General features: G+C 72.8%; 52 protein-coding genes (2 of these 52 running past the window's edge). 27 read left to right on the forward strand and 25 right to left on the reverse strand.

Translation table 11 applies throughout. The features are described 5' to 3' along the window. The 3 genes from V1634_RS33450 to V1634_RS33460 form a co-directional block, all read right to left on the reverse strand. On the reverse strand, positions 1-519 hold the 5' portion of the coding sequence (locus V1634_RS33450) for a carbohydrate ABC transporter permease (protein ID WP_331211629.1). Its footprint begins 390 nt before the window's first position; only the first 519 of its 909 coding nucleotides appear in the window; it begins with the start codon at positions 517-519; its stop codon lies beyond the left edge, outside the window. Positions 520-539: 20 nt separating this feature from the next. Next, a complete protein-coding gene (ngcE, locus tag V1634_RS33455; protein ID WP_331211630.1) occupies positions 540-2,042 on the reverse strand; it encodes an N-acetylglucosamine/diacetylchitobiose ABC transporter substrate-binding protein in 1,503 nt (500 codons plus the stop codon). Between the two features lie 153 nt (positions 2,043-2,195). Then, positions 2,196-3,158 (reverse strand): MurR/RpiR family transcriptional regulator, encoded by a 963-nt coding sequence (locus tag V1634_RS33460; RefSeq protein WP_331211631.1) that lies wholly within the window; start codon positions 3,156-3,158, stop codon positions 2,196-2,198. Between the two features lie 202 nt (positions 3,159-3,360). On the opposite strand from V1634_RS33460, the gene V1634_RS33465 reads away from it, so the two are divergent. Beyond that, a complete protein-coding gene (locus tag V1634_RS33465) occupies positions 3,361-4,353 on the forward strand; it encodes an N-acetylglucosamine kinase (protein WP_331211632.1) in 993 nt (330 codons plus the stop codon). 67 nt (positions 4,354-4,420) lie between these two features. Here V1634_RS33465 and V1634_RS33470 read toward each other — a convergent pair whose 3' ends face one another. The 3 genes from V1634_RS33470 to ngcE (V1634_RS33480) all read right to left on the reverse strand — a co-directional run bounded on the left by V1634_RS33470 (position 4,421) and on the right by ngcE (V1634_RS33480) (position 7,758). Then, positions 4,421-5,326, reverse strand: coding sequence for a carbohydrate ABC transporter permease (locus V1634_RS33470; protein ID WP_407951902.1), 906 nt, complete (start codon positions 5,324-5,326; stop codon positions 4,421-4,423). Positions 5,327-5,331: 5 nt separating this feature from the next. Further along, the gene (locus V1634_RS33475) at positions 5,332-6,240 is read right to left on the reverse strand and encodes a carbohydrate ABC transporter permease (protein ID WP_331211633.1); all 909 of its coding nucleotides are present in this window, start codon (positions 6,238-6,240) and stop codon (positions 5,332-5,334) included. Positions 6,241-6,345: 105 nt separating this feature from the next. Then, complete coding sequence (ngcE, locus tag V1634_RS33480) at positions 6,346-7,758, reverse strand: N-acetylglucosamine/diacetylchitobiose ABC transporter substrate-binding protein (protein WP_331211634.1); 1,413 nt, start codon at positions 7,756-7,758, stop codon at positions 6,346-6,348. A 298-nt stretch (positions 7,759-8,056) separates the two neighbouring features. Here ngcE (V1634_RS33480) and V1634_RS33485 point away from each other — a divergent pair, with 298 nt between their 5' ends. Continuing rightward, positions 8,057-9,424 carry an acyltransferase family protein gene (locus V1634_RS33485; protein ID WP_331211635.1) on the forward strand — a complete coding sequence of 456 codons (1,368 nt, stop codon included), beginning with the start codon at positions 8,057-8,059 and terminating at the stop codon, positions 9,422-9,424. On the opposite strand, the gene V1634_RS33490 is transcribed toward V1634_RS33485, so the two are convergent. Then, the gene (locus V1634_RS33490; protein ID WP_331211636.1) at positions 9,421-10,743 is read right to left on the reverse strand and encodes an aspartate aminotransferase family protein; all 1,323 of its coding nucleotides are present in this window, start codon (positions 10,741-10,743) and stop codon (positions 9,421-9,423) included. The two genes, V1634_RS33485 and V1634_RS33490, sit on opposite strands and share 4 nt — an antisense overlap. A gap of 140 nt (positions 10,744-10,883) precedes the next feature. On the opposite strand from V1634_RS33490, the gene V1634_RS33495 reads away from it, so the two are divergent. Next, a complete protein-coding gene (locus tag V1634_RS33495) occupies positions 10,884-12,233 on the forward strand; it encodes a hypothetical protein (RefSeq protein ID WP_331211637.1) in 1,350 nt (449 codons plus the stop codon). A gap of 22 nt (positions 12,234-12,255) precedes the next feature. On the opposite strand, the gene V1634_RS33500 is transcribed toward V1634_RS33495, so the two are convergent. Beyond that, the gene (locus V1634_RS33500) at positions 12,256-13,941 is read right to left on the reverse strand and encodes a PucR family transcriptional regulator (protein WP_331211638.1); all 1,686 of its coding nucleotides are present in this window, start codon (positions 13,939-13,941) and stop codon (positions 12,256-12,258) included. Between the two features lie 61 nt (positions 13,942-14,002). Then, on the reverse strand, positions 14,003-14,833 hold the full coding sequence (locus tag V1634_RS33505) for a TrmH family RNA methyltransferase (protein WP_331211639.1): 831 nt from the start codon (positions 14,831-14,833) through the stop codon (positions 14,003-14,005). A gap of 127 nt (positions 14,834-14,960) precedes the next feature. Here V1634_RS33505 and V1634_RS33510 point away from each other — a divergent pair, with 127 nt between their 5' ends. Further along, positions 14,961-15,365, forward strand: coding sequence for an ArsR/SmtB family transcription factor (locus V1634_RS33510; protein WP_331211640.1), 405 nt, complete (start codon positions 14,961-14,963; stop codon positions 15,363-15,365). Then, positions 15,362-15,820, forward strand: a complete 459-nt coding sequence (locus V1634_RS33515) for an SRPBCC family protein (RefSeq protein WP_331211641.1) — start codon at positions 15,362-15,364, stop codon at positions 15,818-15,820. The genes V1634_RS33510 and V1634_RS33515 overlap by 4 nt, the downstream gene beginning before the upstream one ends. A 94-nt stretch (positions 15,821-15,914) precedes the next feature. Here V1634_RS33515 and V1634_RS33520 read toward each other — a convergent pair whose 3' ends face one another. From V1634_RS33520 to V1634_RS33530, 3 genes are all read right to left on the reverse strand, one after another. Continuing rightward, positions 15,915-16,739: a hypothetical protein gene (locus tag V1634_RS33520; protein WP_331211642.1), complete on the reverse strand. Its 825-nt coding sequence runs from the start codon at positions 16,737-16,739 to the stop codon at positions 15,915-15,917. Positions 16,740-16,986: 247 nt separating this feature from the next. Continuing rightward, positions 16,987-18,099, reverse strand: a complete 1,113-nt coding sequence (locus tag V1634_RS33525) for an SPFH domain-containing protein (protein ID WP_331211643.1) — start codon at positions 18,097-18,099, stop codon at positions 16,987-16,989. A gap of 5 nt (positions 18,100-18,104) precedes the next feature. Beyond that, entirely contained in the window at positions 18,105-18,575 is a 471-nt protein-coding gene (locus V1634_RS33530) for an NfeD family protein (RefSeq protein WP_331211644.1), read from the reverse strand. A 183-nt stretch (positions 18,576-18,758) separates the two neighbouring features. Here V1634_RS33530 and V1634_RS33535 point away from each other — a divergent pair, with 183 nt between their 5' ends. Continuing rightward, the gene (locus tag V1634_RS33535; RefSeq protein ID WP_407951903.1) at positions 18,759-20,123 is read left to right on the forward strand and encodes a serine hydrolase domain-containing protein; all 1,365 of its coding nucleotides are present in this window, start codon (positions 18,759-18,761) and stop codon (positions 20,121-20,123) included. Between the two features lie 26 nt (positions 20,124-20,149). On the opposite strand, the gene V1634_RS33540 is transcribed toward V1634_RS33535, so the two are convergent. After that, positions 20,150-20,968, reverse strand: coding sequence for a DUF3097 domain-containing protein (locus V1634_RS33540; RefSeq protein ID WP_331211646.1), 819 nt, complete (start codon positions 20,966-20,968; stop codon positions 20,150-20,152). Between the two features lie 99 nt (positions 20,969-21,067). Between V1634_RS33540 and V1634_RS33545 the strand changes: the two genes are divergently transcribed. Then, complete coding sequence (locus tag V1634_RS33545; protein ID WP_331211647.1) at positions 21,068-21,859, forward strand: hypothetical protein; 792 nt, start codon at positions 21,068-21,070, stop codon at positions 21,857-21,859. A 362-nt stretch (positions 21,860-22,221) separates the two neighbouring features. Beyond that, the gene (locus V1634_RS33550) at positions 22,222-23,508 is read left to right on the forward strand and encodes a hypothetical protein (RefSeq protein WP_331211648.1); all 1,287 of its coding nucleotides are present in this window, start codon (positions 22,222-22,224) and stop codon (positions 23,506-23,508) included. A 50-nt stretch (positions 23,509-23,558) separates the two neighbouring features. Here V1634_RS33550 and V1634_RS33555 read toward each other — a convergent pair whose 3' ends face one another. The 4 genes from V1634_RS33555 to fabG all read right to left on the reverse strand — a co-directional run bounded on the left by V1634_RS33555 (position 23,559) and on the right by fabG (position 27,103). Further along, positions 23,559-24,338 (reverse strand): HAD-IIA family hydrolase, encoded by a 780-nt coding sequence (locus V1634_RS33555; RefSeq protein ID WP_331211649.1) that lies wholly within the window; start codon positions 24,336-24,338, stop codon positions 23,559-23,561. A gap of 64 nt (positions 24,339-24,402) precedes the next feature. After that, on the reverse strand, positions 24,403-25,431 hold the full coding sequence (locus V1634_RS33560) for a ferrochelatase (RefSeq protein ID WP_331211650.1): 1,029 nt from the start codon (positions 25,429-25,431) through the stop codon (positions 24,403-24,405). 78 nt (positions 25,432-25,509) lie between these two features. After that, complete coding sequence (gene fabI / locus V1634_RS33565; protein WP_331211651.1) at positions 25,510-26,283, reverse strand: enoyl-ACP reductase FabI; 774 nt, start codon at positions 26,281-26,283, stop codon at positions 25,510-25,512. Positions 26,284-26,398: 115 nt separating this feature from the next. Further along, complete coding sequence (gene fabG, locus V1634_RS33570) at positions 26,399-27,103, reverse strand: 3-oxoacyl-ACP reductase FabG (protein WP_107263000.1); 705 nt, start codon at positions 27,101-27,103, stop codon at positions 26,399-26,401. Between the two features lie 158 nt (positions 27,104-27,261). On the opposite strand from fabG, the gene V1634_RS33575 reads away from it, so the two are divergent. The 5 genes from V1634_RS33575 (at position 27,262) to V1634_RS33595 (ending at position 32,066) form a co-directional block, all read left to right on the forward strand. After that, entirely contained in the window at positions 27,262-28,563 is a 1,302-nt protein-coding gene (locus V1634_RS33575; protein WP_331211652.1) for a sensor histidine kinase, read from the forward strand. Next, positions 28,560-29,225: a response regulator transcription factor gene (locus V1634_RS33580; protein WP_331211653.1), complete on the forward strand. Its 666-nt coding sequence runs from the start codon at positions 28,560-28,562 to the stop codon at positions 29,223-29,225. The genes V1634_RS33575 and V1634_RS33580 overlap by 4 nt, the downstream gene beginning before the upstream one ends. A gap of 120 nt (positions 29,226-29,345) precedes the next feature. Further along, positions 29,346-30,305: an alpha/beta hydrolase gene (locus V1634_RS33585; protein WP_331211654.1), complete on the forward strand. Its 960-nt coding sequence runs from the start codon at positions 29,346-29,348 to the stop codon at positions 30,303-30,305. Continuing rightward, positions 30,302-31,552, forward strand: coding sequence for an acyltransferase family protein (locus tag V1634_RS33590; protein ID WP_331211655.1), 1,251 nt, complete (start codon positions 30,302-30,304; stop codon positions 31,550-31,552). The genes V1634_RS33585 and V1634_RS33590 overlap by 4 nt, the downstream gene beginning before the upstream one ends. Positions 31,553-31,934: 382 nt before the next feature. Then, complete coding sequence (locus V1634_RS33595) at positions 31,935-32,066, forward strand: hypothetical protein (RefSeq protein ID WP_331211656.1); 132 nt, start codon at positions 31,935-31,937, stop codon at positions 32,064-32,066. Between the two features lie 99 nt (positions 32,067-32,165). Here the strand turns inward: V1634_RS33595 and V1634_RS33600 are convergent, their stop codons facing one another. From V1634_RS33600 to V1634_RS33610, 3 genes are read right to left on the reverse strand one after another with little or no spacing between them, the layout of a single operon-like run. Continuing rightward, positions 32,166-33,116 carry a VWA domain-containing protein gene (locus V1634_RS33600; protein ID WP_331211657.1) on the reverse strand — a complete coding sequence of 317 codons (951 nt, stop codon included), beginning with the start codon at positions 33,114-33,116 and terminating at the stop codon, positions 32,166-32,168. Continuing rightward, positions 33,113-34,069 (reverse strand): DUF58 domain-containing protein, encoded by a 957-nt coding sequence (locus V1634_RS33605; RefSeq protein ID WP_331211658.1) that lies wholly within the window; start codon positions 34,067-34,069, stop codon positions 33,113-33,115. Before V1634_RS33605 ends, V1634_RS33600 begins: the two co-directional genes overlap by 4 nt. Beyond that, a complete protein-coding gene (locus V1634_RS33610) occupies positions 34,066-35,214 on the reverse strand; it encodes an AAA family ATPase (RefSeq protein WP_331211659.1) in 1,149 nt (382 codons plus the stop codon). Before V1634_RS33610 ends, V1634_RS33605 begins: the two co-directional genes overlap by 4 nt. A 285-nt stretch (positions 35,215-35,499) precedes the next feature. On the opposite strand from V1634_RS33610, the gene V1634_RS33615 reads away from it, so the two are divergent. From V1634_RS33615 to V1634_RS33625, 3 genes are all read left to right on the forward strand, one after another. Then, the gene (locus V1634_RS33615) at positions 35,500-35,754 is read left to right on the forward strand and encodes a hypothetical protein (protein ID WP_331211660.1); all 255 of its coding nucleotides are present in this window, start codon (positions 35,500-35,502) and stop codon (positions 35,752-35,754) included. Between the two features lie 113 nt (positions 35,755-35,867). Further along, positions 35,868-36,347, forward strand: a complete 480-nt coding sequence (locus tag V1634_RS33620) for a PH domain-containing protein (protein ID WP_331211697.1) — start codon at positions 35,868-35,870, stop codon at positions 36,345-36,347. Next, positions 36,344-37,741, forward strand: a complete 1,398-nt coding sequence (locus V1634_RS33625; protein WP_331211661.1) for a PH domain-containing protein — start codon at positions 36,344-36,346, stop codon at positions 37,739-37,741. Before V1634_RS33620 ends, V1634_RS33625 begins: the two co-directional genes overlap by 4 nt. Here the strand turns inward: V1634_RS33625 and V1634_RS33630 are convergent. Beyond that, positions 37,725-38,855, reverse strand: coding sequence for a phosphatase PAP2 family protein (locus V1634_RS33630; RefSeq protein WP_331211662.1), 1,131 nt, complete (start codon positions 38,853-38,855; stop codon positions 37,725-37,727). The genes V1634_RS33625 and V1634_RS33630 overlap by 17 nt on opposite strands. Positions 38,856-38,963: 108 nt before the next feature. Here V1634_RS33630 and V1634_RS33635 point away from each other — a divergent pair, with 108 nt between their 5' ends. From V1634_RS33635 to V1634_RS33655, 5 genes are all read left to right on the forward strand, one after another. Continuing rightward, positions 38,964-39,518 carry a PadR family transcriptional regulator gene (locus V1634_RS33635; protein ID WP_331211663.1) on the forward strand — a complete coding sequence of 185 codons (555 nt, stop codon included), beginning with the start codon at positions 38,964-38,966 and terminating at the stop codon, positions 39,516-39,518. Continuing rightward, the gene (locus V1634_RS33640; protein WP_331211664.1) at positions 39,515-40,195 is read left to right on the forward strand and encodes an ABC transporter ATP-binding protein; all 681 of its coding nucleotides are present in this window, start codon (positions 39,515-39,517) and stop codon (positions 40,193-40,195) included. The genes V1634_RS33635 and V1634_RS33640 overlap by 4 nt, the downstream gene beginning before the upstream one ends. 43 nt (positions 40,196-40,238) lie before the next feature. Further along, positions 40,239-42,530 (forward strand): FtsX-like permease family protein, encoded by a 2,292-nt coding sequence (locus V1634_RS33645; protein WP_331211665.1) that lies wholly within the window; start codon positions 40,239-40,241, stop codon positions 42,528-42,530. Positions 42,531-43,023: 493 nt separating this feature from the next. Then, positions 43,024-43,410, forward strand: a complete 387-nt coding sequence (locus V1634_RS33650) for a thioesterase family protein (RefSeq protein WP_331211698.1) — start codon at positions 43,024-43,026, stop codon at positions 43,408-43,410. After that, the gene (locus V1634_RS33655) at positions 43,407-44,249 is read left to right on the forward strand and encodes an MBL fold metallo-hydrolase (RefSeq protein WP_407951898.1); all 843 of its coding nucleotides are present in this window, start codon (positions 43,407-43,409) and stop codon (positions 44,247-44,249) included. Before V1634_RS33650 ends, V1634_RS33655 begins: the two co-directional genes overlap by 4 nt. A gap of 47 nt (positions 44,250-44,296) precedes the next feature. Here the strand turns inward: V1634_RS33655 and V1634_RS33660 are convergent, their stop codons facing one another. Then, positions 44,297-45,235: a PfkB family carbohydrate kinase gene (locus tag V1634_RS33660; RefSeq protein ID WP_331211666.1), complete on the reverse strand. Its 939-nt coding sequence runs from the start codon at positions 45,233-45,235 to the stop codon at positions 44,297-44,299. Between the two features lie 129 nt (positions 45,236-45,364). On the opposite strand from V1634_RS33660, the gene V1634_RS33665 reads away from it, so the two are divergent. Together V1634_RS33665 and V1634_RS33670 are read left to right on the forward strand one after the other, a co-directional pair. Beyond that, a complete protein-coding gene (locus V1634_RS33665) occupies positions 45,365-45,739 on the forward strand; it encodes a nuclear transport factor 2 family protein (protein ID WP_331211667.1) in 375 nt (124 codons plus the stop codon). A 404-nt stretch (positions 45,740-46,143) separates the two neighbouring features. Further along, positions 46,144-47,241: a lytic polysaccharide monooxygenase auxiliary activity family 9 protein gene (locus V1634_RS33670; RefSeq protein ID WP_407951899.1), complete on the forward strand. Its 1,098-nt coding sequence runs from the start codon at positions 46,144-46,146 to the stop codon at positions 47,239-47,241. Positions 47,242-47,318: 77 nt separating this feature from the next. Here the strand turns inward: V1634_RS33670 and asnB are convergent, their stop codons facing one another. Next, positions 47,319-49,277, reverse strand: coding sequence for an asparagine synthase (glutamine-hydrolyzing) (asnB, locus tag V1634_RS33675; protein ID WP_331211668.1), 1,959 nt, complete (start codon positions 49,275-49,277; stop codon positions 47,319-47,321). A gap of 211 nt (positions 49,278-49,488) precedes the next feature. On the opposite strand from asnB, the gene V1634_RS33680 reads away from it, so the two are divergent. From V1634_RS33680 to V1634_RS33690, 3 genes are all read left to right on the forward strand, one after another. Next, positions 49,489-51,009, forward strand: a complete 1,521-nt coding sequence (locus V1634_RS33680) for an aminopeptidase P family protein (RefSeq protein ID WP_331211669.1) — start codon at positions 49,489-49,491, stop codon at positions 51,007-51,009. A 152-nt stretch (positions 51,010-51,161) separates the two neighbouring features. Beyond that, complete coding sequence (locus V1634_RS33685) at positions 51,162-52,895, forward strand: RyR domain-containing protein (RefSeq protein WP_331211670.1); 1,734 nt, start codon at positions 51,162-51,164, stop codon at positions 52,893-52,895. Positions 52,896-52,915: 20 nt separating this feature from the next. Next, positions 52,916-53,398 (forward strand): hypothetical protein, encoded by a 483-nt coding sequence (locus V1634_RS33690; protein WP_331211671.1) that lies wholly within the window; start codon positions 52,916-52,918, stop codon positions 53,396-53,398. 64 nt (positions 53,399-53,462) lie between these two features. Here V1634_RS33690 and V1634_RS33695 read toward each other — a convergent pair whose 3' ends face one another. Next, on the reverse strand, positions 53,463-54,443 hold the full coding sequence (locus tag V1634_RS33695; RefSeq protein ID WP_331211672.1) for an ArsR/SmtB family transcription factor: 981 nt from the start codon (positions 54,441-54,443) through the stop codon (positions 53,463-53,465). A 260-nt stretch (positions 54,444-54,703) separates the two neighbouring features. Between V1634_RS33695 and V1634_RS33700 the strand changes: the two genes are divergently transcribed. Next, positions 54,704-56,338, forward strand: coding sequence for a peptide ABC transporter substrate-binding protein (locus V1634_RS33700; RefSeq protein WP_331211673.1), 1,635 nt, complete (start codon positions 54,704-54,706; stop codon positions 56,336-56,338). Between the two features lie 305 nt (positions 56,339-56,643). Here V1634_RS33700 and V1634_RS33705 read toward each other — a convergent pair whose 3' ends face one another. Beyond that, positions 56,644-56,803: the 3' portion of a hypothetical protein gene (locus V1634_RS33705; protein WP_331211674.1), read on the reverse strand. The gene runs 677 nt beyond the window's last position; 160 of the gene's 837 nt are visible here — the last part of the coding sequence; its start codon lies beyond the right edge, outside the window; it ends in the stop codon at positions 56,644-56,646.

Genomic DNA, 56,803 nt, shown 5'->3' on the forward strand with positions numbered 1-56,803 from the left:
CCAGACCAGCACCCCGATGATCGACCAGAGGGCGAGGTTCGGGTTGATCAGGAAGAAGACCGGATCGAGCCCGATCTTCGTCAGTACGCCGTTGATCAGGCCGGACTCGTCCGGCCGGTACACCATCTGGAACAGTACGGCGATGATCGCCACCGCCAGGACCTGGGGGAAGAAGAACACCACCCGGTAGAAGGCGGACCCCCGGACCCCGACCCGCTGCCCGCCCTTGCTGCCCCCGCCGACGTTGAGCAGGAACGCGAAGAAGAGCGCGATGGCGATGGTGATCAGCGGCAGGGCAAGCAGCAGTATCCCGTGGTGCTGGACCGCCTTCCAGAAGGCCGTGTCGTTGAAGAGCCGCTGGAAGTTCTCGAACCCGATCCACTCCGGCGCGCCGATCCCCCGCCAGTTCGTCATCGCGAGCTGGAACGCCTGGGCGTACGGCGCGATCACGAAGACCGCGTAGATGGTGACCGGCAGGAAGAGAAAGCCGATCACGAACGGGTACTTGCCCTGCCGCATGATCACTCCATTCCGGTCGGTCAGCGCGAGAACTTGGCGACGCTGCTGTCGCCCTTGATGGCGTCCGCGCGCTTCTGGATCCGGTCGGCCCACTGCTCGGCGGTGGCGCGGCCGAACATCAGCTCGTTGGTCGCCGTCCGGGCCTCAGTGTCCAGCTCCTTGTACCAGTTGTCGAACATCATGTTGAAGACGTTCGCCCCGGCCGCCTTCAGCGCCGCCTGCGAGCTGGCCACGCCGGGCGGGAACGAGTAGCCCTCGCTGCCGGCCGGCACCACGGTGGCCGCCCCGACGGTCTCGGTGAAGCCCCGGGCACCCGCCTTGGAGAGCATCTGCCGCATGTACTCCATGCCGCCGCGCGGGTTCTTGCTCTTGGCCGAGACGAAGTACCCCTCGCCGCCGGCCGCCCGGATCGCACCGGCCGGCAGCTTGTCCCCTGCGGTCAGGCTCGGCACCGGCATCAACTGGTACTCGAAGCCGGCCGGCGTGTCCTTCTTCTGCTCGTTCTCCAGCCAGTCACCGCTGGGGTAGAAGGCGAGCTTGTACTGGTTCTGCCGAAGCTGCACGTCGGTGTGCTTGAGCCCCTCGAAGCTCTTGTCGCCGTACTTGGCGCCGATCTCGGCCCAGGCCTTGGCGGACTGGATGACCGGCTCGGCCTTCCAGGCGTTCGGCTCCAGGTTGTCGATGTTCTTCAGCACGTCCGGACCGCCGACCTTGGCGGCCTGGGTCAGGATCACGTTCCACATGTAGTAGGCCGCGTTCGCCCCGGCGTAGCCGAACGGGGTGATGCCCTTGGCCTTGATCTGGTCGCAGAGCGCGGTGAACTGCTCCCAGGTGGTCGGCACGGTCCAGCCGTTGTCCTTGAAGAGCTTGCCGGAGTACCAGATGCCGTAGACGGTGGAGACGTAGTAGAGCACGAACGGCTTGCGGCTGCCGTCCTTGGCGTTGAACATGCCCTGCTCGACCACGCCGGGGATGACGGTGTCCCGGACCTTCTTGTTCGGGTCGTCGACCGACGGCGCATCCCACAGCTCGGTCAGGTCCTGGAGCTGGTTGTCGTTGACCAGGGCACCGAAGTCGAGGAACTTCTCGCCCGAGTTGTTGACGAACTCCGGCGGGTCACCGGCGGTGAACCGGGGCTGGAGCACCGTGGAGACCGCCTGGGTCGCCTGGTGCTTGATCTCCGCCTTCGGGAACGCCGTCTTGTAGAGCTTCTCGTGCACGTCGGTGGCGTACTTCTCGCCGTAGCCACCGTTGAAGATGATCACCTCCAGCGCGGCGTCCTCCTTGACGCCGAGCGGGTTGGTGGCGCTCTTCTCCCCGGTCTCCTGCTCGGTGCTGCCCCCGTCGTCACCGCCGGTGGCGCAGGCCCCGAGCAGCCCGGCGGCCGGGATGGTGAGCAGCCCGGCGGCGGCGGCCCGGCGCAGCAGCGTACGGCGGCTGCTGCCCAGCGCTGCCGGCAGGTCCGGCCCGGTCATGGTCGACGGATCAACGCGGTCCGACGTGTGGTCGGAGGTTGCGGACATCTTCATCTCCTCAGTTGAGAATCGGGTCGGGCCAGCCGGACGACTCCGGTTGACCGGGACCTGCCAGCGGTGCGGTTACTCGCTCCCGCGGGAGCGATCGGGCCGGGGTGGCCAGCGGCCACCCCTGCCCGACGGGTCGGTGTCGGATGCGGGTCACGGCCGCGCCTCCTTGGTCGCCTTGTGTCCGCCCACCGCCCGGGCGGTCCGCTGGAAGGCGGCGTGGGCCCGGTCGTGGGTGCGCTGGGCGACGGCGATGTAGAGCAGGTCGAGCACGACGAGTTGCGGGTGCCGGGCGGAGAGCGCGTCCGGCCGGAAGGTGGTCGCCTGGCTGGCGGTGAGCAGCACGATGTCGGCCAGTTCGGCCAGCGGGGACCGGGGGAACCCGGTCAGCGCCACCGTGGTCGCGCCGTGGCTGCCCGCCTCGGCGAGGGTCTCGATGGTCTCGCGGGTCACGCCGGTGTGCGAGATGCCCAGGGCGACGTCACCCTTGCGGAGCAGTGCGGCACCGGCCAACCCCTCGTGTACGTCGTTCCAGGCCCACGCCGCGACGCCGATGCGGTGCAGGCTGAACTGCATCTCCTCGCCGACCAGCGCACTGCCGCTGGCGCCGAAGATGTTCACCCGGGCGGCTCCGGCGATCGCCTCGGCGGCCCGCTCGACCTCGGCCAGGTCGAGCAGCGCCGCCGTGTCGTGCATCGCCTGGGTGTCCGCCGCGATGATCTGGCCGAGCACCCGCTCCAGCGGGTCGTTCGGCTGGATCTCCCGGCCGATGTCGACGGTCCAGCCGGCGGTGTGCGCCCGGCCGGTCTCGGCGGCGATGCCGAGCCGCAGGTCGGCGTAGCCCTCGAAGCCCAGTGCCCGGCAGAACCGGGTGACCGTGGCCGGGGAGGTGCCGCTGCGCTCCGCCAGCTCGACGATGGTGGCCCGGGCGGCGGCGGACGGATCGCTGAGCACGTGCTCGGCCACCCGTCGCAGCGCACCGGTGAACTCGGTGAGCCGGGACCGGACCCGGAGCAGCACGCTGTCCGCGGAGGAGAGCCCGGCGGCGGCCCGGCGGTCGCGTTCGGCGTCGACCACCGCGGTCCCCGCGATGGTGTCCGCCTCCTGCTCGACCATGGGCACGCCTTTCGGAAAAGGAAGTTAACTGTTAGTGGTAAAAGTTCTTACTAAGCCCCCCTCCTTGTCAAGACGATGGGTGAAGTTTTCAAACTGTTACCTGAGCCGCCCCGGTGCCCGGACCGTCGAGGCTTGCCCCGGACAGCCGTACCGACCAGCATGGACGCCGATCAACTCCGCGGCCGGAAGGTGGTTGTCGGTCATGTCCGACGGCATAGTGGTGGGGCTCGACATCGGGGGCACCTCGACCCGGGCGACCGTGGTCTCGCTCTCCGGAGAGCGCCTCGGCACCGGGCTGGCCGGCGGCGGCAACCCGACCAGCCACGGCGCCGAGCGGGCCGCCGAACAGCTCCGCCTGGCGCTCACCGACGCGCTCGCCGAGATCGACCCGGGACTGGCCTGGGCCGGCGCCATGGGGCTGGCCGGAGCGGGTCGACTGCTCGCCGATCCGGCCGGCCGGTTGGCCTTCGACAGGGTCTGGCAGGAGGTCGGGCTGCGCTGCCGGTACGACATCTTCGGCGACGCCCTCGTCGCGTACGCCTCGGGCACCGCCGAGCCGGACGGCACGATCCTGATCGCCGGCACCGGGGCGATCGCCGCCGAGGTACGCGACATGGCGCTGGACCGGGTCGCCGACGGCCACGGCTGGCTGCTCGGCGACGCCGGCAGCGGCTTCTGGCTCGGTCGGGAGGCCGTCCGGCGGACGCTGGCCGACCTCGACCGGCACCGCACACCCGGCCCGCTCGGCACCCTCGTGCTCACCGAGCTGCTCGGCTCGGCAGAGGTCGCCGCCCGGCCCCGGGACACCGTGGACGTCCTGGTCCAGACGGTGACCCGACGCCCCGCCGTCGAACTGGCCGCCCTGGCCCCGCTGGTGATCCGGGCGGACCGGGACGGCGACCCGACGGCGACGGCGCTGCTCGCCGAGGCCGCCCGGCTGCTCGCCGGCAACGTGGAACGGATCCGGCCCGCCGGCTCGGACGCCCCGATCGTGCTCGGCGGCGGACTGCTCACCGGCGACAACCCGCTGGCCGACGCCGTACGCCCGGCGCTGGCCGAACGCTGGCCGGACGCGCCGCTGCTCGGTGCCGGGGACGGCGCGCTCGGCGCCGCCTGGCTGGCCGCCCGGCCGCTGCCCGAACTGACCGACCCGGCCGAACTGCACCGCCGGCTGCTCGGCCCGGCCACCGGCTGACCCGGGCAGCGTCCCGCCCCGACCCGCGCCCGGCACGTCGTCCCCGGACCGTCCGCAGCCGCCGGCCCTATTTCAACTGGCCGGCGGTCAGCCCGGACTGGATCTGGCGCTGGAACAGCACGTAGACCGCCAGCACCGGCAGCATCCCGAGGGTGAGCCCGGCGAACAACCCGCTGAAGTCGCCCTGGTAGCCCTGGCTGACCGCCAACGCCGCGAGCCCCTGCGCGAGCACCCATTTCGACTCGTCCCCCTGCATCAGCACCTGCGGCAGGATGAACTGGTTCCACTGGCTGAGGAAGTTGAAGATCGCCACGCTGACCAGGCCCGGCCGGGCCATCGGCAGCATCACCCGGAAGAAGAGCCGGAAGTGCCCGCAGCCGTCGATCAGGGCCGCCTCGGCCACCGAGGTCGGCAGGGTCCGGAAGAACGCGGTCATGAAGAAGACCGTGAACGGCAGCGAGTAGGCGGCGTACACCAGGATCAGCCCGACCCAGTTGTTGAAGAGCCCGGCGTTGCGGACCACGAAGAAGAGCGGCACCAGGGCGAGGAAGACCGGGAACATCATCCCGCCGACGAAGAGGTAGTAGAACACCTGCCGGTAGCGGAACTCGTAGCGGGCGAAGACGTACGCGGCGGCGGCGCCGAAGAGCATGGTCAGGGTCAGCGAACCGGCCACCACGATCCCGCTGTTGAGGAAGTACTGCCCGATCCGCGCCTCGGTCCAGGCCCGCGCCCAGTTCTCGAAGCGCAGCGCGCCGGGCAGCCCCCACGGGTCGCTGAGGATCTCGCCGTCGCTCTTGAACGAGCTGATGAAGACCCAGAGCAGCGGCAGTGTGGTCAGCAGCGCCCAGATCAGCAGGAAGCCGTGCGAGAAGACGTTCACCACGCCCAGCTCGCGGCGGGGTGGCCGGTCGCCGGTGCGGCGCCGGCCGTCCGGGCCGGCGGTCGGCGGAGCGGACGCGGGGGTTTCCAGGGTGGTCACGAGTACTCGATTCGGTCCCGGCGGCTGGCCCGCAGCGCCAGTACCGCCACCGACAGGGTCAGGAAGAACATCACCACGCCGATCGCCGAGGCGTACCCGAACTTGGTCTCGCTGCCGAACGCCGTGTTGTACATCCGCAGGCCGATCACGTCGGAGGAGTGGTTGGGCCCGCCGTCGGTCATCTGCTGGATCAGGATGAACCCGTCCAGCGCGGCGATGGCCAGGTAGATCCAGGCGACCTGCACGGTGTCCCAGAGCAGCGGGATGGTGACCTTGGTCAGCGTGGTCCACCGGGAGGCGCCGTCGAGCATCACCGCCTCGTAGATGTCCTTCGGGATCGCCTGCATGGCCGCGCCGAAGAGCACCACGTAGAAGCCGACGTTGCTCCAGACCATCACCGCCAGCACCGCCCAGAACGCGGTACGCGGATCACCGAGCCAGGTCGGCGCGGGCAGCCCGATGCCGCGTAGCGTGGCGTTGAGCAGCCCGTTGTTGGGGTGGTAGACCTCCTTCCAGAGCAGCGCGATGATCACCACGGAGAGCACCTGCGGGAAGAAGTAGACCAGCTTGTACGCGCTGGAGCCGCGTACCCCGACCACCCCGGCGCTGCCGCGCCGGCCGCCCATGTTGAGCATGCTGGCGAAGAAGAGCCCCAGTCCGATGGTCAGGACCGGGAGCAGTGCCAGCAGGATCGCGTTGTTCTTGACCGCGTTCCACATCGCGCCGTCGCGCAGCAGGTTGGCGAAGTTCTCCATCCCGACGTAGTCGGCGCTGGCCGAGTAGCCCAGCCAGTTGGTGGTGGAGATCTGGAACGCCTGGAGGTACGGCGAGAGCACGAAGATGCCGTACAGCAGCAGCGGCGGCACCAGGAAGGTGATGATCAGCGGATACTTGCCATGTTTCACGGGACCGAATCCTGCCCACTCCACGCGGGAAGACCTGTCCCCGCGTCAACCGCGCCGCTGGGGCCGGCCGGGCACCGGCCGACCCCGCGACGACGACCCGACGGCCTACTGGCGCTTGTACTTCTTGATGCTGCTGTCCCCGGCGATCTGGTCGGCGCCCTTCTGGCACTGGTCCAGGAACTCCGCCGGGGTGGTCCGGCCGCTGAAGAACTCGCCGCAGGCGGCGTCCACCAGCTCGCGCTCCAGCTTGCGGTAGAAGTTGTTGTAGACCCAGTTGAAGCCGTTGCTGCCGGAGGCGTCCAGCGCCTTGACCACGGTGCTCAGCCCGAACGGCAGGTCGATGCCCTCGGTGGAGCCGGCCACCACGGTCAGGCTGGAGACCTTCCGGGTGAAGTCCTGGGCACCCTTCATCGAGAGCATGGTGCGCAGGTATTCCAGGCCGCCGGCCCGGTTCTTGGCCTTGGCCGGCACCATGAACGGCTCACCGGCGGTGCCGCGCATCGCCTCGAACGGCAGCTTGTCACCCGCGCCGAGGCTCGGCGTCGGCGCCACGGACATGTTGAAGCCGGCCGGGGTGACCTTGGCCTGCTCGCTCTCCAGCCAGGAACCGCAGGAGATGAAGGCGGCCTTGCCCCGGCACCACTCGGTCTGCGACTGCACGTGGTCGAGGCCGGGCGAGCCGGGCATGATGAAGCCGTCCTTGACGATCTGGTACCAGGCGTCCGCCGCCGTCTTCATCGCCTCGGACTTCCAGGCGTTCGGCTCCAGGTTGTCGATCGCCTTCGCCACGTCCGGGCCGCCGAACTTGATCGCCGTCGAGATGACCGGCCAGCTCATGTAGCGGGGGTGCTTGCCGGCGTACGTCCAGGGGGCGATGCCGGCGGCCTTGATCTGCTTGCAGAGCGCGATGTGGTCGTCCCAGGTCTTCGGGTACTGCCAGCCACGGTCGGCGAAGAGCTTGGTGGAGTACCAGATGCCGTACGCGGTGTAGGCGTAGCTGAGCACCAGGAACTTGCCGTCGTACGAGCCGACGTCCACCACGCCGGGCAGCAGGGTGTCCCGGACCTTCTTGCCGGGGATGTCGAGGCTGGGCGCGTCGAGCAGCTCGCCGAGGTCGGCGAGGGCACCCTGCGAGACCAGGCCGTTGAAGTCGATCTGGCCGCCGCCGGAGTTGTTCACCACGTCCGGCGGGCTGCCGTCGACGAACCGGGGCTGGAGAGTCTTGTTGATCTCCTGCGTCGCGGAGTGCTTGATCGTCGCCTTTGGATATTTCTCGGTGTACATCGCCTGGTGGGCTTTGGCATACTCTTCGCCAAAACCACCGTTGAAGATGACCACCTCGAGCGGCGCGTCCTCCTTGACGCCGAGTGGGTTCTGCTCACTCTTCGTGCCTTCGAGCGACTCGCCGCCGCTGTTGTCGTCGTCGCCGCCGAGGGCGCAACCGGTCAGCAGGCCGGTGGCGGGGACGGCCAGCAGGCCGGCCGCGGCGGTACGACGGAGGATGTCACGCCTCTTCATAGCTTCTCCTCGGATCCGGTCCAGGTGGACGCCGCAGCCGGTGGAGGCGGCGCCCGCCAACGAGGCTCGGGGTCATCGGGTCGGGTGGTGCTGCTTCGACAGGTGGGACCACTTCGGCACTGTTGCCGTCTTCACTTAACGCTGTTGCTTGTCTTCACTTAACGCAAAGTTACTGAAGGATTCTTACGGAAGAGGGTGCCGGCAGCAAGCCCCGGCGGCCGAACCGTTACGGACCGGCAATCGACCCGGCTTGTCGCATAGCGCGTCGGCGGCCCGACGGAGTAGATAGCCTGGCCACATGCGCCGCCTGCGGGAGCTCGCCGGCCGCACGCCCGCCGAGCGGGAACGCTACGTCGACCTGCTCCGCGCGGTGGCGATCGTCCTGGTGGTGATCGGGCACTGGCTGATCGCCGTCCTCGAGCACGACGCGGGGCGGTTGCGTGGCCACAACGCGCTGGAGGAGATCGCCTGGGGCCGACCCGGCACCTGGCTCTTCCAGGTCATGCCGCTGTTCTTCCTGGTCGGCGGCTACGCGAACGCCGCCTCGCTGACCGGTCACCGGCGGCGGGGCGGTGACGCCGGCGGCTGGCTGACCGACCGGAGCGGGCGGCTGATCCGGCCCACCACCGTGCTGCTGGTGCTGCTCGCCCTCGCCGCACTCGGCGCCCGGCTGCTCGGCGCCGGCCCGACCCAGGTCCGCGAGGTCGTCTGGTACGCCACGGTGCCGCTCTGGTTCCTCTCCGCGTACCTCTGCGTGGTGCTGCTGACCCCGGTGACGTACGCCCTGCACCAGCGGTACGGCCTGGTCGTGCCCGTGGTGCTGCTCGGGCTGCTCGCCCTCGGAGACCTGGCCCGGCTGCTCGGCGAGGAGCGGCTGGGGTACGGCAACTTCCTGTTCGGCTGGCTCGCCATGCACCAGGTCGGGTTCGCCTGGCGGACCGGGAACCTGCCGATGCGTCCCCGGGTCGGCTGGCCGCTGCTCGTGGTCGGGCTGACCGCGCTGCTGCTGCTCACCCTGGTCGGTCCGTACCCGACCAGCATGATCAACCAGCCGGACCAGCGAATCCAGAACATGTCGCCGCCGAGCCTCGCCCTGCTCGCCCTGGCCACCGCGCAGCTCGGACTGATCATGCTGCTCCGGGCCCGGGCCGAGCGCTGGCTGCACCGGACCCGCCCGTGGATGCTGGTCGTCGCGGTGAACTCGGTGGTGCTGACCATCTTCCTCTGGCACCTCACCGCCGTGATCCTGCTGGCCGGCGCGCTGGACGCACTCGGTGCGCTGCCCAGCCCGCCGGTCGGCGGCACCGCCTGGTGGCTCTGGCGGATCCCCTGGCTGATCATGCTGGCCGGGGCGCTGGCGGTACTGGTCGCCGTCTTCGGCCGGATCGAACTGCGCGGCTCCCGCCGCCCGTCCAGCCGGCCCCGCGCCATGCCGGCCGCGCTGTGCCGTACGCTCGCCCGTCCACTGCCCCGACTGCTCCTCGTCGTGTCCGGCTTCGCCGCGACCGTGGTCGGGCTGTTCAGCAACAACGTCGCCCCGAAGAGCGGCGAATACCTCCTCGGCCTGCCTACCGGCGCGCTGGTGGCGTACCTGGCCGGAGCCGGACTGCTCCGGCTGCTCCGCTCGGTGCCCGCCGCCGCCCGGGCCGACCGCCCATCCGGCTAGCCCGCCCGGTCCGCGACCGCGACCGCCTCGGCGTCGACCAGCGCGACGGCCTCGGCGAGGATCGCCAGGCCCTCCCGGGCCTCGGACTCGGTCAGCGTCAGCGGCGGCCCCATCCGCAGCACGTTGCCGTAGAGGCCGCCCTTGCCGACCAGCAGGCCGCGCCGCCGGCACTCCTCGAACACCCGGTTGGTGATCGCAGGATCGGGCTCGGTGCTGCCCGGCCGGACGAACTCGACGCCGAGCATCAGCCCCTTGCCGCGCACCTCGGCGATCGTGGCGTGCCGGTCGGCCAGCTCGCGCAGCCCGGCGAGGAGTACCGCACCGACCCGGGCGGCGTTGGCCTGGAGGTCGTGTGCGAGCAGGTAGTCCAGGACGGCGTTGCCGGCCGCCGTCGAGACCGGGTTGCCGCCGAAGGTGGAGAAGGAGACCGCGTGCACCTCGTCGAGCACCTCGGCCCGGCCGACCACCCCGGCCAGGGCGAAGCCGTTGCCGATGCCCTTGGCGAAGGTGAGCAGGTCCGGCGTGACGCCGTGCGCCTGGTAGCCCCAGAAGTGCTCCCCGGTCCGCCCCCACCCGGTCTGCACCTCGTCGGAGATGAGCAGGATGCCGGACTCGTCCAACACCTTCTTGTACGCGCCGAAGAGCCCGTCCGGCGGGGCCACGAACCCGCCGACCCCCTGGACCGGCTCGGCGATCAGGCAGGCCACGTCCCCGCTGGTCTGGGTCGCCAGCACCTCGCGCAGGTCCTCGACGGCCGCGTCGACGTACTCGTCTGGACCGAACCGGGCCAGCAGGCCGCGCAGCCGGTCACCGGAGTGCAGCCAGCTCACCTGGAGCGGGTTGAGGCTGCTCGCCGACCAGCTCCGGTGCCCGGTGATCCCCATCGCCGCGTACGACCGGCCGTGGTAGCTGTTCCGCACCGCCAGGATCTGGTTCGACCGCCGGTGGTTGGTGGCGACCAGCAGCGCCGCCTCGTTCGCCTCGGTGCCGGAGTTGGTGAAGAAGACCCGGGCGTCCGGGATTCCGGAGAGCGCGGCGATCCGCTCGGCCAGCTCCACCTGCTGCCGGATCAGATAGAGGGTCGAGGTGTGCACCACCCCGGTGTCGAGCTGGCGGCGCACCGCCTCGTTCACCTCGGCGACGTCGTAGCCGAGCATGTTCGTCAGCACCCCGCCGAAGAAGTCCAGGTAACCGCGCCCCTGCGCATCGGTGACCCGGCGGCCGGAGCCGGCGACGATCTCGATCGGCTCGGCGTAGTACAGCGGCATCCAGGACGGCAGCACGGCCCGGTGCCGCGCCAGCAGATCGTCGGTGGTCATGGTTCTCACACCCCTCAGCGGTGGGAACGCGGACTCCTGCACGCTCCCACCGCGCGGGGACACCGGGCAACTGCCACCCTGTCGGGCAACGGGGCCCGGACATTGACATGCCGTCAACCAGGGGTTGATTACTATTGCGTGTGCCCAACGGACAGCTCCGGCGGATGGACGCCTTCTCCTTCCCGGCCCACTCCTTCGACCCGGCCACCGGGGAGGCGACCCTCGAATACGCGCTGACCGGCCCGGACGGCGAGCTGCGGTTCGCCGAACGGGTCACCTTCCCGCAACCTGCGGCCCCGCCGTCACCGGAAGCCCTGGCCACCTTCGGCCGGGTGCTGGAGCTGCTGCACCTGGTCGCCGGGGTGAGCTACTACAAGGCCGCCGCACCGCCCCGGCTGGTCCTGCCGGCGCCGCTGGGCGCCGAGGCCGTCTCGCTGGTCACCGCCGTCTACACCGCCGGCCTCGCCGAGTACGCCTACCGCAACGACCTGCCGCACGTGCTGGAGCTGACCCCCGAGCTGCCGCCGGGCCGGGTCACCGAGCCGACCTGGTGGGACAACTCGGACCGCCGGCCGCTCTCCACGGTGGGTGGCGGCAAGGACTCCATCGTCAGCCTGGAGGCGCTGCGCCGGGCCGGCTTCGACCCCGTCCCCTTCTCGGTCAACCCCAACCACATCATCGTCAGCGTCGACGAGGCGTCCGGGCTCACCCCGCTGGCCGCCCGACGCCGGCTCGACCCGGCGCTGATCGAACTGAACGCGGCCGGGGCCCGCAACGGGCACATCCCGGTCACCGCGATCAACTCGCTGATCGCGGTCGCCACCGCCGTACTGCACGGGCTCGGCCCGGTGGTGATGTCGAACGAGCGCTCGGCCTCCGACCCGAACCTGGTCTGGCACGGCGTCGAGGTCAACCACCAGTGGTCCAAGGGGGTCGAGGCGGAGGGACTGCTCCGGGCGGCGCTGGCCGGGCACGCCGGGCTGACCGAGCCGTACTTCTCGCTGCTGCGTCAGCTCTCCGAGCTGCACATCGCCCGGCTCTTCGCCCAGTTCACCCGCTACGACGACGTGGTGACCAGCTGCAACGCCGCGTTCAAGCTGAGCGACCCGAGCGACCGGTGGTGCGGGAACTGCCCGAAGTGCCGGTTCATCTTCCTGGCCCTGGCCCCGTTCATGCCCCGGGCCCGACTGGTGCGGATCTTCGGCGCCGACCTGCTGGCCGACCCGGCCCAGGCGCCCGGCTACCTCGAACTGCTCGGCATCGACGCGCACAAGCCGTTCGAGTGCGTCGGCGAGGTCGAGGAGTCGGTGGTGGCGCTCGGCCTGGTCGCCGAGCACCCGGACTGGCGGGACGCCGCCGTGGTCCGTACGCTGCTCGACGCCGTCCCGGCGCAGGCCTGGACGGCCGCGAACGCCACCGACGTCTTCACCCCGGCCGGCCCGCACTTCGTCCCGCCGACGTACGCCAAGGCGCTGACCGCGATCTCCTGACCCCGCGCGGCGAGGGGGCCGCTCAGTCGTCCCGGACGGCGTCCAGGGCGAGCAGGGCGACGTGCAGCGACAGGCAGTCGTCCACCGAGTCCAGGTCCACCCGGAGGATCCGGGAGATCCGGGCCAGCCGCTCGTAGAAGGCCGGCCGGGACAGGTGCGCCGCCGCGGCGGCGGCCGACTTGTTCCGGCCGCTGGCCAGATAGCCGCGCAGGGTGCCGAGCAACTGCTCACGGGGATGCTCCGCGTCGTGGGTCAGCAGCGGCCCGAGTTCGCGTTCGACGAAGGTCTGCAACCTCGGCTCGTCCCGGAGCAGGTGCAGCAGCCCGGCCAGCCCCACCTGGGGCAACCGGTAGACCGGCAGGTCCCGTCGACCCCGGCGGGCGGCGTCGGCGACCTGGCGGGCCTCGATCAGCGAGCGCCGGGCCTCCCGTACGGTGCCGACACCCGAGCCGGCCGCCACGATCAGCGCGCCCGGCGCCCCGTACGCCCGCCCGGCGGTCGGGCCGGCGTCCAGGCGTACCCGGTCCAGGGCCGCCGCGAAGGCGGCCAGGGCGGGCTCCTCGTCCCCGGCGTCCCGCAGCGCCAGCACGGCGCCGACCGCCTGGTCGTCCACGGTGCTGGCCAGCCCGGACAGTTCGGCCTCCCGGAGTGCCTGGCTGACCGCCTCGGCCAGGTCCCGCAGCCGGGCCTGGCCGGCCGGGCCGCCCGCCGCGCCCGCAGCCGCCTCGTCCGCGCGGTACCGGACCACCACCCCGACCAGGTGCCGGCGGTCCAGGGGTACCCCGAGGGCGCGGGCCCGCAGCGCCACCTCGTCGACCGGCCGGGTGTGGTCGAGCAGCGCGGTGAGCAGGGTGCGGTGGATCTGCCGCTCCAGCCCCTCGGCGTCCCGCCGGATCAGCCGGCCCAGTGCCAGGGTGGAGGCGGCCCGCTCGATCAGGATCGTCAGCCGGGTCGGCGGACCGCCCGGCGCGGCGGCCGGCAGCTCGCCGCTCGGCCAGCGCAGCAGCAGCCGCCCCCAGTCCTGCCCCCGGGCGCCGACGGTGGTGCAGAGCCAGCCGGCGTCCGGGTCGTAGCCGGTGCGGCCGGCCGGGCGGATCCGCCGGGAGTGCTGCTCCCAGCCCCGCAGCAGCAGCTCGGCGCTCTCCCCCGCCGGGTCGTACGCCAGCACCTGTCGGGAGAGGTTCTCCAGGATCACCGGGCAGCCGGACAGTACGGCGGCCTGCCGGAGCACCTCGGCCGGCTCGGCGCCCTCGACGGAGAGTTCGGTGAAGCGCTGGTGGATCTCCTCGGTCGCCCGCAGCTCGGTGAGCTGGGCGTCCACGATCAATCCGTGCACCGCCTCGGTGATCCGGACGAACGGGGTGACCCGGCGCAGTTCGACCAGCGGCAGGCTGCGGCGCTCGGCGGCGGCGACCATCGCCCGGGGTACCGCCGCCGGATAGCGCCGGCCGAGTTCGACCACGAGTCCGGAGACCCCGACGTCGGCCAGCTCGCCGATGAAGGCGCGCAGCCCGGGGTCGTCGCCGGGCAGGCCGATGCCGGTGGTGAGCACGAGTTCTCCCCCGCTGAGCAGGGAGGCGATGTCCGGCACCTCGGCGGCGTGCACCCACCGTACGAGCCGGTCCAGCCCGGCCGTACCGGCGACCACCCGGGGGCCGCCGTGCCGGACCGGGTCCAGGGCCAGCACCTCACGCACGGTAGGAAACACGGGCTCGACGGTACCGCCCGGCGCGGTACCGTCCGGCGCCCGCGCCGTCGCGGCCGGCCGGCTACGCCGGGTCGTCGCGACCGAGTTCCCAGAAGGCGACGGCGGCGGCCGCCGCGACGTTGAGCGAGTCGACGCCGCGACGCATCGGGATGACCACCCGGGCGTCGCTGCCGGCCTGTGCCGCCGGGGTGAGGCCGGCACCCTCGGCACCGAGCAGCAGCGCGGCCCGGTGCCGCTGGGCCGGGCCGAGCCGCTGGATCGGCACCGCGTCCGGGGCCGGGGTCATGGCGAGTACGGCGAAGCCGGCCGCCCGCACCTCGGCCAGCCCGGCCGGCCAGTGGTCGAACTTCGCGTACGGCACCGCGAAGACCTCACCCATGCTGACCCGTACGCTGCGCCGGTAGAGCGGGTCGGCGCAGGTGGGCGAGAGCAGCACCGCGTCGATGCCGAGCGCGGCGGCCCCCCGGAAGATCGCGCCGACGTTGGTGTGGTTGTTGACGTCCTCCAGCACCACCACCCGGCGGGCGTCCCGGAGCACCTCCGGCACGGTCGGCAGCTCCCGCCGGTGGAACGAACCGAGTACGCCCCGGTGCACGTGGAAGCCGGTGGCCTGCTCCAGCACGGCCGGGCTGGCCGCGTAGACGGGTGCGTCGGCGGTTCCCAGGTCACCGAGCTGGTCGACCCGTTTCGCGTCGACCAGGAAGGAGCGCGGCCGGTAGCCGGCCCGGAGCGCCCGGCGGAGCACGAGTTCGCCCTCGGCGATGAAGAGCCCGTTCGGCGGCTCCCACCGGGTACGCAGCTCGACGTCGGTGAGCGCCCGGTAGTCGGCGATCCGGGGGTCCTGCGGATCGGTGATCACTTCGGCGGGAACGGTCGTCGGCGCGTCGGGCACGGCGCCGATTCTTCCCCGGTCCAGGCGCCGCCGTTCGGCCACCCCCGACAGGTAGGAGATTTCCTACCCTTGACTGGTAGGACATAGCCTACCTATTCTCTCCGTATGACTGTCAGGGAGGGCCACCGTGGCTGAGGTCGACGTCTTCACCGCGGTCGCCAACCCGACCCGGCGGCAACTGCTCGGCCTGCTGCTGGACCGGGGCGAGCGGCCGGTGCAGGAACTGGCCGACCACTTCGACATGCGCCGGCCGAGCCTCTCGGAGCACCTGCGGGTGCTCAGGGACGCCGGCCTGGTGGTCGAGCGCCGGGCGGGCCGGCAACGGCTCTACTCGCTGCGGCCGGAGCCGCTGCGGGACGTGGCCGAGTGGCTGACCCCGTACGAGCGGTTCTGGCGGGAGAAGCTCACCGGGCTGCGCGATCTCCTCGACGCGATGGCCGTCGACGAGGACGCCGACGACCCCCGGCAGGCCGGGGCCACGACATCCGAACCGAGCCGGGATTCCGGCGAGCAGAAGGAGAAACGACGATGACCGAACGCGGCGTGATCCGGGCCGACCAGTATCTCGCGCACCCACCCGGCCGGGTCTGGCGCGCGCTCACCGAACCCGACCTGCTGGCCCGGTGGTTCATGCCGAACGACTTCAAGGCGGTGCCGGGACACCGGTTCACCTTCCAGACCATGGCCCGGCCGGACCAGGACTTCGACGGCGTGGTGCACGGCGAGGTGCTGGACGTCGAGCCGGAGCGGCGGCTCAGGCTCTCCTGGACCGGCGGCCACCTGGACACCACCGTCACCTGGACGCTGGCCGCCGAGGGGCGGGGCACCCGGCTCTTCGTCGAACACGCCGGGTTCGATCCCGACGACCCGATCCAGCAGCGCGCCTTCGCCATCATGGACGGTGGCTGGCGCGGCATGGTCTTCCGCCGCCTGGCGGAGCTGCTGGCCGAGCCGGACGGCACCCCGGAACGCGAGCCGGCCCGGTAACTCCACCCAGGACGAAGCGGACACTCCGCCAGTGACCGGACCGGCGGTGGGCGCCGAGGCGAAACCGGCCCGGGCACCGGGACGGGTGGGTCGGTCAGGACGGGGCGGGGCCGGTCGTGGCGGGGCCGAGGCCGCCGCCCGCCGGTGTGACGCCGAGGCCGCCGCCGGAGACCCGCGCCGCCACCGCGCCGGCCGTACCGGGCCGGGTCAGCGCGGCCCGGCCGACCGCCGGTACCAGCCGCCGGGCCCGCCAGGCGATCCCGATCCCGCCGGCGAGCACCAGCATCGCGCCGAGGGCGTGCAGCGCGGAGGCCAGCATCCCGCCGACGCCGAGCAGCGGCGCCGCGATCATCAGCAGTACGCCGTCGGACTGGCTGAACACCCCGGACCGGTGCAGCGCCAGACCGGTCAGCCACCAGCCGAGGGAGTAGAGCACCCCGCCGCAGACGGCGATGACCTGACCCGTCCGGCCGAACGTCGCCGTCGGGTCCGGCAGGCCGCCGAACGGGAGTACCAGCATCGTCCCGGCGACCGCGACCAGCAGTCCGGCCGTACCGGTGCCCCGGGTGCGGGTGGTGACCAGCAGGCTGGCCAGCGCCATCAGCGCGAGCAGGCCCAGCCAGAGCGCACCGATCCAGCCGAGCAGGTGGCCCGGACGCTGCTGGGCGAGAAACGGTGCGTCACCGGCACCGACCAGGGTCACCGAACCGTACACAATGGCGTATCCGGGCAGTGACCAGACGGCGAGCCGGGCCATCCGGCGCAACGACCAGGCCCAGCTCGCGTCGCTGGCCGGTTCGTCGCCGCCTCGTTCGACCACGAACGGCAGGAAGCCGAAACCGCCGTACGGCCACCGCCCGGAGGCCGCAGCCACGGCGCCGCCGATGCCCGGTCCGGTGCCGGCTGTCCGCTTCGGCACCGTCGAGGCACTGGGGAGCGTGGGATCACGCTTGGGGTTCGAGGGGTGGTTTTCCGGTTTCGAGGGGTGGATCACGCGCCGTCACCTCGCTCCACGTGCTGCGCGGGCGGGCACGGGCAGTCCGCTCGACGCCCCGCTCCTGGTCACCACCCGTCGCTTAGACCGATCGTGTCAGGTGCCGGGGCGCCGCGCGGACGCTTTGGTCGAATAGGGCGGCTGCCGCCGGGCGGGGCCCGACGGCAGGCCGTCAGCCCCGCTCGGGCTGCTTGTCCACGGTGGAGTCGCCGAGCATGCTGGCCGGTGGGACCGGTTCCGGCGCCGGCAAGCCCTGCTGGTCGGTGGGCCGGGACGTCACCTGCGCCTCGGCGGCGCGTACCTCGGCGTTGACCTGCCGGGCCGCCTCGGCCGCGGCGGCCGCCGCCTCGGCGGCCTCTCGCTCGACCGCACCGGCGTCGACCCTCGCCCGGGGCTCGTCGCCGACCATCTGGCCGAGTCCGCCCAACGCGCCGCCCAGTCCTTCGAGCGCCTTGTTCAACTCGGCGGGCACGATCCAGACCTTGTTGGCGGTTCCGTTGGCGATCTGCGGCAGCGCCTGGAGGTACTGGTAGGCCAGCACCTTCTGGCTCGGGTTGGCCTGGTGGATCGCGTCGAAGACGGTGCGGATCGCCTTGGCCTGCCCCTCCGCCTGGAGGATCCGGGCCTGCCGGTCACCGTCGGCCCGAAGCACCGCGGCCTGCTTCTCCCCCTCGGCGGTGAGGATCTGCGACTGCTTCTGCCCCTCCGCGTTGAGGATCGCGGCCCGGCGGTCCCGCTCGGCGCGCATCTGCTTCTCCATCGAGTCGCGGATGCTCGGCGGCGGCTCGATGGCCTTGATCTCCACCCGGGTCACCTTGATGCCCCAGCGTCCGGTCGTCTCGTCGAGTACGCCGGAGAGGTGCCGGTTGATCTCCTCCCGGCTGGTCAACGCCCGCTCCAGGTCGAGCGAGCCGATCACGTTACGCAGGGTCGTGACGGTCAACTGCTCGATGGCCTGGAGGAAGTTGGAGATCTCGTAGGTCGCCTTCACCGAGTCGGCGACCTTGAAGTAGAGCACGGTGTCGATCGAGACGCCGAGGTTGTCCGAGGTGATCACGGGCTGGGGCGGGAAGCTGACCACCTGTTCCCGCATGTCGACCTTGGTCCGTACCGCGTCGATGAACGGGACCAGAAGGTTGAGGCCGGGCTGGAGCGTGCGCTTGTACTTCCCGAGCCGCTCGACCACGTCCTCGCGCTGCTGGGGGACGATCCGCACCGCCCGGATCAGGGTGATCACCGTGATCAGGGCCACGGCGGCCAACAAAATTCCCATCACAGTATCCACACCGCTCACCTCTTTGTGTCGGGCTGCTCGTCAATAGCGAAATCCTCGTGCCACACCAGCGCGGTCACGCCTTTGACCTCGATCACCCGCACTCGCTCGCCGGGGGCGAACACCTGGGTCGCATCGTAGGCCCGGGCGGTCCAGATCTCACCGTCGATCTTTACCACCCCGCTGTTGGCGTCCACCCGTTCGAGCACCAGCGCGGTGCTGCCGGCAATCGCCTGCATGCCGAACGGCTGATCGTCGCCGGCCAGCGCGGACTGGCGGTGTCGTTGGATGACCGGGCGGGCAACAACCAGGGTCAGCGCCGAGACGGCGGCGAAGACCAACGCCTGGATGGCCACCGGAGCACCGAGGGCGGCCGCACCGGCGGCGGCGAACGCCCCGATCCCGAGCATGATCAGGAAGAGGGTCGTCGTAAAGATCTCCGCGACGACCAGCACGACGCCCAATACGATCCACAGCAGCGGCTCCACACCTCGATCCTGACACGATCACGCATGTACCGGCGACTCACGATCGACGCACATGAGATTTCGTATGCCAGGATCCGGCGATCGACGCCGTCCGGACCGGTCCGGTTCCGCCCCGGCCAGTCCGGTTCGGATAATTAGTCCGGTTGCCGCACCCCCAGTCCCGAGGAGGCGCCCGTGGCCACCCTGTCGCCGGAGACCGGCCTGCCGCCGGAGACCGCCCGCCGGATCGACGCGCTCGTCGCCCAGACCCAGGCCACGGGCCGGGCGCCCTCGCTGATCCTCGGGGTGCTCCGGGCCCCGGCCGCCACCGGCACGGCTCCGGGCAGCGGGCTCGTGCACGTCGCCGCGGCCGGCGAGACCCCACCGCCCGACCCGGACATCCAGTACCGGATCGGCTCGATCACCAAGACGATGACCGCGGTACTCCTGCTGCGCCAGCGCGACGAGGGAGTGCTCGACCTGGACGATCCGCTGGACCGGTACCTGCCCGGCAGTCCGCTCGGCGCCGTCCGGCTGCGCCAGCTCCTCGGCCACGCCGCCGGCCTGCAACGCGAACCGGACGGCGAGTGGTGGGAACGCTCCGCCGGTGCCGACCTGGACACCCTGCTGGCCGGCCTGAGCAGCGACAAACTGGCCTTTCCGGCACACCGCACGTTCCACTACTCCAACCTCGGTTACGGGCTGCTCGGTGCGGTGCTGGAGCGGGTCACCGGCCAGACGTGGTGGAAACTCGTCCGGTCTCGGCTGCTCGATCCACTGGGGATGGTCCGCACCTCCTACCAGCCTGCCGAACCGTACGCCCGCGGCTACGTCGTACATCCGTGGCACGAAACGCTGCGCGAGGAGCCGCGTACCGACACCGGGGCGATGGCACCGGCCGGGCAGCTCTGGGCCAGCCTGGCCGACCTGGCCCGCTGGGCCGCCTTCCTCGCCGCCCCGGATCCGGAGATTCTCGCCCCGGACACCCTGGCCGAAATGTGCGTTCCGGTGGCGATCGCCGACCCGGACTCCTGGACCGCCGGCTACGGGCTCGGCGTGGAACTGCACCGGGTCGGCGACCGGGTGTACGTCGGGCACGGCGGCTCGATGCCCGGCTACATCGCCACGCTCTCGGTGCACCGGCCGTCCGGCACCGGCGTGGTCGGCTTCGCCAACGCGTACGGGCTGCGCGTCGGATCGCTGCCGCTGCTCGGCCGGGAGGTGCTCGGTACGGTGCTCGACGCCGTACCCGGGCCCGTCCCGCCCTGGCGTCCGGCGACCGTGCCGCCGCAGCCGCGGATCGCCGAGTTGACCGGCCGCTGGTGGTGGATGGGGCGCGAGTTCGAGGTTTCCTGGGACCCGAGCGCCGAGGAACTGCTGGTCACCCAGCTGCCGGCCGGCGCCGTCCCGCACTGGCGGTTCGGCCGGGACTCCACCGGCCGCTGGCGGGGCCGCTCCGGCATGAACGACGGGGAGATCCTCACCGTCCGGCGCGACCCGACCGGCGCGGCCACCGCCCTGGACATCGCCACCTTCGTCTTCACCCGCGACCCCGACGACCTCGGCTGACTCCGCCGCCGGGCCGCACCACCGGATCAGGGCCCGGACGGGACCGTGACGAAGTCGATGAGCCGTTCCATCGCGTTGATCAGGGGTGTCTCCACGTCGTGGAAGCTGTCGACCCGGGCGAGGATGCGCCGCCACATCTCGGCCGGCTCGGCCACCCCGAGGGCGGCACAGACGCCCTCCTTCCACGGGCGTCCCGGCGGCACCACCGGCCACGCCCGGATGCCGAGCGCAGACGGCTTCACCGCCTGCCACACGTCGACGTACGGGTGGCCGGTGACCAGCACGTCCGGCGAGTTGACCGCCGCGACGATCCGGCTCTCCTTCGAGCCGGGCACCAGGTGGTCGACGAGTACGCCCAGCCGCCGTCCGGGGCCGGGTGCGAACTCGCGGACTCGTTGCGCGAGCGCGTCGATGCCGTCCAGCGGCTCCACCACCACGCCCTCGATCCGCAGGTCGTCGCCCCAGATCCGCTCCACCAGCGCCGCGTCGTGCACGCCCTCCACCCAGATCCGGCTGGCCTTGGCCACCTGGGCGGGTACCCCGGCCACCGCGACCGATCCGGAGGCGGTCCGCCGACGCGGCGCCGGTGCCGCCGACGGTGCCGGCCGGCGCAGCGTCACCGGTCGGCCGTCGAGCAGGAACGCCGCCGGCAGCAGCGGGAAGTTCCGGCGCCGGCCGTGCCGGTCCTCCAGCACCACCGCACCGGACTCGAAACCCACCACCGCGCCGCAAAACCCCGAGTCGGCGTCCTCCACCACCAGATCGACCTCGGCCGGCACCTCGGGTACCACCTTGCGCCGCCGCCAGTCCCCGGCGAGCACGTCGTCGCCGTACATCCTCCCCATGGGAGGCGACGGTAGCCGCCGCCGGCGGCCGATCTGTGTTGACGCGCCGCCGGGCCGGCAGCCGAGACAGCCGGCGCGGAAAGCACGTACCCTAGCCGCATGTCCCCCGCAACGGGCGCGGCGACTCTCGTGGCGCGCCGGTCCAGCCGCTTCGTGGCCTGGGTACGCGCATGGCGTGCCGGGCTGGTGCCCTATGACGAGATCGCCGACGAGATCGCCGCCGACGAGGAGCATCTCGTCGCCGACGCCCCCGGCGCCTGGACCGACATACCGCTGCGCGACGCGCTCTGCGCCTTCTCCAAGCTCTCGCCCGACGAGATCCGGCTGGTGCTGCCCGCCCCGGGCGATCCGCGTGGACTGCCCGGTCCCGGCCCGTTCGCCTCGGCGGCCCTGCTGGCCGGCGAGGCGGTGGTGGCCCGTGGCCTGGGCGTGATTCCCGAGGTACGCACGCACACCAGCGGGTCCGGCGTGACGTTCGAGACGGTGCTGTGGCGGGTCTATCCGCTGCCGGAGACCGCTCCGGCCGCCTCGCTGGGCAGCCCCGGCGCGGCCGAGGCCGAGGCCGAGCTGGCGGTGACCCTCGCCGAGGCGACCGCCGCGCTGACCCGGCTCGACGTCGCGCAGTGGCGCCCCGAGCTGGCCGGTGCGCTCGCCGCGCTGCGCCGCCCGGACAACGGGATGGATCTGCCGCCGGGCTTCGATCCGCGCTCCCGCCGGCTGTTCGCCCGGGCCAGCGTGCTGGACCAGGTGCTCGCGCTGGCCGAGCACGCCGCGCCGGGCGGTTCGGTCAACGGTTACGAGGCCCAGCAGCGCGACGCCGCGCTCCGCCCGCTCACCGCCGCCTGCCGGCGGGCGGTCGTGGCGGCCTGCAACGCCCCGCTCTCGGCCTGACCCGCCGCCGTCCTTCCGGGTCGGCCCGGCCGGCGTTCCCGGGTACCCCCGACACCGGGGCATTCGGTCGCCGGTGCTGCCGGGCACATCCGTCGGCCCCGGTCCCCCGCGATACGACGACCGTTGGCGAATGCACCGGTACCGACCCGATCGCGAAATCGTCCGGACCAATTCGTCCGACTGCACGCCGCCGGGGTGGCGGGGGAAAGATTCCGGTCGCAATGGTGCGGTAGGGTCCTCGTTTCATGGGCGGCACCCCGAATACGACCGATCTCGCGAACACCTCTTCCGCGAGTCCCCCCGCATCCCGACGCCGGTGGTTCAACCGCCGCACGGTGGTCGAGCTGAGCTGGGTGATGTTGGTGATTGCCATTGCCGGAGCACTCTGCATGGCCCGCTACGAGGACCCGCGCCGGATCGCCTCCTCCGGCGACAGTTACTGGTACATGCGGCAGGCGCAGATCTTCGCCGGCACCGATCCGGCGACCGCGTCCGCCCGGTCGTCCTTTCAGGTGTGTCGCGACATCAACCGTTCGGCCAAAGACCAGAATATGCGACCGGTCTGTCGCAACGGATATCCCCAACAGGGCATTTCTCCCCGGTACACCGCAATTTTCGACAGCCGGCCCGGATACCCGCTGTTCGCGACGCCTTTCGTGAAGATCTTCGGCGTCTGGCAGGGCATGGCCATCGCGACACTCATCATCGCCGTCGGCGTCGGCCTGCTCAGCTATCTGGCCGTCTGGCTCGCCTTCGGGATACGCCTGGTCGGCGTCGCCGCGGCTGCCCTGGTCTACCTGCTGCCGACCGGGTACTGGATAACCCGGATGCTGGCCGACGGCGCGATGCTGGCCGGCTGCCTCGCCGTGCTGATCGGCGCGATGCTGCTCTGGCGCAACCGGTTCAGCGGGCTGCCGATCGCGCTCGCCGGCTTCGGCTGGACCTTCGTCACCAAGTCGGCGAACGGGGTGGCGATGGCCCTGGTGCTGCTGGCCGCGAGCGGCTGCGCGCTGCTGACCAGGTTCCCGAACCGGCGCGGCGCGCTCTTCACCGGCGGGCTCGGCCTGGCCACCCTGCTCGGCTGGTTCGCGGTCAGCGCGGCCCTGAAGCTGCCGTCGCTGACCGAGGCCATCCAGGACTACGCCACCAACCACTTCAGCGTCCCGGACACCCCGGAGCCGTACACCTGGCTCTGGGAGAAGAACCTCGAATGGTGGCCCGGCACCCTGCAACACATGGTGCTCTCCCCGTTGCCGCTCATCGCGGTGGTACTGGCCACGCTGATCTTCGCCACCCGGACCCGGCACCTCAGCTTCCTGTGGCTGGGTACCGGGCTGACCGGGCTGGCCATGCTCGCCGCGAAACCGGTCGACACCGAGTACGAGCGGCTCATGGTCCCGGTCTGGTTCCCGGTCGCCGCCGCGCTCGGGTACGCCATCGTGGCGGCACTTCCGGCCCGCTGGTCCGGCCGGCCGACGGCCGAGGGAGTGGCCCTGCCCACCCAGCGGCCCGCGCCGCCACCGGCCGGCCCGGCCGGACCCGGTCGCCCGGTCGGCGACGAGTCGGCCGCTCCCGACGGCGTGTCAGCCACCCCCGGCGACGCGTCAGCAGCCACCCGCACCGGCGCCGGTGTGGGCGCGGCCGGCTGACCGAACCGGTGTCCAGGGCGCCGGCCGCCGCGCGGCGGCCGGCGCCGGACTCAGATCTCGTCGATCAGGTCCGCGACCGAGGAGACGATCCGGGACGGCAGGTACGGGTAGCGCTCGGCCTCGGCCCGGGTGCTGATCCCGGTCAGCACCAGCACGGTCTGCAACCCGGCCTCCAGCCCACAGAGGATGTCGGTGTCCATCCGGTCACCGATCATCGCGGTCGTCTCGGAGTGCGCGTCGATGGTGTTCAGCGCCGACCGCATCATCATCGGGTTCGGCTTGCCGACGAAGTACGGCTCCACCCCGGTCGCCTTCGAGATCATCGCCGCCACCGATCCGGCGGCCGGCAGGGCACCCTCGGCGGACGGACCGGTCGGGTCCGGGTTGGTGCAGATGAACCTCGCCCCGCCGTCGATCAGCCGGACCGCCTTGGTGATCGCCTCGAAGCTGTACGTCCGGGTCTCGCCCAGCACCACGTAGTCGGGTGCGAAGTCGGTCAGCACGTACCCGACGGCGTGCATCGCGGTGGTCAGCCCGGCCTCCCCGATCACGTACGCCGTACCGCCCGGGCGCTGGTCGGCCAGGAACTGCGCGGTGGCCAGCGCGGCGGTCCAGATGGCGTGTTCGGGGACGTCGAAGCCCATCCGGTTCAGCCGGGCCTGTAGGTCCCGGGCGGTGTAGATCGAGTTGTTGGTGAGGATCAGGAACGGCTTGCCCGAGGCGCGCAGGGCCCGGACGAACTCGGGCGCGCCGGGCACCGCCTGCCCCTCGTGCACCAACACACCGTCCATGTCGGTGAGCCAGCTCTCCACCGGCTTTCGATCGGTCATGCCGGCACTCGGCAGCGGGCGGCGTGCGGGCTCTTCTCGTTCATGACTCTCCTACCGGGCGCGGTCACGGGCGCCGGGCCGGCTGGCAGCAGCCGGCCGGACAGGTGTCCCAGGCGGGCAGCGTACCCAGCCGGCGTCGCGCCGCCGTGTCGGCCGGGTTGAACCGCTCGGTCACCAGTTCGCGGACCATCGCCACGAACCTCCGGTCGGTGCCCGGAGTGGCGGCCCGGACGAAGTCGAGGCCGAGCTGCTTGGCGGTCGCCGCCGCCTCGGTGTCCAGGTCCCAGACCACCTCCAGGTGGTCGGAGACGAAACCGATCGGGCTGACCACCACCGAGGTGACTCCGTCGGCCGCGAGCGCCCGCAGGTGGTCGTTGACGTCCGGCTCCAGCCACGGCACCTGGGGAGGGCCGGAGCGGCTCTGCCAGACCAGGTCGTACGCCAGGCCGGGGGCGGCCCGCCCGGCGACCAGCGCGGCGGTCTCGCGCAGCTGTGCCTCGTACCGGCCGCCCTGCGGGCCGGCGGAGGCGGCCATCGAAACCGGGATCGAGTGGGCGGTGAAGACCAGCCGGGTGCTCTCCCGGCGGGCCGGGTCGAGGGTGGCCAGCGCGGTGGCCACCGCGTCGGCGTGCGGCTCGACGAACCCGGGATGGTCCCAGTACTGCCGCAGCTTGTCGATCCTCGGCGCGTCCGGCCCCACCGCCGCCCGGGCGGCCGCGATGTCCTCCAGGTATTGCCGGCAGGAGGAGTAGCCGCCGTAGGCGCTGGTCACGAAGCCGAGCGCGGAGGTGATTCCGTCGTCACGGAGCTGGGCCACGGTGTCGGCGAGCATCGGGTGCCAGTTGCGGTTGCCCCAGTAGACCGGCAGGTCGAGCCCGTGCGCGGCGAAGTCGGCGCGGATCGCGGCGAGCAGGTCCCGGCACTGCTGGTTGATCGGCGACACGCCGCCGAAGTGCTGGTAGTGCTCGGCGACCTCGGCCAACCGGTCAGGTGGCACGTTCCGCCCCCGGGTGACGTTGGCCAGGAACGGCAGGACGTCCTCCGGCCGTTCCGGACCACCGAACGAGATCAGCACAACGGCGTCGTACGACATACCACCATTGTTCCCGCTCCGGCCGGGCGAGCCGGCCCGGCCCCGCCCGGCCGCCGGATCAGGCCGGCGGGACCTTGCTCACATCGCGGCGCCGAGCGCGTGGTAGCCGCCGTCGACGTGCACGATCTCACCCGTGGTGGCCGGGAACCAGTCGGAGAGCAGGGCCAGGCAGGCCCGCGCGGCCGGCTCCTGGTCGGTCAGCGCCCAGCCCAGCGGGGCCCGGTCGGCCCAGGCTTCCTCGAACTGCTCGAAACCCGGGATCGACTTCGCCGCCATCGTGCGCAGCGGCCCGGCCGAGACCAGGTTGCTGCGGATCCCCTTCGGGCCCAGGTGCAGCGCCAGATAGCGGGAGGCGGACTCCAGCCCGGCCTTGGCCACGCCCATCCAGTCGTACACCGGCCAGGCCTTGGTGGCGTCGAAGGTGAGCCCGACCACGGCGCCGCCCGGACTCATCAGCGGCAGCGCGGCCACCGCGAGCGCCTTGTAGGAGTACGTCGAGACGTGCACCGCGGTCGCCACGTCCTCCCACGGCGCGTCCAGGAAGCCGCCGCCGAGGCAGCTCTGCGGCGCGAAGCCGATCGAGTGCACCACCCCGTCCAGCCCGTCGACGTGCTCGCGGACCCGCTCCGCGAGGCTGGCCAACTGCTCGGCGTCGGTGACGTCCAGCTCGATCACCGGCGCGGGCTCGGGCAGCCGCCTGGCGATCCGCTCGACCAGGGACATCCGGCCGAAGCCGGTCAGTACCACCTGCGCCCCGTTCTCCTGGGCGAGCTTCGCCACCGAGAACGCGATCGACTGGTCCGTGATGACACCGGTGACGAGCAGCCGCTTGCCGGCCAGCAGTCCAGACACGTGAAGATCCTCCAAACCGTCGTGGTCCCCCGCGTCCCGTGGCCGGTCCGGGTCCGTCCCGGCCGATCACGGCGCCTGGGCGATTGTGCCAGTGATTACTCCGGATCCGGGCCGGTCAGTGCCCCATGCCGAGGCCGCCGTCGACCGGGATGACCGCGCCGGAGACGTAGCCGGCGGCGTCGGAGGCGAGCCAGGCCACCACCCCGGCCACCTCGTCCGCGCCGGCCATCCGGCCGGCCGGGATCGACTTGCGGATCTCCGCCTTGCGCTCCTCGGAGAGCACCGCCGTCATGTCGGTGTCGATGAAGCCGGGCGCGACGACGTTCGCGGTGATGTTCCGGCCGCCCAGCTCCCGGGTGATCGACCGGGCCACCCCGACCAGGCCGGCCTTGCTCGCCGCGTAGTTGACCTGGCCGGCGCCACCGGAGAGGCCGACCACCGAGGAGACGAAGATCATGCGACCCCACCGGGCCCGGAGCATCTTCGCCGAGGCCCGCTTCGCACACCGGAACGCCCCGGTCAGGTTGGCGTCGACGACCCGGGTGAACTGCTCCTCGGACATCCGCAGCAGCAGCGTGTCGTCGGTGACCCCGGCGTTGCAGACCAGCACCTCGACCGGGCCCAACTCCGCCTCGACGGCCGAGAACGCCTCGTCGACCTGGGCACTGTCGGTGACGTCGCACCGGACGCCGAAGAGGTCGGCCGGCGGGTTGCTGCCCCGGTGGGTGACCGCCACCCGGTCGCCCTGCTTGGCGAAGGCCTGCGCGATGGCCAGGCCGATCCCCCGGTTGCCTCCGGTTACCAGCACGGTTCGGGCCACGGGTGTCCTCCTCACGGACGGTACGGACGTGCGGGTTGGAGACTAGGCGCTACCGGCAGGTAATCCGTAACCCGGGTGGGGTGCTACCCAGGTACTACCGGCGGGATCCCGCCACGGGGTGACGACGGGGCGGAGCTGGCACCCGTACCCTGCCGTTGATGGAGAACGGCACCGCTGGGGCGCTACGCATGGCCCGGGACGACCTGCGCCGGCTGCTGATCGGGGCGGACTTTCCGCTGACCCCGCCGACCGGCCCGCCCGGCAGGTGGCAGCGGGTGTGGCAGGGCGCCCGGCCGTTCCTGGCACCGCTGCTGATCTTCGTCCTGGTCGGCGTCACCATCGCCGGCATCCAGTACCTGACCGACACCCGGGACCTGCCGGAATGGGTGGCGATCCCGCTCGCCGTCGGCGGGACCCTGCCGGCGGTGCTGGCCCCGTTCCGCCCGCTGTTCGCCTGGCGGCTCGGCTACCCGCTGCTCTACCTCGGCGTGATCGACGCCGTGCCGGAGGAGTCCTGGCCGTGGAGCCCGGTCCAGATCGTCGTCTTCCTCTTCGTCCTGCTGGTGCTGGCCGCCCGGACCAGCGTGGGAGTCGCCACCTGGGCGGGGCTGCTCAGCGTGCTGCCGGCGTACCTCTTCGTGCCGACGAAGGCGAACGCGCACGGCGTGGCAATCCTCTTCCTGGCCATCCTGCTCGTCGGCGACCAGGTGCGGCGGCGCCGGCAGAGCCAGCGGGCCCTCGCCGAGCAGGCCGAACGCAGCGAGCTGGAGCAGGCCCGCCGGGCGGTGCTGGAGGAACGGACCCGGATCGCCCGGGAGATGCACGACGTCGTCGCGCACCACATGTCGATGATCGCCGTGCAGGCGGAGACCGCGCCGTACCGGCTGGGCGAGCTGCCCGAGCCGGCCCGCGACGAGTTCACCGCGATCGCCGGGTCGGCCCGGGAGGCGCTCACCGACATGCGCCGGCTGCTCGGGGTACTCCGCAGCGAGTCGGCGGCACCGCAGACCGCCCCGCAGCCGGGGCTGGCCGACGTACCGGAGCTGGTCGAGGCGGCCCGCCGGGCCGGGATGTCGGTGACGGTCGCCACCGGTCCGGAGCCGGAGCAACGCCGGGCGGTGCCGGAGGCGGTCGGGCTGGCCGGGTACCGGATCATCCAGGAGGCCCTGGCGAACGCGGCCCGGCACGCGCCCGGGACGGCCGTGCGGGTCTCGGTGGACGCGGACGACCGGGCGCTGGTCATCGGCGTCTGGAACGACCCGGCCGGGCCCGGCGCCGGCCGGCCGGGGAACGCCGCCGGTCCCGCCGGGCACGGGCTGACCGGGATGCGGGAGCGGGTCCGGCTGCTCGGCGGCCGGTTGCGGGCCGGCCCGACCGACGACCAGGGGTACGCGGTCACCGCGCACCTGCCGTACGCCCCGGAGCCGGCCGCCGAGCCCGACGCGGGTACGCCCCGATGATCCGGGTGCTGATCGCCGACGACCAGGCGATGGTCCGGCAGGGCTTCGGGGCGCTGCTGGCGGCCCAGCCCGACCTGCTGGTGGTCGGCGACGCGGCGAACGGTGCCGACGCGGTCACCGCGGCCCGCCGGCTCGACCCGGACGTGGTGCTGATGGACGTCCGGATGCCGGTGCTGGACGGCCTGGCCGCGACCCGGCAGCTTCTCGGCGACCGGCCGGACGCGGACCGGCCCCGGGTCCTCATCCTGACCACGTTCGACCTCGACGACTACGTCTACGAGGCGCTGCGGGCCGGTGCCAGCGGCTTCCTGCTCAAGGACGCCCCGGCGGCCGACCTGGTGCACGCGGTCCGGGTGGTCGCGGCCGGCGACGCGCTGCTCGCCCCGGCGGTGACCCGCCGGCTGATCGCCGAGTTCGCCGCCCGGCCCGGCCGGGACCGGCCCCGCCCGACCAGCCTGGCCGGGCTCACCCCCCGGGAGACCGAGGTGCTGCGGCTGATCGCCCGGGGGCGCTCCAACGGCGAGATCGCCGCCGAGCTGGTGGTCGCGGAACAGACCGTGAAGACCCACGTCGGGCGGATCCTGAGCAAGCTCGACCTGCGCGACCGGGCCCAGGCGGTGGTCGTCGCGTACGAGTCCGGGCTGGTCGCGGCCGGCGACTAGTGCCCCGGTAGCCCCGCCGTAGTCCCCGGGTAGGCCGCCGGAAGCCGTCCCGTGGCGTGACGCGCCGGCCCCCTCCGAGCACGCATTCTCTGCTCCGAAGGCGATCGGAGGGAGTTCGGGATGCTGTGGCGACCGGCGGTACGGGGGGTGGTGGCCGGCCTGCTCGCGCTGGGGCTGATGGCGCCGCCGCCGGCCGGGGCGGGCGAGGTGGCGGTGGCGCGGGTCGGGTTCGTCGAGGCGTACCCGGCGGTGGCGGCGGCGATGCGGGCGGCCGGTGCGCCGTACGCCGATTGGGCGGCCGCCGGCCGGTCCTTCCTGGCGTTCGACCCGCGCGGTGACGGGCTGGCCGTGGAGGTCTCCGGCGACCTCGGCACCGCCGACCGGATCGCGGTGCTGGTGCCCGGGGTGGACAGCACGTTGCGGGACTTCGACCGTGGCCTGGGTGGGGTACGCCGACGCGCCCCGGCCGTCGGGGCCCGCGCCCTCTACGACGAGGCCCGCGCCCTCCGGCCCGGCGCCCGGGTGGCGGTGCTGGCCTGGCTCGGCTACGACCCGCCGAACGGGCTGGGCCGGGCGGCGGCCCGCGCCGAGCACGCGCAGGCCGGGGCGGATGCCCTGGTCGAGCTGACCCGGACGCTGGCCCGGCACCGCCCCGGCGCGGCGGTGACGCTGATCGGGCACAGCTACGGCGCGCTGGTGGTCGGGCTGGCCGCGTCCCGGGTGCCGCCGCAGGTGACCGACCTGGTGACGCTGGCCGGAATCGGCACGGGCGTGGACCGGGCGGCCGAACTGGGCACCGACGCCCGGGTCTGGGCGGCCGAGGCGCCGGACGACTGGATCCGCCGGCTGCCCCCGGTGCGGCTGCTCGGCTTCGGGCACGGCGTCCGGCCGGCCGCACCGGAGTTCGGGGCCCGGCCGCTGCCGGTGGACGGGGTGCGCGGCCACGACGGCTACCTGGTGCCGGGCAGCCGGACGCTGCACGCGACCGCCCTGGTCACGCTCGGTGCCGCCGGAGGCGACGTCCCGGAGGCCGGGGTCGGCCGGCAGCCGGCCGGCGGGGCGGCGGTGACCGTCCGATGAGCCTCCTCGAACGGCGGCGGACCGGGAGCACGGCGCCGCACCGGGTGCCGACGGACGGCGGCCGGGACCGGGGCGTCGACGGGCTGCGGGCGTACGCGATCGCCGGGGTGGTCTTCGGGCACTGGCTGGTCACCGCCCTGGTACTCGACCCGGACGGTGCGCTGCGCACCGCCAGCCCGCTGGCCGCGATGCCGGCCCTGGTGCCGGTGAGCTGGCTGTTCCAGACGCTCGGGCTGTTCTTCTTCGTCAGCGGATACGCCTCGGCCCGGTCACTCCGCTCGGCGACGGCCCGGGGGCTGGATCCGGGGCCGTGGCTGCGTCGGCGGCTCGGTCGGCTGGGTCGGCCGGTACTGCTGCTGCTCGGCGGCTGGCTGGCGGTACTGGCCGCCGCGGCCCTGCTCGGCACCCCGGCGGGGACACTGCGTACCGCCGCCACCCTGGTGGTCAGTCCTCTGTGGTTCCTGCTGCCGCTGGTGGTGCTGATCGCCTCGACCGCGCCGCTGGCCCGGGCGCTGGACCGGTACGGGCCGCTCCGGCTCGCCGTACCGGCCGTGGCGTTGGTCACGCTCAGCGACCTGGCGGGGCGGATCGGGGACACGTCGGGCTGGCCGGTGCCGCTGCCCGGGGACGGGGCATGGCGGGTACCGGTCGCGGTGCTGGCCGGCTGGCTGCTGCCGTACCTGCTCGGGATGTGCCTCGCCGACGGGCGGCTGGGCGGCCGGTGGACCGCCGGCGGGCTGCTGCTGGCCGGTGCGGCCGGGATGGCCGGGCTGGGCTGGGCGGGCTATCCGCTCAGCGCGGTCGGGGTCCCCGGGGAGGGGATGTCCAACCTGGACCCGCCGTCGCTCTTCGCGGTCTGCCTGGCGCTGGCGCAGGTCGGCGCGGCGCTGCTGCTCCGGCCGGCGCTGGGCCGGGCGCTGGCCCGGCCCGCCCGGTGGGCCCCGGTGAACCGGCTCAACACCGTGGCGATCAGCGTCTACCTGTGGCACCAGAGCACCCTGCTCGGGGTGACCGCACTGGCCGCGCTCGCGGCCCGGCTGGCCGGCGCCGGTGCCGTACCCGGACTGCACACGGCGCCGGACGGCCCCGGCTGGGTCGCCGCCCGGCTGGCCTGGCTGCCGCTGCTGCTCCTGGTCCTGGCCGTACTGGTCGGACGGGTCGGCGGCGACCGGCCGCGGGGTACCCGCGACGGCGGCGAAGCGGAGTCCGGGAGGTCCCGGGGCGGCCCGGACCGTTACGTACAGTGATCAACGGAGCCGCCTTCCCGGCCGGCACGGTCGGGGAGCCGACACCCGCGGGGGCCGGATGCCGACTGCGGCCACCGGGCCCCGCGGGTGTACGATGACTCACGTTCGAGGTCCGGTCGACAGATGGAGGTGATCGCTGTGCGAAATAGCGATCCTCCCAGTCGTGGCCGGGTCCTTGGTCAGTCCGCCTGAGCCGTGACGTCTCCCGCCGACTGACCCAGTTCCGCTCCACACCGCATCCCCGGACCGCTCCGGCCTCTGCCGGCGTGCCGTCCGGCCGTGCGTATTCCGATGGCTGTCGCCGAGCCGAGATGTGTGGAGCTACCCGGTCACGACTTCGTGTGCGCGCCCACTGATCCCCGAGGCGCTCCCGCGCGGCCCCGTGCCGCCGCAGGACGTCTCCAGTCGCCACCCGGAGAGCAGAATCATGCAGCGTTACGTCGCCCCGCTGGGCTTCACCCTCGCCGCCGCCTGGGTCGTGCTGGTCTTCATCCTGGTCCGCGCGACCCCGTGACGACCGCCACCCCCGCGACTACCGCCACGCCCGGGCCGACGGTCGCCCCCGGGCCGACCGTCGGCTCCATGACGACCACCACCCGCGTGACGACCGCCGTCACACCAGGCGGGACGTCCAGAGCAGGCTCAGTCCCGCCGCACAGAGCGCGAAGAGCAGCGCGATCCCCGCGTACCACTGGGTGATCTCCCGGGCCTCGGTGCGGAACCCGATCGAGCTGCCCATGTCCTGGTAGACCTGCTTCAGCTCGGTGACCGAGGCCGCCTCGTAGAAGAAGCCCTGCGTGGTCTCGGCCAACTCGGCCAGGGCCAGCCGGTCGACCGGTACCCGCTGCACCTGGCCGCCGATGTCGACCTGACCCGAGTCGGTGCCGAACGCGATGGTCGAGACCGGCACGTTCGCGGCCTGCGCCGCCGCGCCGGCCTCCTCGATCGAGCGGCCCGAGGTGCGGTAGCCGTCGGAGAGCAGCACGATCCGGGCCGGCGGGATACCCTGGGCGCCGTCCGCCGGCACCGACCGGATCGCCTCCAGGCAGGTGAAGACCGCCTCGCCGGTCGCGGTCGCCTCGGCCAGCACCAGCCCCTCGATGGCCTGGGTCACCGCCGGACGGTCCTTGCCCGGCGGCACCAGCACGTTGGCGGACTTGGCGAAGGCGACCAGCCCGAGGTTGTAGCTCGGCGGCAGCTCCGCGACGAACTGCTTCGCCGCCTCCTGGGCCGCCTCCAGCCGGTTCGGCGCCACGTCGTCGGCCTCCATCGACAGCGACACGTCGATCGCCAGCATGATGGTGGCCCGCTCCAGCGGCTCCTTGGTGTCGATCGCCGGCCGGGCCATCCCGGTGGCCAGGATCAGCAGGCTGAGCAACATCACCCCGGCCGCGGCGTGCCGGCGCCAGCCGATCCCCTTCGGCGCGAGGGTACGCAGCAGCTCGACGTTGGTGAACCGCATCGCGTACGTGCGGCGGTGCAGTTGCCGCCAGACGTACGCCCCGGCGAGCAGCAGCACGGGCAGCACGGCGAGCAGCCACCACGGTTGCAGAAAACGGATCATCGTGTCGTCCCCCGGGTACGGGCGTGCCGCTGCGCTGCGACGAAGCGCACCATGTCCAGCAGCCAGTCGGAGTCGGTACGCAGCCGCAGGTGCGCCGCTCCGGCGGCCCGCAGCTCGTGGGCGATGGCGGCGCGCTGGGCGGCCGCCGCGGCGGCGTAACGGCGCCGCAGCCGTGGATCGGCGGTCTGCACCTCGTGCAGCTCACCGGTCTCGGGGTCCACGACGGGCAGCACCCCGACGTCCGGCAGTTCCAGTTCCCTCGGGTCGACGACCTCGACGGCGAGCACCTCGTGCCGGACCCCGAGTTTGCGTACCGGACGTCCCCACTGCTCCGGCGGGGCCAGGAAGTCGGAGATCACCACGGCCATCCCCCGGCGCCGGGGCGGCCGGTTGAGCGCGTCCACCAGCAGACCGAGGTCGGTGCGTCCGGGCCGGGTCGGCGTGCCGGCGACGGCCCGGAGCAGCCCCTGCGCCTCCTTGCGGCCGGGTCGGGCCGGCAGCCGCAGCACCCCCGGCGGGGTGGAGAGCGACCCCGTCCCGCCGCCGGGGGGCGGACCGGTGCCGATCACCGCACCGATCCGGTTGCCGCCGCGCACGGTCAGGTGGGTGATCGCCGCCGCCGCCGCGATCACGAGTTCCCGCTTGAGCCAGCGGCCGGTGCCGAAGTCGAGGCTGGCCGAGAGGTCCACCGCGAGCCAGGTCTCCAGTTCCCGGTCGGCGACCGTACGCCGGACGTGCGGCACGGTCGTCCGGGCCGTCACCGGCCAGTCCATCCGGCGTACGTCGTCGCCGGGGCGGTACTCCCGGGACTCCCCCGCCTCGGTGCCGGGCCCCGGCAGCAGTCCGAGGTAGTCACCCTGGAGCAGCCCGTCGAGTTTGCGGGTGACCAGCAACTGCAACCGGGAGAGTACGGCCTCGGCCCGGGCCGGACCGCCGTCGGTCGCCGACGTCATGCCGGCGGGCGCCCGGGCCACGCCGAGCCGGCCGCCGGCACCCCGGACGCGGGACCGAGGCCGAGTCCCCCCGGACCGGTCGGCGGGGCGGGGGTGGCGTTCTGCCGGGGTGCGACCGAGGGCAGCGGGATGGTGGACATCACCCGGTCGACCACGTGGTCGGCGGGGATGTTGTCGGCCAACGCGTCATAGCTGAGCACCAGCCGGTGCCGGAGGATGTCCGGGGCGATGTCCTGGACGTCCTGCGGCAGCGCGTAGTCGCGGCCGCGCAGCAGGGCGAGTGCCCGGGTGGCCCGGACGATGCCGAGCGAGGCGCGCGGGCTGGCACCGTACTGGATGAGCTGGGCCACGTCCGGCATCCCGTGCTCGGCCGGAGCCCGGGTCGCCAGCACCAGGCGTACGGCGTAGTCGACCAGGGCGTTGTGCACGAAGACCTTGTCGGCCTTCTGTTGCAGGCCGACGAGTTCGAGCGGGGTGAAGACCGACGACGGCTCGGGGGGGCTGACGCCCATCCGGTAGACGATCTCGCGCTCCTCGGCGTCCGTGGGATAGCCGACGAGGATCTTCATCAGGAAGCGGTCCCGCTGCGCCTCGGGCAGCGGATAGACGCCCTCCTGCTCGATCGGGTTCTGGGTGGCCATCACCAGGAACGGGTTCGGCACCCGGTGGGTCTGCCCGCCGATCGACACCTGCTGCTCGGACATCACCTCCAGCAGCGCCGACTGCACCTTGGCCGGCGCCCGGTTGACCTCGTCGGCGAGGAGGAAGTTCACGAAGACCGGCCCGAGTTCGACGTCGAACTTCTCGCTCGACTGCCGGTAGATCCGGGTACCGACGATGTCCGCGGGCACCAGGTCCGGGGTGAACTGCACCCGGGCGAAGGTGCCGCCGACCACCCGGGCCAGGGTCTCCACCGCGAGCGTCTTGGCCACCCCCGGCACCCCTTCGAGCAGGCAGTGCCCCCGGGCCAGCAGGGCGACGAACATCCGCTCCACCATCCGGTCCTGCCCGACGATGACCCGCTTGACCTCGAAGAGGGCGCGTTCCAGCAGGGTGGCGTCCTCGGCCGGGGTGCTCCCCACGGTCGGGACGGCACCGCCGACGTCGGGCGGGGTCGGGGTGTCGGGCGTCGTCGGCTGGGCCACCGGTCCTCCACAGCAGGGTCACGGGATCAACGGGTCGGCGCGGGCCGACGTCCCCAAGCGTCGCACGTCCGCCGAACAGACCGCGAAGGGAGAACCGGATTTGCGGCTCCATCCCGCGCATTTGCGCCTCGCCAAGACGCGCAATCCGGAAAACGGTCGATGGTGGGTAGACATAGAGGGGTTTTCTCTGTGTACGATGGCGCGAATCGCCGGGCGGCTCCCCCCGTGGCCGCCCGGCGATCTCTTCCCTCGGGCCCGGCCGTGCCGCACCGTAGAATCGCCGCCGTGAGCGAAGGGTCCCCAGCCGCCGGCAGTTCCCCGCCGGCCGACAGTCCGCCCCGGATCTGCTCGGCGCGGGGCTGTCGGGCACCCGCCGCCTGGGCGTTGCGCTGGAACAATCCCCGGCTGCACACCCCGGAGCGGCGCAAGACCTGGCTCGCCTGTGTGGAGCACCGGCAGTCGCTCGGCGACTTCCTCGGCGCGCGCGGGTTCCTTCGCGAGGTAGCACCCGCCGGAGGATCGCCTACGCTCGACACGTGAGCGAGCGAGGCGGCGAGCGAAGCGGGCCCGGCGATGACGACCGAGGCGGGCACGACCCGGAGTCGACCGGCGAGCCGGCGGCCGGGCCGTCCGCGACCGGGCCGACGGACCCACTGGAGCCGTGGCCGGAGACCGTACGTTGGCAGCCGGTCTCCACGGACCTGATAAAGGTGGAGGCGCTCCGGCTCGGGATCGGCATGCTGGCCCTCGCCGCCGGTGCCGCGATCGGCCTCGTGCTCACCGGTCACTGGTTGTTCGGTCTCGCCCTCGGCGTGGTGGTGATGCTGACCCTCTGGCGGCTGGCGGTGATCGTCCGGGCCGTACGCGCCTGGGGGTACGCCGAACGCGACCACGACCTGCTGGTCCGGCACGGCCTGCTGGTCCGGCGGCTGTCGATCGTGCCGTACGCCCGGATGCAGTTCGTCGACGTGACCGCCGGGCCGCTGGAGCGCGCCTTCGACCTGGCCACCGTGCAACTGCACACCGCCGCCGCCGCGAGCGACGCCCGGGTGCCCGGGCTGCGCCCGGCGGAGGCGTCCCGGCTGCGCGACCGGCTCACCGCCCTCGGCGAGGACCGGGCGGAGGGTCTGTGACTGCCGAGGGGGTCGCCGAGCCCCGGCAGCGGCTGCACCCGCTGAGTCCGCTGCTGCACGGGGCGAAGTCACTGGTGGTGATCGTCGCCGCGCTCTCCTGGTCGACGCTGTCCCGGGTCGGCCTCGGCTTCTTCGCCCTGCTGGTAGCGGTGTTGCTGGTCGGCGCCCTCGCCCTCTCGGTGGTCAGTTGGTACAACACCGGCTACCACGTGGTCGGGCGGGAACTGCGGATCCACGAGGGTCTGCTGTGGCGGCGTACCCGGGCGATCCCGCTGGAGCGGTTGCAGTCCGTGGAGGTGGTCCGGCCGCTGCTGGCCCAGCTCAGCGGGCTCGCCGAGCTGCGGCTGGAGGTGGTCGGCGGCGGCAAGACGGAGGCGCCGCTGGCGTACGTCACGGTGGCCGACGCGGTGGCCCTGCGGGAGCGCCTGCTGGTGCTGGCCGGCCGGGCGCCGTCCGGCCCGGCCGAGGTGCCCGGGGCCGCTCCCGGCACGACCCCGGCCGGGCAGCCCGGTGTGCCGGTGCCGGGTCAGCCCGGCGTCTCCGGCCTGCCCGGGATGGTCGGCGCCGTCGAGCCTCCGATCGGCCGGCACCTGCACGCGGTCGCCAACCGCGACCTGCTGGTCAGCCAGCTCCTCACCCCGCAGGCGTTCCTGCTGCCGTTCGGCGTCGCCTTCGTGCTGGTCCAGTTCTTCACCGAGGGCTCCTGGTCGTTCATCGCGGTCGCCAGCACCCTGACCGCGATGGCCGGGGTGGTGCTGCAACCGATCCGGCGGGTGCTGGACGACTGGAGCTTCCGGCTGGCCCGGGACGACGCCGCGCTCCGGGTCCGGCACGGCCTGCTGGAGACCCGGGCCCAGACCGTACCGCTGGACCGGCTCCAGGCGATCGGGGTCACCTGGCCGCTGCTCTGGCGGATGAAGGGGTGGCTGCGGATGCGGCTTTCGGTCGCCGGGTTCGCCAGCGGTGAACTGGACGACCGGAGCCATCCGGACCGGCTCCTGCCGGTCGGCGACCTGGCCACCGCACAGATGATCATGGCGGAGATCCTGCCCGGGGTGGCGATCACCGGCACCCTCACCCCGCCGCCGGCCCGGGCCCGCTGGGTGCACCCGCTGGCCCGTACCGCGCTCGGCGCCGGACTCTCCGCCCGGGTCTTCGCGGTCCGCTCCGGACTGCTGACCCGGGAACTCCTCGTCGTGCCGTACGCCCGGATCCAGAGCGTACGGGTGGTGCAGGGGCCGCTCCAGCGGCGGCTGCGACTGGCCACCGTGTACGCGGACACCGCCGGTGGGCCCGCTGCCGCCGCCCGGGACCGGGACCTGCACGAGGCGTGGGCGCTGGCGGCCGAACTGACCGCCCGGGCCCGGGCCGCCCGGCTCAGCGACCCGCGCTGACCGTCCGCTCCGGCGCGGGCCCGGACTCCGGGCCGGCGTCGGTCTCCGGCCCGTCCTCGACGCCGGTCCTGGCCTTCGGGGCGCTCTCCACCGCCGGCCCGTCCCCGGTGCCGGCGGTGGAGGTCGCCGCACCGGACGGATCGGGTTCGGACGGCCGGCGGCGGGCCTTGCGCGCCGCCCACCAGCGCTCGGCGAGCCCGACGACCAGGAAGGTCAACCCGACGTACGCCCAGCCGACCAGTACGTCGATCACGTAGTGCTCGCCCGCGTAGACCAGGGTGAAGGTCATCGCCAGCGGATAGCAGAGCAGCAGCGGCCACCAGCGTCGCCGGGTGGCGCCGAGGAAGAAGACCACCACGAAGAGCGCCCAGGCGGTGTGCAGCGACGGCATCGCGGCGACCGGGTTGGAGGCGATCTGACCGGCGTTGAGCAGGTTGCCGGCGCCGTGCATGCCGAACTCCCGCCAGCCCCGGGTGGAGATCCGGGCCACGTCCTCCAACATCCCGTACTGCGCGGCCCACCAGGGCGGGGCGGCCGGGTAGATGAAGTAGGTGACCAGGCCGCTGGCGCAGAGGAAGCCCCAGCGGCGCATGAACTCCGCCCAGCGGGCCCGGGAGCGCAGCCAGAGCACCACCGCGGCGGTCAGGGTGACCACGAAGTGCGAGAAGTAGACCCAGCTCACGCCGACGTCCCACCAGTGGATGCCGTCCGGGTCGTAGAGGTGCTGTTGCAGCCAGACCGTGGGGACCTGGCCGTCCATCGCCCAGCCGAACATCCACCGGTCGGCGACGATCAGCTCGTAGGCGTGTGGCGTCGCCCCGTTGTCGGCGAACCCCCGGGAGAGGTTGTAGAGGGCGAGCAGCACCACCACCGGAAGCCAGTCCCGGGCGAAGCCCAGATGTGTCCGCCAGGGACGGTCACTGCGCCAGGCGATGGTGGCGGCCCAGAGCCAGGCGAAGGCGTACAGCGGGTCGGTGGGCAGGCCGATCAGCAGCCAGGCGGCGACGAAGGCCACCCCCCAGATCGACATTGCGACGAACCGGCGGCGCCGGCCATCCGGGGATGCCGGACCGGGCGGCGGCGCGGGCGGGGTGTCGGTGACGGTAACGAGCATCGCCGTCCAGGTTAACGGCGCCGGTACGACGAACTCCGGGAGGGACGACGGCGCCGCCACTAGCAACTCGCTTGCTAGCTTAGCAACTCAGTTGCTAGTGTCCGCGCCATGTCGGTTTCCCGGATCCTGCTCGGCCTCCTCGAACCGAGGTCCCAACACGGCTACGTGCTGCGGCGCCGCTACGACGAGTGGTTCGGCAACAGCCGCCCGCTCAAGTCGGCGCAGGTCTACGCCACCCTCGGCCGGCTGGACCGGGACGGGCTGATCGACCTCACCGGGGTGGCCAGCGGGGTCGGCCCGGACCGCCGGCTCTACGCGATCACCGAGGCGGGCGTCGGCGAACTCGACCGCTGGCTCGACGAGCCGGAGGTGCCCGAGGTGACCGGCAGCCGCCGGGTGCTCTTCGCCAAGGTGCTGATCGCGCTATCCAGCGGCCGGCCGGCCGAACCGATGCTCGACCGGCAGCGGCAGGCGCATCTGGCCCGGATGCGCGAGCTGCGCGCCCAGCGGCAGGCCGGCGACCTGCTCACCCAGCTCGACGCCGACTTCGAGATGTACCACCTCGATGCCGACCTCAAGTGGATCGACGGCGCCGTCGCCCGGCTCGCCCGGCTGGCCGCGCTGGTGTCCCGCGTCGACGACGCGGAGAAGGAGTCCCGATGACCACCCTCCAGGACAGCAGGATGACCCTCCGGGGCAGCAACCTGGCCGTCCGGTTCGGCCGGACCGTCGCGCTCGACCGCGCCGACGTGACCATCTCCCCCGGCGAGATCGTCGCCATCATGGGGCCGTCCGGCTCCGGCAAGTCGACCCTGCTGCACGTGCTCGCCGGCATCCTCCGCCCCGAGCACGGCGAGGTACGCCTCGCCGAGCAGCGCATCGACAACCTCCCCGACAGCCGGCGCAGCAGCCTGCGGCTCCGCTCGTTCGGCTTCGTGCTCCAGTTCGGCGACCTGGTGCCGGAACTGTCCCTGCGGGAGAACGTCGAGCTGCCGCTGCGACTGCTCGGCCGTCCCCGGGCCGAGGCCCGGCGCCGGGGCGCCGAACTGCTCGGGCACCTGGCCGTCGCCGAACTGGCCGACCGGCGCCCGGGGCAGGTCTCCGGCGGCGAGGCACAGCGGGCCGCCGTCGCCCGGGCACTCGCACACCGGCCGTCGGTGATCTTCGCTGACGAGCCGACCGGGGCGCTGGACAGCGCGGCCGGCGAGGTGGTGCTGGACGCGCTGACCGGGCTGGCCCGCAAGGAGGGCAGCGCGGTCGTGATCGTCACCCACGAGGCCCGGGTAGCGGCGTACGCGGACCGGACGGTCTTCCTGCGCGACGGGCGGGTGGCCGCGTGAGCCGGCCGGGCGGCTCGTCGAAGCGGACGGAAGGCGCGACGTCATGAGGCGGTGGATCTGGCTCGGGCTGCGGCTGTCGATCGGCTCCGGGCGGGGCGGGCTGCTGCGTACCGCGTTGATGTCGTCGGGGGCGACGCTCGGCGTACTGCTGGTGCTGGGGTCGCTGGCCACGGTCTCGGTCGCCGGGGCGCAGCACGAGCGGGCCGAGGCACGCACCCCGGTCCGGGAGGAGAAGCCGGCCGGCCCGTCGGCACTGCGGATCTACGACATCGAGGACGTGGTCGGCGGCCGGGTGCTCCGGCGTACCGCCGTGATGGGCGGCGACGCGACCAGCCCGCGCCCGCCCGGGGTGGCCGTGCTGCCCGCGCCCGGGGAGATGGTGGTGTCACCGGCCCTGCGCGACCTGATCGCCACCGACCCACGCGCGGCCAACCGGCTGCCGCAGCGGGTGATCGGCACGGTCGGCCCGGCCGGGCTGCTCGCCCCGGACGAACTGCTGGCCTACGTCGGCGCGCCGAGCGCACCGGTGGCACCGGAGGACCGGATGCTCGACGAGAACTGGCCGGTGACCGGCTTCGGGCAACCACTGGGCTACGCCCTCGGGCTGGGCGCCGGACCCGATGTCTTCACCCCGGCCCGGATCCTGGCCGGTGCCTTCGGGCTCTTCGTGCTCGTCCCGTTCGGCGTCTTCCTGGCCACCTGTGCGCGGCTCTCCGCCTCCACCCGGGACCGCCGGATCGCCGCGCTGCGGCTGCTCGGCGTCTCGGCCCGGCAGGCGACCCTGGTCAACGCGGTGGAGACCGGCGTGGTCACGCTCGGCGGCGCGCTGCTCGGGCTGGCCGGCTTCGCGATCCTCGCCCCGCTGTCGGAGGGCTGGCGGATCGGCCGGCTGCGCTGGTATGCCGCCGACCTCGGCGTACCGGTGCCGGTGATGGTCGGCATGGTCGCGGCGACGGTGGCGTACGCGGTCGCCATCGGCGTACTCGCCACCCGACCGGCCCGGGTCAATCCGTTGTCGGTACGCCGGGACGCACCCGCCGCCCGCCCCGGCCTCTGGCGGGTACTGCCGCTGCTGGCCGGGCTGGGCGGGGCGGTGTTGGCCGGCTGGTCCGGTCGGCACGAACCCACCCAGCGGGACGCACTGATCTTCGCCGGCTCGATGCTGTTCACCGGGCTGGCCCTGCCACTCGCCCTGCCCACCCTCGGGTACGCCGCCGCCGCGCTGGTCGCCCGGCTGCCGGGTACCCCGGTCTGGCTGGAACTGGCCGCCGCCCGGCTGCGGCACGCGCCGGGGGTGGCACCCCGGCTGGTCGCCGCCTTCACCGTGATGATCTACGTGGCCGGGGTGGGCTCGCTCGGCATCGGCCTGTTCGCCGAGGACCGTGGCCTCAGCCCGACCAACGACCCGGACGGACGCCGGATGTACGCGGTCCGCGGCCCGGGGCCGCTCCCCACCGCCGAGCTGCGGCAGGTCCCCGGCGTGCAGATCGTCGACCTGGTCGGCGTGCCGGCGACCGTCTCCGGCAAGCGGGACTTCCTGATGCTCGGCGACTGTGCCGACTTCACCGGCATGTTCGCGCTCGCCGCCGGGGAATCGTGTGTGGACGGCCGGACCTACCGGCTGGTGCACGAGTCCTTTCTCGGCGGGGCACCGCTGCCGCAGCCCGGCGCCGAGGTGGTCACGCAGAGCGGGACCCGGATACCGGTGCCGGAGCAGATCCTGCACGCGCGGATGCGGTTCGACGTCGGGATGGGCGGACCGATGCTGATCACCCGGCAGGCACCGGTCGCCGCCACGCTGGACGTCCCGCCCTCCTCCTCGGTGCAGCTGGTGGCGAGCGATCCGGCCACCGCCGACCGGGCCGCCCAGGTGCTGGCCGCCCAGGTGCCGAGCGGCTATCTCGGCGGCGACCTCGGCGCGCGGCGCGGTTTCGACGCGGAACTCCTGGTGACACTGCTGGTCGTCGGGCTCACCCTGAGCTTCGTCCTCGGCATCGGTGCGTTCGCCGCCGCCGCGATCGACCGGACCGTGGAACGGCGCCGCGACAACGCGACGCTGGCCGTGGTCGGCACGAGTCCGCGCACCATCACCGCCGGAGAGGTCGGGTTCGGCACCCTGCCGCTGATGATCGGGCTCGGCCTGGCCAGCCTGGCCACGATCACCATCGCACTCGTCCTGGCCGGCCTCTTCGACCTCGACGAGACCCGGGTGCTCGACCGGCTCGCCCCGACGCTCTGGCTGGCCGGCGGTGCGTTGGTGGTCGGGGTGGTGCTGATCGCCGTACCGGCCTGGCTGACGCAGCGGATCACCGCCGAACAGCTCCGCCGGCCCTGACCGGGCGAGGCGATCGGGGGCAGCCGGTATCCGGGGGGGTTCGACCCCGGATACCGGCTGGGTCGCTCTTACCGGCGGGCCGCCGGCACCGCACCTCCTCGGGCCCGCCAGGGGTACGCAGCGCACTGCGGCCACTTCGCGCGACGGCGCTGCCGGACCGGGCCCGGGGTCGTCGGGCGGAGTCGGCGGTGCCTGCCACACAGACTGTCGAGCTGCCGCAGCGGGGCACCTTCGTCCGGGAGCACCAGCCAGGAACGCCTGGTCACTTACGGTCATGACGGTCCGGGGAGCGGGCCGGCTGTGGACTGTCCGACAGTCGTCCGGCGTGTCGTCGCGTGTCGGCGTCAGGGGTCGGCCGAACATCTACGCTTTGCTGATGGATCAGGAACACCCGGCCGGACAGGTGCCGGAGTCGGCGTCGGACGGTTCGACGCAACCGCAGGTCAGCGCGGCCGCACCCGCGTCACGCGCAGCCGCAGCCGCGCCACAGAACGTGTTTCCGCCGGGCCTGACCGCCCGGGTCGAGCTGACCGTCACCGACGTCGACACCGCGCAGGCGGTCGGCTCCGGCGACGTGCCGGTGCTCGGAACGCCCCGGGTGCTGGCGCTGGCCGAGGCGGCCACCGTCGCCGCCACCGCCAGCCGGTTGCCGGCCGGGATGACCACCGTCGGGATGCGGGTCGAACTCGACCACCGGGTGCCGACCCCGGTCGGCCGGACCGCCGTGGCGCAGGCCCGGCTGGCCAAGGTCGACGGGCGGCGGCTGCTCTTCGAGGTGGCCGTCACCGAGGGCGCCACGACGGTGGCCGAGGGCCGGGTGGAGCGGGTCCTGGTGGACCGGCACCGCTTCGTCGAGCGGGCGCAGCAGGGTACGGCATGACCACCACCGTGGGCGTCGCCTTCACCGAGATCGCCGACCGGGTGTACGTGCTGCGCCAGGCGCTGCTCGACGTCAACGTGACCCTGGTGGTCGGCGACGGCGCGGCGCTGGTGGTGGACACCCTCTCCACGGCCGGCCAGGCCGCCGAGCTGCTCTCCGCCGTTCGGAGGCTCACCGCCGACCCGCTGGTCGTGGTCAACACGCACCACCACTTCGACCACTGTTTCGGCAACGCGACGCTGGCCGCCGACGGTCAGGTGCCGATCTACGCCCACTCCGAGACCGCCCGGCTGCTGACCGAACAGCCCGCGCTGGTGCGCCGGCAGGCGTACGACGAGGTGTTGCCGGCCGATCCCGGGCTCGCCGCCGAGCTGGCCCGGACCACGGTGCTCGCCCCCACCCACCCGGTACGCCAGGAGGCCACCGTCGACGTCGGCGGCCGGGCGGTGCTGCTGCGGCACCTCGGCCGGGGGCACACCGAGGGTGACCTCGTGGTGCAGGTGCCGGACGCCGACGTGGTGGTCGCCGGGGACCTGATCGAGCAGAGCGGCCCGCCGGCCTTCGAGGACGCCTTCCCGCTGGAGTGGGTGGAGACCGTCGCCGCGCTGCTGCGCCTGCTCACCCCGGGCAGCGTGGTGGTTCCCGGGCACGGCACGGTGGTCGACACCGAGTTCGTCCGGGTGCAGCACGACGACCTGGCCACGATGAGCTGGCTGATCCGCAACGGGGACGCGGACCGGGCTCCCGCCGAGCGGGTCGCCCAGCGCACGCCGTTCGGCCCGGAGGCCGGCCTCGCCGCCGTCCAGCGCGGGTACGCCGAACTGCGCGGCGACGGCTGACCAGCCGCCGATCCACCTGGTGGGCCGACTGACCCACCCAGGGTGGATCAGTCGGGGAAGCGGCGGGCGACCTGCGCCCGGGTCGGCATCGAGACCGCACCGCCCGGGGACTCGCAGACCAGTCCGGCGACCCGGAGCGCGTAGCCGACCCGGTCGGACCAGCCGGCCGGGTCGGTCGGGAGCCCGTCGGCGAGCAGGTCGGCGATCAGGGCCGCCATCACCGAGTCGCCCGCGCCGGTCGCGTCCACGGCGTCGACCACCGGCGCCGGCAGGCGTACCCCGGCGGTGCCGGCGGCGGTCGAGACCAGCGCGCCGCGCGGGCCGAGGGTGACCACGACGGTGCCGGCGCCGAGGTCGTGCAGCCGTCCGGCGGCGGCCTCGGGGACGGTGTCGCCGTAGAGCACCTCCGCGTCGGCCAGGCTCAGTTTCACCAGGTCGGCGGAGGCGACGAACTCGGCCACCACGGCCCGGAGCCCGGCCACCGCGGCCTCGTCCGGCAGCAGCCGGGGGCGGACGTTCGGGTCGAAGACCCGCAGGCCGGTGGCGAGCGTCCAGGCCCGCCGGGCGGCGGCCAGCACCGGCGGGCAGAGCAGCACGATCGAGCCGGCGTAGAGCACCGAGGCGCCCTCGACCAGGGGTACGTCGAGATCCTCCGGCCCGAGCAGCCCGTAGGAGAGCGGCTCGCCGTAGAACCGGAAGTCGGGTTCCGCCCCGGCGAAGGTGGCCACCGCCAGCGCGGTCGGCACGGCGCGGACCACCACGCCCCGCCGGCCGACCCCGGCGCCGGCCAGGAAGTCGGCGATCCGCCCGGCGAGTACGTCGTCGCCGAGCGAGCCGGCGAACTCCACCTCGGCACCGAGCCGGGCCGCCCCGACGGCCACGTTCAGCGGTGCCCCGCCGATCGCCTGCCGGTAGACGGGCTGCCCGTCGTACTCGCCGTCGAGCAGGTCGACGAGGGCCTCGCCGAGCACCACCGCGTATCCCATCCGAACCCTCCCGACCCGCACCGCCGTCCGTGCCGCCCCAGGGCGGGCCGGCACCGGCGAGTTCCGGTGTGTCCCCTGACCCTGGCATACCGCCGATCCCGTCGTACCCACCGGGCAGACTCCGGCGCCATGACGGAAGCGCACGAGATCGTTTCGGAGTACTGGGCAGCGTGCGAGGGGCGGGCCTGGGAGCGGGTCGGCCGGCTGCTCGCCGAGGACGTGGTCTACGACCTGCCGCAGACCCGGGAGCGCATCCTCGGCCGCGCGGCGTTCCTCCGGTTCAACATCGAATATCCCGGCGACTGGCACGTGAGCGTCGAGCGGGTGGTCGGCGAGGGCGCGCACGCGGCCTCCTGGGTCCGGGTCGGTTACCAGGGCGAGGAACTGCCGGCGCTCTCCTTCTTCGAGTTCGACGACGCCGGGCTGATCGTCCGGATCACCGAGTTCTGGCCGGAGCCGTACGATCCGCCGACCGGCCGGGAGCACCTGACCGAGCGGTACTGACCCCCGCCCGGCCGCGCGGTACCGGGCTCACCGGCCGAGCCGGGGTCGGCCGGACGTCCGACCCCGACGCCCGTCAATCCGCCTGGAAACTTTTCATCGAGAGATTCCTATTGCCTCGGCGTCGGGTTCCGTGATGCGATTGCCCGTACCGAGCCAGTGCGGGGGCTGACGCGCTGTGCCGGGTGCCGGCAAGGGGCCACGCGAAGGGCACACATCCGTGATCGGACTGTGCGCCGTGTCGCCCGTCTGCCATCCGGCAGATACCAGCCCACCACCTCTGGCGGGGCGGACCGGCGACATCGCAACCAGTGTCGGAAGCGGGCGCCCGCCGTGTCGCGGGTCCCCCGCAGGTCGTCCGCAGCGTCGGTTACCCGCTGCGACACTGCCCCCCAAAGGAGAACTCGGTGAAACGTCTACGCAGAATCGCGGTACTCGGCGCCGTGGCCGCGCTCACCGCCGGTGTCATCACGGTGGTCAACCCCAGCCCGGTCGCGGCACACGGTGCCGCCATGGCGCCCGGCAGCCGTACCTTCCTCTGTTGGAAGGACGGGCTCAGCCCGCAGGGCGACATCAGGCCCAACAACCCGGCCTGCGCGGCCGCGGTCGCGCAGAGCGGGGCCAACTCGCTCTACAACTGGTTCAGCGTGCTCCGGTCGGACGCGGGTGGCCGGACCACCGGCTTCGTCCCGGACGGGCAGCTCTGCAGCGGCGGCAACAGCAGCTTCAGCGGTTACAACCTGGCCCGCAACGACTGGCCGCTGACCCACCTGACCGCCGGTGGCAACTTCAACTTCAAGTACAGCAACTGGGCCCACCACCCCGGCACGTTCTACTTCTACGTGACCCGGGACGGCTTCAGCCCGACCCGGGCGCTGAACTGGAGTGACCTGGAGGCGACGCCGTTCCTGACGGTGACCAACCCGCCGCAGCAGGGCGCGGTCGGCAGCAACGAGGGCCACTACTACTTCAGCGGACGGCTGCCGACCGGCAAGAGCGGCCGGCACATCATCTACTCCCGCTGGGTCCGCTCGGACAGCCAGGAGAACTTCTTCGGCTGCTCCGACGTGGTCTTCGACGGCGGCAACGGCGAGGTCACCGGGACCGGCCCGGGCGGCGGCAACCCGACCAACCCGCCGACCGGCAACCCCACCAACCCGCCCACCGGCAACCCGACGAACCCGCCCACCAACAACCCGGGCACCGGCGCCTGCACCGCGACGTACCGGTCGACCGGTAGCTGGAGCGGTGGCTTCCAGGCCGAGGTGACGGTGCGGAACAGCGGCACCGCCACGCTGGGCGGCTGGACGGCCGGCTGGACCTGGGCGAACGGCGAGACCATCGGCAGCCTGTGGAACGGCACGCACACCCAGAGCGGAAGTACGGTGACCGTGCGGAACGTCGCCCACAACGGCAGCCTCGCCCCGGGTGCGAGCGCCACCTTCGGTTTCGTCGGCAGCGGCAACACCAGCGGTGCCCCGACGCTGACCTGCACCAGCTCGTAACCACCGCACCACGCAACGGGCCCGGCGTCGGCGGCGCCGGGCCCGTTCGCTGTCCGCTTCCGGAGTCGACAGGGTGGTCAGCGCACCATCGAGCCGACCACCGGCTTGGTGAGCAGCGCCGACTGGTTGCGCTGGATGCCCGGGTCCAGGGTGCGCGCCACGAAGATGGCGTGCCAGACACAGAAGATCAGCACGGTCCAGATCTTGCGGGAGTGGTCGGCCTCGCCCCGCTGGTGCTCGTCGAGCAGCCGCATCGCGTACGACAGGTCGAGCAGCTCACCGGCGCCGGAGATCGAGAAGATGTGCCGGGCCCACTCGTACATCTCGCCGGCCAGCCAGACCCGGGTCGGGGTCGGGAAGCCGAGCTTGCGCCGGTTGACGATGGCCGGCGGCACCACACCCTGCAACGCCTGGCGCATCGCCCACTTCGTGGCGTCGGAGCGGGGCGGCAGCTTCAGGTCCACCGGGATGCCGGCGGCGACCTCGAAGACCTCCCGGTCGAGGAAGGGCACCCGCACCTCCAGCGAGTGCGCCATCGAGATCCGGTCCGCCTTGACCAGGATGTCGCCGCGCAGCCAGGTGTAGAGGTCGACGTACTGCATCTTGGTCACGTCGTCCAGCTCGGTGCACTCGGCGTAGATCGGCGCGGTGACGTCGGTGTAGCGGACGGCCGGGTCGTAGCGGCGGAGCAGCTTCTGCTTCTCCTCCTCGGTGAACATCCGGGCGTTGCCGTAGTAGCGCTGCTCGATCGGGGTGGTGCCGCGCTCCAGGAAGCTCTTCCCCTTGACCCCCTGCGGGATCGCCTTGGAGACCGCCCGCAGCCCCTTCTGCACCCCGCCGGGCAGGCCGTTGACCGTGCCGAGCGAGAGCGGCTCCCGATAGATCGTGTACCCGCCGAAGAACTCGTCCGCGCCCTCGCCGGAGAGCACCACCGTGACGTGCTCGGCGGCCTTCTTCGCGACGAAGTAGAGCGGCACCAGGGCCGGGTCGGCGACCGGGTCGTCCAGGTGCCAGACGATCTTCGGCAGCGCCTCCATCATGTCCCGGGGACCGATCTTGGTCGGGATGGTGGTGACCCCGAGATGCCGGGCCGAGTCCTGGGCCACCTCGATCTCGGAGTAGCCGGGCACGTCGTAGCCGACGGTGAAGGTGAGGATGTTGGGGTTGAACTCGCGGGCCAGCGCCACCACCGCGGTCGAGTCGATGCCGCTGGAGAGGAAGCAGCCGACCGGCACGTCGGCCCGCATGTGCATCCGGACGCTCTCCCGCAGCGTCTCCCGGATCCGGTCGTAGAGCTTCTGCGGCTCCTGCACCGGAGCGGGCCGGAACACCGGCCGGTACCAGCGGCGCACCTCGATCTGCCGGCCCGGGCTCCAGGTCAGGTATTCCCCGGAACCGATCCGGTTGATCCCCTGGTGCAGGGTGCCGGGCTCGGGGACGTACTGCAACGTCAGGTAGTGCGACAGGTTGGCGGTGTCCACCCCGGCGTCACCGGCGTGCGCCGACGGCGCGAACGGCAGCAGCGCCTTCTTCTCCGAGGCGAGGTAGACCCCGTCCCGGGTCTGGAGGTAGTGCAGCGGCTTGATCCCGAAGTAGTCCCGGGCGCCGAAGGCGCGGCGCTGCTGCCGGTCCCAGATCACGAAGGCGAACATCCCGCGCAGCCGGGTGAGCACCTGTTCGCCCCAGTAGTGGAAGCCGGCGACGATCACCTCGCCGTCCCCGGCGGTGGCGAACTGGGCGCCGTAGTCCCGGGCCAGCTCCTCGCGCAGCTCGATGTAGTTGTAGATCTCGCCGTTGAAGGTCAGCAGGTAGCGCCCGCCCGCGTACGGCAGCGGCTCGTGGCTGGACGCCACGTCGATGATCGAGAGCCGTTTGTGCGCGAAAACGGCGTCGGTGTACCCCTCCGGAGTGGAAATCACCTCTACGCCGGTCTCGTCCGGTCCCCGGTGGTGCAGGCATTCCAACGCACCGGCCAGGGCGTCTCGGTGTGCGCCGGCGTTGCCGTGCGCGCTGAAGAAGGCCAGGAGTCCGCACATGGCGGTCATCTTTCCACGCGGACCCGTCCGCTGTGCCGGCACCGCCACCGAGACCGACCGGTCCGGGCACGGTACGGTCGGGGCACGCCAGAAGCGCAGATCAGGTCAGCCTGACGGGGAACAGGGTCGCCGGCCGGCGGGGAGTCGTCGATCCCCGGCCGCCCGCCGACCGGACCTCGCGAGGACCGGGCCGGACGAGGGAGGAGCGGCGATGTCAGACGAGCACACCGACATCACGGCGGAGCCGGCCGAGGTGGAGACGGCCCGGACGGAGTCACACGACCCGGACTTCCCGGAGAAGTTCCTCGAGTTCATGCGGCAGGGCTGGCGGGACAGCACCCTGCCGGTCGGCCCCCGGCCCGAGGTGCCCAACCACGCCAAGCGCCGGTCGGCGCTCTCGGCGGCCCTGCCCGGCGAGACCCTGGTGATCCCGACCGGTCCGGAGAAGGTACGCGCCAACGACACCGCCTACCGGTTCCGCCCCGGCAGCGACTTCGTCTACCTGACCGGCGACCACGACCCGGACAGCGTGCTGGTGATGCGCCCGAACGGCTCCGGCCACGACGCGGTGCTCTACATGCGCCCCCGCTCGTCCCGGGAGACCGACGAGTTCTTCCGCAGCCGCAACGGCGAACTCTGGGTCGGCCGCCGGCACACCCTTACCGAGAAGTCGACCGAGCTGGGCATCGAGACCGCACCCCTGTCCGAGCTGCCGGCGGCGCTGGCCGACTGCGCTCCCGGCCGGACCCGGGTGCTGCGCGGGCTGGACCCGTCGGTGGACGGCGCGGTGCGGCCGTACGAGCCGCCGAAGAGCGGGGCGGGCGAGGACTCCGACGACGCCCGGCTCGGCCGGGACCGGGAACTGGCCGCACTGCTCTCGGAGCAGAAGCTGGTCAAGGACGAGTGGGAGATCGCCCAGCTCCAGGAGGCGATCGACGCCACCGTACGCGGCTTCGAAGACGTCGCCCGGGTGCTGCCGGCCGACCGCCCGGTCAGCGAACGGCTCCTGGAGGGGGTCTTCGGGCTGCGGGCCCGGCACGACGGCTACGACGTCGGCTACAACTCCATCGTCGGTGCCGGTGAGCACGCCACGATCCTGCACTGGATCCACAACACCGGCATCACCCGCCCGGGTGAGCTGCTGCTGATGGACATGGGCGTGGAGGGGCGGCACCTCTACACCGCCGACGTGACCCGGGTGCTGCCGGTCTCCGGCACCTTCTCCCCGCTGCAACGCCAGGTCTACGACATCGTGTACGCGTCCCAGCAGGCCGGCATCGACTTCATCCGCCCCGGGGTGACCTTCAAGGACGTGCACCGGACCTGCATGCGGGTCCTCGCCGAAGGACTCGCCGGGCTGGGCCTGCTGCCGGTCAGCGTGGACGAGGCGATGGACGAGACGTCGATGGTCTACCGCCGGTGGACGCTGCACGGCTTCGGGCACATGCTCGGGCTCGACGTGCACGACTGCGCCAACGCGCGCAAGGAGAGCTACCGGGACGGCACCCTCGGCGAGGGGTACGTGCTGACCGTCGAGCCGGGGCTCTACTTCCAGCCCGAGGACGACCTGGTCCCCGCGGAACTGCGCGGGATCGGCATCCGGATCGAGGACGACGTACTCGTCACGGCGGACGGCGCGGTCAACCTCTCGGCCGGGCTGCCCCGGCGGGCCGACGAGGTGGAGGCGTGGCTGACCGCCCAGCGCGACGCCGGGTTCCGGCTGCCGGGCTGACCCGGACCGGCTTCCGTCGCCGGTCGGGACCCGTCCCGGCCGGTGACGACGTCCGGTGCGGGGAAAAGTCTCGATCATTTCACGTTCGCTGCGGGCAGACCGCGACGGTACGATAGCGCTGCGTCGTCGCACCGGACAGCAGGAGAGGTGTGGTGCCCGGAAACAGCCTCGGCGAGCCGCCCCGCGCACCGACCAAGAGTGTGCTCAGACTGGTGTTCGCGCTCGCCGGGGTGGTCGCCTTCGTCTGCGGCTACCTCGGGCTCTCCCAGCACATCGACCGGACCGGCGGCTACGGCGCCGACCCGTTCGACCTGATCTACTACGACCTACAGCTCTTCGTGCTCGGCGCGCCGCCGCTGGACGAGGGCGGGCCGTTCCCGCCGCTGCTGGACTTCGCCCGGTTCGCCGCACCGGCCGTCACCGCGTACGCCCTGGTGGAGGCCTGCCGGCTGCTCTTCGCCACCGAGCTGCGCCGGCTGCGCGACCGCAACGCCCGGGGGCACGTCATCGTCTGCGGCGACGGCCTGGTGGCGGACACCCTGGCCCGCCGGCTCCAGGCCGCCGGCCACCGGGTGGTGGCGGTCCGCTCCGACGTCACGACGCCGTCCGGCTCCGGCCAGGTGGCCCGGGCCGCCCGGGACCCGAGCGTGCTGCGCGGCGCCGGCATCGGCCGGGCCAAGGCGGTCTACGCGTGCACCGACGACAGCGCCACCAACGCCGCGATCGGGCTGGCCGCGGCCCGGCACGGCCGTTCCCCGCTGGCCGTGTACGCCCAGGTCGCCGACCCGGAACTCTGCCTCGCGTTGCAGGCCCGGCACCTGGGCCTGGCCCGGCACCCCGGCGCCCGGCTGGACTTCTTCAACATCGACGACCTGGCCGCCCGGAAGCTCTTCGCCGAGGACCCGCTGACCGCGGTGGACGGCCGGCCGCCCCGGGTGGTGGTGCTCGGCGCCACCGCGTTCGGCCGGGCGGTGCTGGTCGAGCTGGCCCGGCGGTGGCGGGTACGCGACCCGCACGGCGCCCGGCTGGTACCGCTGGTCCTGGTCGACGAGGCGGCGACCGAGGCGGCGGCCCAGCTCACCCACCGCTACCCGTTCCTGTCCCGGGTCTGCCGGATCATCCCGCTCGACGGCGGTCTCGGCGAGCTGCTCGGCCAGCTTCCCCGGGCCGGCTTCCCGCTCCCGCCGGACCGGGTCTTCATCTGCTACGACGACGAGGAGCGGGCGCTGAAGACGGCGCTCACCGCCGAGCAGCTCTGGCACGGCGGACCCGGCTCGATGGTGGTCCGGCTGGACCGGCTGGCCAACCTGCGGGAGGCGTTCGGCAGCGGGACCGGCCTCGGCGTCCTCGACGACCTCTCCGGCGCGCTCCGCCTCTACGGGGTGGTGCACGCCGCCTGCGACCCGGCGCTGATCGGGGACGACCTGGTGGAACGGCTGGCCCGGGTGATCCACGAGAGTTACGTGGTGGCCCGGCGCCGGCACGGTGAACGGCCGGGCGGCAACCCCGCGCTGGTGCCCTGGGAGGAACTGCCGGAGTCGTTGCGCCGGGCCAACCGGGCCCAGGCCAAGGACATCGGCCGCAAGCTGCGGGAACTCGGCTGCGCCCTGTCGCCCCGGGTCGGGCCCGGTGACGAGCACGCCCTGGAGGAGCCCGAGATCGAACGGCTGGCCATCCTGGAGCACCAGCGCTGGCTCGCCGAGCAGGTGGCGAGCGGCTGGCGGTACGCGCCACACCGGGACGACGAGCGACGACTGCATCCGGCGTTGAGCCCCTGGGAGGATCTACGGGAAGATCTCCGGGAGCGTAACCACGAGGCGGTCCGGGAACTCCCGGTCATCCTGGCCGACGCGGGCTTCCGGATCGTCCGCGTCGGGCACGCGTAACCACGAACGGACGGTGCTGGATGGCCCGCATCGGTGTCACCGGGCACGTAGTGCTCGCCGACGGCACGACGGAGCTGGTCTACGCCCGGCTTACCGAGGAGCTGCGCCCGTACGCCGGGCCGGAGCTGCACGGCATCACCTGCCTCGCCGACGGCGCCGACCAGATCTTCGCCCGGGCGGTACTCGACAGCGGCGGGAGCTTCGAGGCGGTGATCCCGGCCCGGGACTACCGGCAGCGGGCGGTACGGGCGCACAACCTGTCCACCTTCGACGAGCTGCTGTGCCGGGCCACCTCGGTGTCGTACATGCCGTTCCCGCACTCGGGGCGGGCGGCGTACCTGGCGGCGAGCCTGGAGATGCTGCGCCGGTGCGAGCGGCTCTTCGCGGTCTGGGACGGCAATCCGTCGGCGGACGTCGGGGACACCGCGGACGTGGTCCGGGCGGCCCAGTCCCGGAACCTGCCGGTGACCGTACTCTGGCCGGCCGGCGCCCGCCGCCGCTGACCTGTAAGGAAGGGCCCCCGCTTATCGTTTTCTGTTGTAGCGGGGGCCCTTCCTTACACCTGGGTCAGCGGCGGCTGACGGCGTCGTCGGCGGTGAGCAGGGCACGGGCCAGCGGGGTGAGCGTGTGGTGGGCCGCCTTGCCGTGCCGGGTGGTCCGCAGCAGTCCGGCGTCGCGGAGCACGCTGGCGTGCTGGGACGCGGACGGGGTGCTGATGCCGGCCCGGCGGGCCAGGTCGGTGGTGTTCGCCCCGACCATGGCGGCCCGGAGCACCGCCGCCCGGGAGCGCCCGAGCAGCGCGGTCAGTGGGTCCCCGGTGGCCGCGGCGGCGCCCAGCGCGTACGCCGGCACCGGCCGGTGCCCGGGGGCACGACCGCCCGGGGTACGTTGCCGGCGTACCGGATAGGCCAGCACCACCGAGTCGGGTTGCCCACCGACCCAGAGCTTCCGGGCGGAGACCGAGGGGACCAGCAGCAGGCCGGCGCCGTTCGGCCGCAGGTCGAGGTCGATGGTGGAGCAGACCGAGAGCACCGGGTTACGCCACGCCGCCCACGGGTCGAGCATCGCCAGCAGCGCCTCCACCCCGCCGGTGGCCAGGGCCCGGCTGCGCTCGTTGACGTCGAGCCGGACCACCGACTCCCAGGCGGTCAGCTCGGCGCGTACCCGCCGTTCGTAGTAGCCGCGCACCGCCGCCGCCAGGCTGCGGGCCCGGCCCGCCGAGGTGGTGAGCAGCCAGGCGAGCGCACCCTCCAGGGTCCGGTCCTCGGTCAGCGGGGCGAGCAGGTCGGCCGACCCGGGCCGGCCGGTCCGGGCCGCCGTCGACCTTCGTCGGACGCCCCAGGCGGCGTCGGTCGACTCGGTCAGCTGCCGCAGCCAACCGGCGAGTTCCGGCCCGGCCACCGGCCCGGCCACCGGCCCGGCCACCGGACCCGCCGCGCCGTCGACCGAGGATCCGGCGAGGCTGACGAAGACCTCGTACAGCGGGAGGGGCGCGGGTGCGATCCGGGTCCGGGCGATGTCCTCGGGGCCCAACCAGATCCGGATCATCACCACCTCCACGCCTGGGGCCGAGCGGCACCGCACGACTTTGTCTGACCACGAGACGCGGTCACCCCGCCGCCCAGTTGTCGGCTCTCCGGACGGTTTGGACCCAGTCAAAAGCATTGCCGCGACGGGCTGATCGGCTCGTAACTGGGAGACAGGAGCCGGCCGGTGATGGTCCGGTCCGGCCGGACGGACGACCGTCGCGCCCGGCGAGGTCACGCCGCCCCGGTACCCGGGGTACGGCTCGATGCGAGGGAGTCTTCATGCCGGTGTCCAGACGGATGACCTGGAGCGCGACGGCGCTGGCCGCCGTACTCGCGGCGGCGGGGTGCAGTGGCGGCGGCGAGGACTCGAGCACCGCGGACGCCGACGCGGTGGTGCGGATCGGTATCGCCGAGCCGCAGCACCTGATCCCGTCGAACGCCACCGAGAGCGCCGGGGCGCAGGTGCTGGCCGCCCTCTACACCCCGCTGGTCGACTTCGACGAGAACAAGAAGCCGTTCGAGGTGGCGGCAGAGTCGATCGAGTCGACCGACAACAAACTGTGGACGGTGAAGCTGAAGAGCGGGTACACCTTCCACAACGGAGAGGCGGTCAACGCCGACAGCTACATCAACGCCTGGAACCATGCGGCGTACGGGCCGAACGGCCACGGCGGGGCGTACTTCTTCGGCCAGGTCGAGGGGTACGACGACCTCCAGTCGACCGACCCGGACGGTGAGGGCCCGCAGCAGGCTCCCGAGCCGAAGGCGAAGAAGCTGACCGGTCTGAAGAAGGTCGACGACCTCACCTTCACCATCACCCTCTCCGGGTCGTTCGCCGAGTTCGAGTCGGTGCTCGGCTACCACGTCTTCGCGCCGCTGCCGAACGCCGCGTGGGCGTCGGACGGGGTGTTGAAGGAGGGCTTCGAGGAGGCCCCGATCGGCAACGGCCCGTTCAAGATGAAGGGCAGCTGGCAGCACGACAGCCGGATCGAGGTCGAGCGGTACGACGCGTACCCCGGCCCGAAGCCGAAGGTCGGCGGCGTGGTCTTCCAGATCTACCAGGAGCTGGCCGCCGACTACGCCGACCTGCTCGCCGGGAACAACGACGTGACCAGGCAGGTGCCGACCGAGGCGCTGGGCACCGCGCCGGGCGACCTCGGCGACCGGTTCAAGAAGAGTCCGCTGTCGTCGTTCCAGTTCCTCGCCTTCCCGACCTTCCAGCCGGAGTTCGCCAAGGCCGAGGTGCGCAAGGCGATCTCGATGGCGATCGACCGGGACGAGATCGTGAAGTCCGTCTTCAAGGACTCGCAGACCTCGGCACGGTCCTTCGTCTCCCCGCTGGTCGCCGGCGCCCGGCCGGACACCTGCGGCGAGGCGTGCCAGTTCGATCCGGCGAAGGCGAAGGCCGACTACCAGGCGGCCGGCGGGCCGGCACGGTTGCAGATCTCCTTCAACGGCGACGGCGGCCACCAGGAGTGGGTGGAGGCCACCTGCAACCAGCTCTCCAACAACCTCGGCGTGAAGTGCAGCAGTACCCCGGAGGCGAGGTTCGCCGACCTGCTCAACAAGGTGGAGGCGAAGACTCCGGTCGGGATGTTCCGGATGGGCTGGTCGATGGACTACCCGTCGATGCAGAACTATCTCGGGCCGATCTACACCACCGACGGGTCGTCGAACTACTACGGGTTCAGCAACGCCGAGTTCGACCGGCTGGTCGCCGAGGGTGAGCGGGCGCCGAACCAGGAGGAGGCGATCAAGAAGTACCAGGAGGCGGAGCAGATCCTGGCCCGGGAGATGCCGGTGATCCCGCTCCGGTTCGGCCAGAACAACTTCGGCCACTCGACCCGGGTCAGCAACGTCGAGATGGACGCGTTCGGCCAGGTCGACCTGTTGAAGATCGAGGCGACCGGCTGACCGGTGCCGACCCGGCGGGCCGAGCCGCCCGTCGCGGGCGTACCCGACGGCGCACCGTCGCGGGCGTACCCGACGATGCCGTCCCTCCGCCGCTGGTGTCGCGAGCGGCGGAGGGACGGCGCTCGGTCGCTATCGGACTCTCATCCGCCGCACTGCCAGATGTAGTCGCGGTTGACGACCGGGCCGCTCGGCCCGTGGTAGGCGCTGCCGACCACCAGCCCGTTGTCGCTGATGACACTCGCGTCGAGGTGCTTCGGCCATACGTACTCGGTCTCGCAGTCAGGAGCGGCGGGGCGGCGCCGGGTTCAGGAGCGGCGGGGCCGCCATTCGCCGTAGTAGGGGCCGCCCCGCTCGACCGGCAGCCGCGCCGCCTCGGCCGCCGCCAGCAACCGCTCGCCGAACGGGTCCGACTGCTGGTGCGGGCGGGCCGCGATGCGCAGCCAGGCACCGTCCCTGGTCCGGACG

The sequence above is a fragment of the Plantactinospora veratri genome, assembly GCF_036421995.1.
Lineage (GTDB): Bacteria > Actinomycetota > Actinomycetes > Mycobacteriales > Micromonosporaceae > Plantactinospora > Plantactinospora veratri.

What these genes read in the sequence shown, in the direction of transcription:
- ngcE (WP_331211630.1), bottom strand. Translation starts at nt 2,042, where the DNA reads ATGTCCGCAACCTCCGACCACACGTCGGACCGCGTTGATCCGTCGACC.
- V1634_RS33460 (WP_331211631.1), bottom strand. Translation starts at nt 3,158, where the DNA reads ATGGTCGAGCAGGAGGCGGACACCATCGCGGGGACCGCGGTGGTCGAC.
- V1634_RS33465 (WP_331211632.1), top strand. Translation starts at nt 3,361, where the DNA reads ATGTCCGACGGCATAGTGGTGGGGCTCGACATCGGGGGCACCTCGACC.
- ngcE (WP_331211634.1), bottom strand. Translation starts at nt 7,758, where the DNA reads ATGAAGAGGCGTGACATCCTCCGTCGTACCGCCGCGGCCGGCCTGCTG.
- V1634_RS33485 (WP_331211635.1), top strand. Translation starts at nt 8,057, where the DNA reads ATGCGCCGCCTGCGGGAGCTCGCCGGCCGCACGCCCGCCGAGCGGGAA.
- V1634_RS33490 (WP_331211636.1), bottom strand. Translation starts at nt 10,743, where the DNA reads ATGACCACCGACGATCTGCTGGCGCGGCACCGGGCCGTGCTGCCGTCC.
- V1634_RS33515 (WP_331211641.1), top strand. Translation starts at nt 15,362, where the DNA reads ATGACCGAACGCGGCGTGATCCGGGCCGACCAGTATCTCGCGCACCCA.
- V1634_RS33540 (WP_331211646.1), bottom strand. Translation starts at nt 20,968, where the DNA reads ATGGGGAGGATGTACGGCGACGACGTGCTCGCCGGGGACTGGCGGCGG.
- V1634_RS33545 (WP_331211647.1), top strand. Translation starts at nt 21,068, where the DNA reads ATGTCCCCCGCAACGGGCGCGGCGACTCTCGTGGCGCGCCGGTCCAGC.
- V1634_RS33555 (WP_331211649.1), bottom strand. Translation starts at nt 24,338, where the DNA reads ATGACCGATCGAAAGCCGGTGGAGAGCTGGCTCACCGACATGGACGGT.
- V1634_RS33560 (WP_331211650.1), bottom strand. Translation starts at nt 25,431, where the DNA reads ATGTCGTACGACGCCGTTGTGCTGATCTCGTTCGGTGGTCCGGAACGG.
- V1634_RS33575 (WP_331211652.1), top strand. Translation starts at nt 27,262, where the DNA reads ATGGAGAACGGCACCGCTGGGGCGCTACGCATGGCCCGGGACGACCTG.
- V1634_RS33580 (WP_331211653.1), top strand. Translation starts at nt 28,560, where the DNA reads ATGATCCGGGTGCTGATCGCCGACGACCAGGCGATGGTCCGGCAGGGC.
- V1634_RS33585 (WP_331211654.1), top strand. Translation starts at nt 29,346, where the DNA reads ATGCTGTGGCGACCGGCGGTACGGGGGGTGGTGGCCGGCCTGCTCGCG.
- V1634_RS33590 (WP_331211655.1), top strand. Translation starts at nt 30,302, where the DNA reads ATGAGCCTCCTCGAACGGCGGCGGACCGGGAGCACGGCGCCGCACCGG.
- V1634_RS33600 (WP_331211657.1), bottom strand. Translation starts at nt 33,116, where the DNA reads ATGATCCGTTTTCTGCAACCGTGGTGGCTGCTCGCCGTGCTGCCCGTG.
- V1634_RS33605 (WP_331211658.1), bottom strand. Translation starts at nt 34,069, where the DNA reads ATGACGTCGGCGACCGACGGCGGTCCGGCCCGGGCCGAGGCCGTACTC.
- V1634_RS33630 (WP_331211662.1), bottom strand. Translation starts at nt 38,855, where the DNA reads ATGCTCGTTACCGTCACCGACACCCCGCCCGCGCCGCCGCCCGGTCCG.
- V1634_RS33635 (WP_331211663.1), top strand. Translation starts at nt 38,964, where the DNA reads ATGTCGGTTTCCCGGATCCTGCTCGGCCTCCTCGAACCGAGGTCCCAA.
- V1634_RS33640 (WP_331211664.1), top strand. Translation starts at nt 39,515, where the DNA reads ATGACCACCCTCCAGGACAGCAGGATGACCCTCCGGGGCAGCAACCTG.
- V1634_RS33645 (WP_331211665.1), top strand. Translation starts at nt 40,239, where the DNA reads ATGAGGCGGTGGATCTGGCTCGGGCTGCGGCTGTCGATCGGCTCCGGG.
- V1634_RS33655 (WP_407951898.1), top strand. Translation starts at nt 43,407, where the DNA reads ATGACCACCACCGTGGGCGTCGCCTTCACCGAGATCGCCGACCGGGTG.
- V1634_RS33660 (WP_331211666.1), bottom strand. Translation starts at nt 45,235, where the DNA reads ATGGGATACGCGGTGGTGCTCGGCGAGGCCCTCGTCGACCTGCTCGAC.
- V1634_RS33665 (WP_331211667.1), top strand. Translation starts at nt 45,365, where the DNA reads ATGACGGAAGCGCACGAGATCGTTTCGGAGTACTGGGCAGCGTGCGAG.
- asnB (WP_331211668.1), bottom strand. Translation starts at nt 49,277, where the DNA reads ATGTGCGGACTCCTGGCCTTCTTCAGCGCGCACGGCAACGCCGGCGCA.
- V1634_RS33680 (WP_331211669.1), top strand. Translation starts at nt 49,489, where the DNA reads ATGTCAGACGAGCACACCGACATCACGGCGGAGCCGGCCGAGGTGGAG.
- V1634_RS33690 (WP_331211671.1), top strand. Translation starts at nt 52,916, where the DNA reads ATGGCCCGCATCGGTGTCACCGGGCACGTAGTGCTCGCCGACGGCACG.
- V1634_RS33695 (WP_331211672.1), bottom strand. Translation starts at nt 54,443, where the DNA reads ATGATCCGGATCTGGTTGGGCCCCGAGGACATCGCCCGGACCCGGATC.
- V1634_RS33700 (WP_331211673.1), top strand. Translation starts at nt 54,704, where the DNA reads ATGCCGGTGTCCAGACGGATGACCTGGAGCGCGACGGCGCTGGCCGCC.